Genomic DNA, 57,085 nt, shown 5'->3' on the forward strand with positions numbered 1-57,085 from the left:
AGCTCCTGTCTTCCCAGATGCGCTCGACATGCGAGATGAAGCCGGGAACGAGCACGATATCGGCCGGGCCGCTGCCCATCGTCTGGTAGGCGATATGGATGCCGTCCACGGCGACATAGCGGGTTCTGGGCCTCCGCACCATCGCCTGGCACCATGTCTGCATGAACACCCACAACGGTGCTGATGCCCGATACGGCTGAGCGCACGATCGATAGGGATAGCCCTTTTCCTTCGGCGGCAACCAAATCTCGCCGCAGATGCCGGAGGGGACAAGGCGGATCCTGTTCGGGCTGATCGTGCTGTTCGTGACGGCGGCTTATTTGCGGATCGTGGAGGAGCGGTGACAAGGACCTTGAGCGGCAGGCCATGAATTTGTCGCCTGCGCGCTTCCAGATCCCATCAAAATACAATCAATTTCCAGAGGCTCGTCGCCTTTGCGGATTCGCCAATTATATTAGCTGTTGTTGAATTGTATTTGGCAAGCGCTACCGGGAGTAACTATTTCCTCCCGGCACTCACTTTCAACCCTTGCTTAACTGCGATGCTACATTCTGCAAATCGCAGGCAAGAAATTCAAGGATTGCTCGATGCAGGTCACCTCGGACCTCACCGTTGCGATACGGAAGCTGCTGTCGGCCAGGAGCGGTGTTGCTGGCACCAGCCAGCAGACGTTCGTCAAAGCGGGCACAGCGCTGCGGACCGAGGCCCCGGTCATTCGTCCGGCCGCGACCGGCGACGAGGATGGCACGTTCGGCAGCTTTGGCCAGGCCCCCGAGACCGACGTGCCGGCTGCAGCGGGAGGGATATATCAACGCACTGCTCGATGCCCCAGTGTTGCAGTCCATTCAATCTGGCCGGCGTGGTAATGCCCATATCGGTCTCCTTCGACCAATATGAATCATAAGCCGTCCATCAAAGGGATCCGCAATCCTTCAATTTGCGGACTGGCTTTGGCCCGGTGGCGGAGCAGCCACAGGGTGGACATTTCGGCCCACATGGAAAATGATCATGTTGCCATGCACAACACTGCAGTGCTCTGATCTCAACGAGAAAGCCTTAGCGTAGAAGCGGATCAACCGACCTCCGGGTCCAGCGAGCGGGGACGCAAATGGACACACCAGAGAATGCGCAATTGCATCGCGACGCGGGCGGGCGACCCGGTCGATCGGCCGGCTGGCTTGCCCGCGCCGCCGTGTCGGCGGCATTCCTGGTCGGCATGGCTTTCAGCAGCACTGCGTTTGCGCAGGACCAGCAGCTACCCGTGGTGACGGCGGCCAAGCCGGTGGTCCGTGACATCGTCGAAGACGACGAGTTCGTCGGGCGCTTCGAAGCCGTCGACCAGGTCGCCATCCGTTCGCGCGTCAGCGGCTATCTGGACAAGGTCAGCTTCCAGGACGGCGCACTGGTCAACAAGGGCGACCTGCTCTTCACCATCGACCAGCGTCCGTATCAGGCGGCTTATGATGCCGCCAAATCGCAAGTGGATGTCGCCAAGAGTCTGCTCGAATTCTCCAAGATGCAGCTGGATCGCGCCGACGAACTCGCCAAGACCGGCAATATATCAACCGCGACGGTCGACGACCGCCGGCGGGAATACCTTTCGGCGCAGGCGCAGATGCAGGGCGCGACGGCTGCGCTGACGACCGCCAGCCTGAACATGGAATTCACCGAGATCAAGGCGCCCTTGTCCGGCCGCATCGACCGCCGGCTGGTGTCGGTCGGCAACCTCGTGCAGCCGGATTCCACCTTGCTGACGACCATCGTTACGCGCGATCCGATCGACTTCTATTTCGACGTCGATGAGCGCCTGTATTTCAGCTACGCCCGCGACGCGAAGGCGCGTGGCGGCACCATGCAGGAAGGCGCTGGCGGGCTCGAGGTGGTGGTTCGCGTCGCCGACCGCGCGGAGGCGGTATTCAAAGGCAAGCTCGATTTTGCCGAGAACCGGATCGACAACGCGACCGGCACCATGCGGGTGCGTGCGACGTTTCCCAACGCCGACGGCATTCTCCAGCCAGGCATGTTCGGGCGCATCAACGTGCCGGGGTCGCTGCCGCATAGCGGCGTGCTGGTGCCCGACGAGGCGATCGGCGCCGATCAGGATCGCCGCATCGTGTTCCTGGTGGATGAGGCCGGGATGGTTTCGGCCAAGCCCGTGCGCACCGGCCCGCTTCTCGACGGCTACCGCGTGATTCGCTCGGGCCTGGCCGGCGGCGAGACGATCATCGTCAACGGCCTGATGCACGCCAGGCCCGGCACCAAGGTGAAGGTCGAGATGGTGACGTTGCCGCCCAAGGCCGAGACCGCCGGGTTGCAGCAATGAGGTTCGCCCATTTCTTCGTCGACCGTCCGATCTTCGCATCGGTCGTTTCGATCGTCCTTTTGATCCTCGGCGGGATTGCCTATACCCAGCTGCCGGTCGCGCAATATCCCGAGATCGCGCCGCCAACCATTGTCGTTCGCGCGCAGTATCCGGGCGCCGACGCCGAGACGGTCGCAGCGACTGTGGCAACGCCGATCGAGCAGGAGATCAACGGCGTCGAGGGCATGCTCTACATGTCGTCCTATTCGTCGGGTGACGGAGCGATGGCGCTGACCATCACCTTCAAGCTGGGCACCGATCTCGACAAGGCGCAGGTGCTGGTGCAGAATCGCGTGTCGGTCGCCGAGCCGCGCCTGCCCGAAGAAGTCCGTCGCCTCGGCATCACCACCACCAAGAGCTCGCCCGACCTGATGATGGTCGTGCACATGCTGTCGCCCGACAATACCTATGACCAGCTCTACGTCTCGAACTACGCCCGCTCGCGGGTGCGCGACATACTGCTCAGGCTGGACGGCGTCGGCGACCTCATCATCTTTGGCGAACGCGAATATTCGCTGCGCATCTGGCTCGATCCAGAAAAACTGTCCGCCCTGGGGATGACCTCGGGCGATGTGGTGCAGGCGTTGCGCGACCAGAACGTCCAGGTGTCGGGCGGCTCGATCGGCGCGCCGCCGACCAACACCGGCTCGGCGTTCGAGTACACGGTCACCACGCAGGGCCGCTTCAACGACGCACGCGACTTCCGATACGTGATCGTCAAATCGACCGACGACGGCCGCCTGATCTCGCTGCAGGACGTGGCGCGCATCGAGCTTGGCGCCAAGGATTACGTCACCAACTCCTATCTCAACGGCAAACCGGCGGTGGCGCTCGCCATCTTCCAGCGGCCGGGCACCAATGCGCTCGCCGCAGCCGCCGAGATCCAGGACAAGATGAAGGAGCTTTCCCGCGACTTCCCGAAGGGGTTGAGCTACGACATCGTCTACAATCCGACCGAGTTCGTCGCCGAGTCGATCCACGAGGTCTACAAGACGATCCTCGAGGCGATGCTGCTGGTCATCATCGTCATCATCGTCTTCCTGCAATCGTGGCGCATGGCGATCGTGCCGATCGTGGCGATCCCCGTGTCGCTGATCGGCACGCTGGCGGTGCTTTTCGCCGCCGGCTTCTCGCTCAACATGTTGACGCTGTTCGGCCTCGTTCTGGCCATCGGCATCGTCGTCGACGATGCGATCGTCGTGGTCGAGAACGTCGAGCGCAATATCGCCAGAGGGCTGGCGCCCAATCCGGCGGCGCACCTGACCATGGACGAAGTCGGAACGGCTGTTATCGCGATCTCACTGGTGCTGATAGCCGTGTTCCTGCCGACAGCCTTCATCCCCGGCATTTCCGGGCAGTTCTACCTGCAGTTCGCGATCACCATCGCGGTATCGACGGCGATCTCGGCATTCAATTCGCTGACGCTCTCGCCGGCGCTGGCCGCACTGCTGTTCAAGCCGCATCACACTGCTTCGGCGCCGCCGCGCTTTTTCCTGGCGCGGTTCGGACGGGCGCTCGCCGACGGCTTCAATAATGGCTTTGACAGGCTCGCCCATTGGTATTCGAGCATCGTGCGCGTGCTGGTCGGCTCGTGGATAGCGATCGGCGCCATGCTGGCCGTTTTCGTGGCCCTCATCTGCGCCACGGGCTACATGGTGCAGGCGGTGCCGCGCGGTTTCATTCCGTCGCTCGACCAGGGCTATGCGATCGTCGTCGTCCAGCTGCCGGACGGCGCCTCGCTGTCGAGGACCGATGCGGTCATCCAGCAGGCGTCGCAGATCATCCAGAAAACGCCAGGCGTCGACTACGCAGTCGCCTTCGCCGGCTTCTCCGGCGCGACCTTCACCAACGCCAGCAACGCGGGCGTAATCTTCGCTAGGTTCAAGCCGTTTGATGAGCGACTGAAAGCCGGCCAGTCGGCGACCCGGGTCATCGGCAATCTGTTCGGCAGCCTGCAAAGCATCAAGGAAGCCTTCATTATCGCACTGCCGCCGCCCCCGATCCGCGGCGTCGGCAATGCCGGCGGCTTCAAACTCCAGATCCAGGAGCGCAACAGCGCCGACATGCGGCAGATCCTGGCGCTTGCTTACGAAATCGCCGGTAAGGCCAACAAGACTCAGGGGTTGACGGGCGTGTTCACCACGTTCTCCGCGTCGAGCCCGCAATTCTTCCTGGCGATCGATCGCGACAAGGCGCGCATCCTGAACGTGCCGATCCCCAACATCTTCGAGACGCTGTCGATCAATTTGGGCACCGCCTACGTCAACGACTTCAACGCTTTCGGGCGCGTCTACCAGGTGCGCGCGCAGGCCGACCAGGCGTTCCGCCTCGATCGCGCCGACATCTTGAAACTAAAGGTGCGCTCGGCGACCGGCGCGCTGGTTCCGCTCGGCACGTTGATCGAGATCCGCGACGTCACCGGCCCGGCGCTGGTCCAGCACTACAACATGTACGTCTCGGTGCCGCTGCAGGGCAACGCCGCGCCCGGCGTCTCCACGGGCGACGCGCTGGCCTTGATGGAAGGGATCACGGCAAAGACGCTGCCGGCCGGTACCTCTTATGAATGGACCGAGCTCGCCTATCAGGAGCACAATACCGGCAATGCCGCTGTCTATATCTTCGGATTGTCGGTGCTGTTCGTGTTCCTGGCGCTGGCGGCGCAATATGAAAGCTGGGTGCTGCCGTTCGCCATTGTGCTGGTGGTGCCGCTCGGCGTGCTCGCGGCGTTGCTCGGCGTGTCTTTCCGAGGGCTGGACAACAACATCCTCGTGCAGATCGGCCTCATCGTGCTGATCGGGCTTGCCGCGAAGAACGCGATCCTGATCGTCGAATTCGCGCGGCAGGCGCAGGAACGCGGCCTGTCGGCGGCCGCGGCTGCCGTCGAAGCCTGCCGGCTCAGGCTGCGGCCGATCCTGATGACCGCCTTCTCGTTCATCCTCGGCGTCGTGCCGCTGATGATCGCAACGGGCCCGGGCGCGGAAATGCGCCAGTCGCTCGGCACCGCGGTGTTCTCCGGCATGCTCGGCGTTACCTTCGTCGGCCTGTTCCTGACGCCGGTGTTCTACGTCACGCTCAGGTCGCTGTTTTCACGGCGCAAGCCCCGTGCCGAGGCCGAGCCCGAGCCTTCGGCGCCGGCAGAGGCGCCAGCGGAGACGGCTGCCGAGTAGGGTTACGAATTCGCCGTGTCGAGCGCGGCTTGTCACTCCAGAAAATCGGCACGGCGCGGCAACGGCCACGACGGCATGGCTGAAGACCAAAAGCTCTGCCGTAAGCGACCTCGAATTGCTCGGCGTCGAGCGGGAGAGGGGCACGCCGGCCTTCGCCCTCGTGGGAGAGCCAGGCACCCGCAAATATGACATGGCCATTCAGGCCCGACCTGACCCACACCGTCGCCGGCTGAACGCGTCGTTCCAGGGATTGTTTTCGGGAGGTTCGAGCACTAGAGGCGCAAAGCTGACGTTGAACTAGCGTGAGCGCAACGTGTCGGTCCGCAACCGACTGATCCGCGCCCGAGCCTACAGCCTGTCTCCGCTGTTAAGCAAGCGTCGGTTGATGCCCTGCCTTGCCCCTTACCATCCCCGCAATCCCCTCCAGCAGCGCCCTCTGCTCGCCCACCCAGAACCAGTGATCCTCTCCCTCCACCTCGACAAACCGCGCCCCCGCTATCCGCGCCGCCAGATACCGCCCGGCCTCGACCCGCACCGCCCGGTCACCCCTGCGGTGCAGCACCAGCGTCGGCGCCCTGACCTTTGACAGCAGCGGCCGCACGTCGGCGTCGCGCAGCGCCTGCAGCAGGCCGGCCACCGCGCCGGGGCTGGAGGCGGCCCGGAGCAGGCCGGCCCACCAGGCGCGCGCCTGGCGGTCGGAGGCCACGCTCGGTGCAAAGGTTTCGATTTCCGCCGGGCCACCCCAGCCGGCGAGCAGGCGCTGCTGCCACAGATCATATTGCGCCGAGGTGAGCGCGAAGGGATAGTCGGGCGCGCGGCTGCCCTTGGCGAGCGAGCCCCACAGGACCAGGCCGGTCAGGCGGTCGGGGTGGTCGACGGCGAAGCGGATGCAGCCCGGCCCGCCCTCCGAGGCGCCGACCAGTACGGCTTTGCGGCTGCCGGCCGCGTCCATCACCGCCAGTATGTCGCGCGCTGTGGCCTCGACGGTCGGGCGGGCGCCGACGCGGTCGGACAGGCCCATGCCGCGCCGGTCGAACAGGATCAGCCGGCCGAGCCGCGACACGGCACCGAGCCAGGCGCGGCAGCTCCTGTCTTCCCAGATGCGCTCGACATGCGAGATGAAGCCGGGAACGAGCACGATATCGGCCGGGCCGCTGCCCATCGTCTGGTAGGCGATATGGATGCCGTCCACGGCGACATAGCGGGTTCTCGGCATCTCCGCTTCGGCATCGCCGGCGCGCAGCAGAGCGAGCGTCGCCGGGTCGGGCGCCACGCCGAGTTCGTCGCGCAGCAGCCGCATACAGGCCTCGCCCTGGCGCTCGGCCGCCGCCCGGTCGCCGGCGGCCAGATGGGCGCGGATCAAATGGCGGTGCGCGCTTTCGCTCAACGGGTCGAGGGCGGCAAGGCGCGTTGCGTGCATCACGGCGCCGCCCGCGTCGCCGCCGGCGATCCTGGCTTCCACCTGCCGCTCCAGCGCCTGCACCAGCCGGCTGCGCAAGGCCTCGCGGCGGAAAAACACCCATTCCTCGAATTCGGGACAATCCGGCAGCGCGAAGCCGGCGAGATAGTCGCCGGTGTAGAGGCCGGCGGCCTCGTCGAGCAGACCGGCATCGCAGGCATGGTCGAAGGCGATGGCGTCGGCCTCGACCAGGAGCCCCGGGCGCAGGCTGAGCGACGCCGCGCCGGCTGATATGATCTCCTCGCCGAACGCGATGCGGATCTTGTACAGCGTGCGCCGCAGGCGGGCGCGGGCGGCTTGCGCGTCGGCCTCGGGCCACAGCAACGTGGCGGCGACCTCTCGCGCCACCGGTCCTCCGGCCTCGGCAAGGTAGATGACAAGCGCGGCCGCCTTGCGCAAGGCGAGCTCTACCCGCCGCCCGTTCAGCCGGAACTCCGGAAAACCCAGAAGTCTGAGTTGTATCGGCTCCATCGATCCGCACGCGGCCGCGCAAGGAGAGGACGTTGAGGGGACGCCGGCCTTCTATCCACCCCCCGGTTTCGCGCCGATCCGGCCCGATCAACTCCCTTGGAGCGAGAAATGTCACCGGTCAATACATCAAGCCATCGCACTTCAGAACCGCTTGGCGGCTGCCGCGTCCCTGCCGCCGGGCATGGAGGCTGAGTCATGTGCCAGACCTGCCTCTCCTGGTATGCGCGCTGCGTCGCCCCCTATTTCGTCCATGCCGGCTGTTCGGCCGGCACATTCACGCGGATGCGCAGTCGCGTCATCCCGAGGGCTGAAGGTGTCGTCGTCGAGGTCGGCTTCGGCTCGGGCCTCAACCTGCCCTATTACGACGCCGCCAGGGTGGAGCGGCTGGTCGGCGTCGACCCCGACGGCACCATGCTCGGCCTCGCCGCGCCGAAGAGCCGCGCCATGCCCTTCGCCGTCGAATGCATCCGCGCCGGCGGCGAAAGCCTGCCTTTGGCCGATGGCATCGCCGACACGGTGGTCGTCACCTATGCCTTCTGCACCATTCCGGACCCCGAGGCCGCGCTCAGCGAAATCCGCCGCGTCCTGAAGCCGACAGGCCGGCTGATCTTCATCGAGCACGGCCAGGCCGAGGGAGCGCGCTGCCGCCGCTGGCAGCAGCGGCTGAACCGGTTGTGGGGTTCGATCGCCGGCGGCTGCCACCTCAACCGCGATCCGCTGCGCCTGATCGGCGGGGCGGGTTTTCGCCTGCTCGAGGTGCAGCACGGCCGGTTTCCCCTGCCCCTATGGCAGTTGGGCAGCCACCACGCCGGCATCGCGGCCGCAGACTGACCGGCCTGCGCCGGCCGCGCGTTCATTTGGCCGCTGGCCTTGCAGGGAACCCAGCCTGCAGCCTGCCCGGCCCAGGGTCATCTTGCCCCGTGCATCGATGTCGCGCCGCACTTGCATGCCGCCATGGCCGCCCTCACAGCGCCAGGCTCCCCTGCTCCGCCTCCTCGGCATCGGGGTCGCCGGGAGCGGTGGCCCAGGCGAGTTCGACCAGCGTCACGGTGCGCTTTCCGGTGCCGTCGAGCTGGCAGACGATCAGCCCCTGCTCCTCGATATAGGTCAGCAGGCGGCGGGCGCGGCGCAACGAGTGCGAGCCATAGGCGCGCGCGATCGCGGCGTCGCTCGGGCACGGCCAGCCTTCCTTCGCCGCCCGCGCGATCATCATGAACACGCCCTGCATGTCGTCGGGCAGCAGCGAGGCGCGCACGGAAACGTCCCGCCAGGCGTCGTCCTGCGTCGTTTCGGCGCCGAGGCCTGCGCGGGCGCGCGTCAGCATGCGGCGGAATTCGGCGAGGTCCGGCACAACCGAGGCCAGGCCCTCGATGCGGCAGCGCACCACGAATTCCTGATAGAGCACGCCGATCACGCGAAAACCCGCATCGGGCTGTGCCAGGATGGCGCGCAGCACGCGGTCGACCCGCTCGCGCCGCTCCGCCAGGTCCTCGGCGCTGATTTGCGGTTCCGCCGGTTCGGGGCGGATTTCCAGCGCCGCCGATTTCGCCGCCATCAGCTGGTCGAGCAGGTCCGGCGACGCCACCCGGCGCGGCGTGCGCACCGTCTCGGGCGGCGGCGCCGCCAGGATGATCGCGCGGGCATCCTCCAGCGCTGCCTCCGGCATCGCCATCAGCCGCGGCGTGCCGTTGCGCGGACTGGTGTCGGTCGGGCCGATGCGCAGGCCGAGCGGCCGGCGCGACAGTGCCGGCCCCAGCGCCATGAACTGCCCCCGCTCCAGGTCGCGAAAAGCTTCCGCCTGGCGCCGCTCCATGCCGAGCAGATCGGCGGCGCGCGCCATGTCGATGTCGAGGAAGGTGCGGCCCATGAGGAAATTGGAGGCTTCGGCCGCGACATTCTTGGCGAGCTTGGCCAGACGCTGCGTGGCGATGATGCCGGCCAGCCCGCGCTTGCGGCCACGGCACATCAGGTTGGTCATGGCGCCGAGCGAGAGTTTGCGCGCCTCGTCGGAAACCTCGCCGGCCACCGCCGGCGCAAACAGCTGCGCCTCGTCCACCACCACCAGCATCGGATACCAGTGGTCGCGGGCGACCTCGAACAGCCCGCCGAGGAAGGCGGCGGCGCGGCGCATCTGGTTTTCGGCGTCGAGCCCTTCGAGGTTGAGCACGGTGGAGACGCGGTGGATGCGCGCCCGCTCGCCGGCCGCCTGCAGGCCGCGCTCGGTGTGCTCCTCGGCATCGATCACCAGATGGCCGTAGCGCTCGCCGAGCGAAACGAAGTCGCCTTCGGGATCGACAATGGTCTGCTGCACCCAGGGCGCGCTCTGCTCCAGCAGCCGGCGCAGAAGATGCGATTTGCCGGAGCCAGAATTGCCCTGCACCAGAAGGCGGGTCGCCAGCAGTTCCTCGAGATCGAGGTTCGCTGGGGCGCCCGCCGTGGTGTGTCCCATCTCGATCGCAACGGTCATGTCTCGACTCAAAAAGGTCTCCTGCGCGGCATGGGGCTTAGCAACCCAGGCGCGGCCCGTCGAGCACCGATGGCCGGCGGCCCGGTGTTGCGCACAGTTGTGAGGAAAGGGCCGGCAGGAACGGCCGCCGTCATGCGCCCCTGTGGATAGTAACCACTCATTCACCATGGGCCGGCGTTGCGGTTGCGGAGGCCGGCCATCCGTTTAGCCTGACCTTGCATCGCGCCCCAACGAGATGCACCCCAACGCCCCAGACGGCGGCCGGCGTCTTCAAGTTTCGTTTCTGTATGCGCCGGTCGTCAGTTTTGTCAGCTACAGCGCCGCACCTTGCCGCGGCATCGGTGCCAGGGGCGGTGCATCCAGGCCCTCGAAAGGGTCGCGCCAGGCGTCGATGGCTTCGAGCCGGCGATACCAGCGGTCGAGCGCGGGATAGTCGCCGAGCGGCAGGCCGGCGGCATCGTTGAACGGCAGGAAGGCCGCCATGCGGAAATCGGCATAGGAAAGCGACGTTCCGACCAGCCACTGCCGGCCGGCCAGTTCCGCCTCCAGGATCGCGGCCCCCTTGTGGAACTCTTCCAGCCCCTTGCTGACCTTGTCCTCGTCGATCGGCCCGATGCCATAGCGCTGCTTGGTGCCGCGCTCGAAATGCACGGTGTCGCAGGCGCGCATGAAATTCTCCTTGCCCCAGCTCAGCCAGCGGATCATGTCGGGTTCGTCCTCGCCGGTGCGCCAGAAATCGGAACGCGCCGCGCGCGACAACCGGCAGGCTATGGCGTCGGCCTCCCACAGACTGCCGCCGGGCCATGCCAGGATGGGAATGGAGAGGTTGGGATTGAGCGGCCGGAATCGCTCCGCTTGCTCCGGCGCAAAGGGTGACGCGAATTCGAAGGCCACCTCGGCCTTGAGATGGCGCGCCACCGCGACCGCCAGGCGCGGATTGGGATTGCGGCTGAAATACAGTGTCATTTCGCCCACGGCCGGCTCGACCTTGTCATTCATGAGTGTCTCCTGGTCCTGGCGAACATGCCAGACCAAGGACGCGACTGGCAGGCGCAATCCGACAAAGTGTGGGTTGACCACCATCGATGGCGAGGCGACACTTCATATCGCACCAAGGCAGGAGGAATTGCGATGGACGAGCCCGAACGGTGGCGCCACATGTCGACGGCACCCAAGGACGGCAGCCGGATCCTGGTCACGGTCCGTCCCTCCGAACAGGGGCCGGCGGAAGTCGACCTCGCCTACTGGTCGCGCGGCGACCAGTTCGCCGGTGAAGGCTGGCGGGCATCGGATTCCTCGCCCGGCCGCGTCGTCGAATATGCCGAACCGGAACTGAAGTGCTGGATGCCCATGCCCTCGGCCAACCTCAGCCGCGGCGGCTCGATGCCCGCCCCCTGGGAAGGCGACGACGCGCAACAGCTGGATGGGTCCGGGATTTAGCGAGCGGCCGGTGAAGCCGCCGATCTCCCCCCTCGTGGGTTGGATAGGTCCGGGATTTGAGAGCACCGACGGTGAAGCCGCCGATCTCCCCCCTCGTGGGGGAGATCGGCAGCTTCCCTGCAGGCTCTTCAAAACAAAAATGCCGCCGTCGCCGGGTTCGGTCCGTCGCGGCCATCGGCCGAATCCATGCCCGCGATCGTCTTCAGGTCCTGCGCGTCCAGTTCGAAGTCGAAGACATCGAAATTGGCCGCGATGCGGTCCTGGCGGACCGATTTGGGGATGACGATCAGCCCTTGCTGGAGATGCCAGCGGATGATCGTCTGCGCGGCGGATTTGCCGTGCTTGCGGGCAATGCCCGCGATCGTCGGATCGCCGAGCAGCCGGCCGCTGCCGAGCGGGCTCCAGCTCTCCGTCTGGATGTCATGCCCGGCATGAAATTCCCTGAGCGCGCGCTGCTGGAAACGCGGATGCAGCTCGATCTGGTTGGCCACCGGGACCACGCCGGTCTCGCCGATGATGCGCTCCAGATGGTCCCTGTTGAAATTCGAAACGCCGATCGACTTGATGCGGCCGGCCTGCTTCAGCTCGATCAGGGTCTTCCAGGCCTCGACATATTTGTCCTGGCTGGGCACCGGCCAGTGGATCAGGAACAGGTCGATCCGCTCGATGCCGAGTTTTTCCATCGTGTCGTCGAAAGCGCGCAGGGCCGCGTCGCGCTCGTGCGCACCGTTGCGCAGCTTCGAGGTGATGTACAGCTCGCTCCTCGGCACATCGGCGGCGCGGATCGCCTCGCCGACGCCCTCCTCGTTCTGGTAGCCCTGCGCGGTGTCGATCAGCCGGTAGCCGGCCTTGATCGCCCAGCCCACCACGTCGGCGGTGATGCCGTGATCGACCTGCCACACGCCAAGGCCCAGCTGGGGAATGATGGTGCCGTCGTTCAGCGTGATCGGTTCGGGCATGGTCGGATCCTTTGCGAAGAAATGTCCGGGCGATCGCCCGACCCAGCCTATCTAGGCACGTGCCGGGACGACGACCAGTCGCCGGCGGATAAATTCGCCGGCGACTCACGGACTTGATGTCTTCGTCAGGAGAACCGGCTCATTTCGGCCGGCGCACCGCTCGCACCATCGGGGTGGAAGTGCTGCCGCAGAACAGGCGGTCGCCACCGTCGGATTCCAGCCCCGAGACGGTCATGCCGGCAGGCATGTCGAGCCTCTCCAGAAGCTTGCCGGTTTTCGGGTCGACTCGGCGCAGATCGCTCTCGTCGCCCTCCAAGGTGGCGTGCCACAATTCGCCATCCACCCAGGTCACACCGGTGACGAAGCGGCTGGACTCGATGCTGCGCAGGATTTTCCCGGTCTCGGGATCGATCTGGTGGATCTTGCGCTCGCGGTACTGCCCCACCCAGAGCGTGCCTTCGGCCCAGGTGAGCCCGGAATCGCGGCCGCCGCCGGGCGCCGGGATCGTGGCGAGCACCGCGCCGGTATCGGGGTCGATCTTCTGGATGCGATCATTGGCGAGCTGGAAGAAATGCCGGCCGTCAAAGGCGGTGCCGGCATGAGCGGCGACATCGATCGAACGCAGCGTCTGACCGCTTTGCGGATCGAAGGCGTTCAGCCTGTCGCCCGAGGCAAACCAGACGTTCTCGCCGTCATAGCTCACCCCATGTATCCGCTCCACACCCGGAAATGGTCCGTATTCGCGCAGGATTTCGGCCGGTGAATGCTTCATGTCTTGATCCTCGATTGTGGTCGTCATCCGCTGATCTTCGGTACGGGATTTAGGTGGGTCGAGATTCCGGTCAGGCTGGCCTCACCTGAATCTCGCCACACCTTAGCCGTTCGGCAGCGGCGCCGGGAGTAACAAGGTGGTCGTGAATCCGGCCACCGGCGGCGTCATCCAGCGGCGCGCCCGGCCATGGCCGAAAGACTGCACCTTGCCGGTCTCGGCGAGCGGCTCGAGCGCCCGCTGCACGCTGCGCTGGCCGGTTCCGAGCGCCAGCGCCAGCGCCGAGCTCGACCAGGATTCGCCATCGGCGAGCAAGGCCAGCACGGCGGCGTGCCGTTCTTCGATCGGCCGCGCCAGCACCATCACCGCGCGCGCCAGGTGCGGCGCCAGCGTGAAACCGCGCTTGGTGGCGCTGATGTCGGCAAGTGCTGCAAGCTCGGCGCGCAGCCGGCCGATCTCGACGCGCAGCCGGGCGCGGTGCGATTCATCGGCATGCTTGCCGCCAAAGGCCCGCGCCACGAGTTCCTCGCGCGAGACATCTCCGGGCGAGGCTTCTGCGAGTGCGCGCGCCAGCGCGAACAGCACCGGCCGGCTCGCCAGCGAGACTGTTCGGTCCCCGGCGCGCACGGTGTAGCGAAAGGCATCGACGACCAGCGCCGGCGATGCCTGCAGCGCCTCGACCTCCTCGAGCAGCAACGGCCGCTCCGTGCCTTGGGTGATCAGCCGCGCCGCCGGCGTTTCCAGCGCCAGGGATGCGCTGTCGACTTCGGCCATGAGGCCTGGAATACCCGCCTGGCGGGCGGCGTTGCGCGCCCATTCCAGCGCCGCGCGCGCCGGCCGGGTCCGCAGGCGCCGCATGGCGATGCCGGCGACGGCGAGCTCATGCGCGGCCCGTGCGGCCGGCGGCAGCGGCGTCGGGTCGAGCCCGGCCAGCACATGCTCGGCCTCGTCGAGCCGGCCGATCAACAGTAGGCGCCGCACCTTGAGGTGACCGGCATGCGCCGCGTTCAGCCGGTCGCCATGCTTCTCCAGCGTCGTGCGCGCCGCGTCGAGCGCCTTGGCCGGCCAGCCCAGGTCACGCGAGACCAGCGCGATCTCGGCCTCGGCGACGACGCATCTGGCGCGCGCGACGGCCTCTTTCGGGCTGAAGGCGCGCGCCGCCCGCCGCAACAGAAGCTTGGCGCGGTCGAAGTCGCCGAGCTGCGCCATGGCGATGCCGCGCAGCGCCAGCGCCGGCGCATCCTCGCGCAAGGCGACGCGGTCGAGCGCGCCGAGCGGATCGCCCGCCGCCAGCGCCAATGCCGCCGCGGTGATCAGCGAGTCCATGCAAATCCCGTCAAACTTGTAACTCCCACCGCGGCACGTTTGCGCCCTAGCTTAAATCACCACCGCCGGTCAGCAAGTCGCAACGGCGCGATGGAGACCTAGCCATGTGGCTGAGCCGTCATCGGCACCGTTGACGCCAATTCCGGCACTCGCTAGCCTGAGCATCTCAGGTATTAACAGTAAGCATCTCATTAGGGATAGTTGAAAATGCCTGCAACCGACAATCTCGAACACACCGCACGGCCCCGCCACCCCTGCTGCGCCGGGCCGGACGATTCCAATCCCGTCGCGGATGTAACTCACCCCACCCCGCCTCATCGCTCTACCCTGGATCCCAACGCGATCGCAGGCCGCGACGGCGCCATGACTGACAAAGGAGAAGACCAATGACCAAGCACATGACGATGAAGACCCCGCCGGTCGTTTCGCGGCAGGAATGGGACGCCGCCCGCGAAAAGATGCTGGTGAAGGAGAAGGCGACGCTCCGCGCCAAGGATGCGCTCGCCGCCGAACGCCGGCGCATGCCGTGGATGGAAGTGGACAAGGCCTATGTGTTCGAGGGCCCCAACGGCAAGGCAAGCCTGCTCGACCTGTTCGAAGGCCGCCGCCAGCTGATCGTCTACCGCGCCTTCTACGAGCCGGGCGTCTATGGTTGGCCCGATCATGCCTGCCGCGGCTGCTCGCTCGGCGCCGACCAGGTCGGCCACCTCGCCCATCTCAACGCCCGCAACACCACGCTGGCCTACGCCTCGCGCGCGCCGCAGGCTGACATTGTCAGGCTGAAGGCGCGGATGGGCTGGGAGATGCCCTGGTACACGATCACCGACAGCTTCGACAAGGATTTCGGCGTCGACGAATGGCACGGCCACAACGTCTTCATCCATGACGGCGACCGCGTCTTCCGTACCTATTTCATCAGCAGCCGCGGCGACGAGCAGATGGGCACGGTCTGGAGCTATCTCGATGCCACCCCGCTCGGCCGCCAGGAGATCTGGGAGGATTCGCCCGAAGGCTATCCCCAGACGCCGCTCTACAGCTGGTGGAACTGGCACGACAATTACGAAGCTGGCGCCGACAAGAAATGGGCCGAAGTGGCCGCCGCCGGCGAAGCCGCCTTCAGGGACAAGGGTGAGTAGCAGGAACTGGCGAGAGCCAAGCCCCTGTCCAGCCTGGGTTCCTCGCTCGAGAGAGGTGGCTCGGCGAAGCCGAGACGGAGAGGCTGCGCCCGAAGGTCCCCTCTCCGTCCGCTTCGCGGACACCTCTCCTCCGCCTGTGGCGGGGGCGAGGAACCCAAGTTCTGACGGGCCGCAACCATCACGGGATCAAGATCATGAGCGATATCCATTCTGGTACCGGCAGCGCCACCCCTGAAAACACCAGCACCCTTGGCATCGCCGACTGGCTATGCCTCGCGGCGGCACCCACCTTCGCCCTGATGGCCCTGCTCTCCTGCCTTCAAGGCGGCGACGCGGCGATGCTGTGCATGGGCGCCTCGCCGCTGACCGGCCCGTTAACCGGGATGCCGGCCATGTATCTCCTGATGAGCGCCTTCCACCTGGCGCCCTGGCTGCGGGTGATTTCCGGCCGCCAGATTCGATAGCGCCGGCGCGCGCCGCCTGCATCAAACATCCCACATTTCGGAGAAGGCAGATGAAGCTCGTCAGGCTTAGAGCGCCGGGTGGCCTGGACAGGCTCGACCTGGTCGAGGAAGATCCGCCCCAGCCGGGACCCGGCGACGTGATGGTCAGGATCCGCGCCTGCTCGCTGAACATGCGCGACGATTTCGCCGTGCAGGGCAAGACACCGCTGGCCGACCGCCGCGTTCCGCTGTCCGACGGTGCCGGCGACGTGATCGCCGTCGGCAGCAATGTCGATGCGCTCAAGCCCGGCGACAGCGTCGTCAGTGTCTTCTATCCCTGGTGGCTGGATGGCGACATGACGCCCGCCACCAGGCGCGACATTCCGGGAGAAAGTTTCGACGGCTTCGCCAGCGAATATGTCTGCATGCCCGCGCAGGCCTTCACCAAAGCTCCCGCGGGCTATACGCACGCGCAAGCGGCGGCGCTCACCTGCACCGGCGTCACTGCCTGGCGAGGCCTGGTCGTGTGCGGCAAGGTCAAGCCCGGAGACACGGTTCTGGTTCTCGGCACCGGCAGCGTGTCGCTGTTTGCGCTGCAATTCGCCAAGGCCGCCGGCGCCAGGGTCATCGCCACCTCCTCCGATGAGGAAAAGCTGGAGCGGTTAAGCCGCCTCGGCGCCGACGCCCTCATCAACTACAAGGCCGTGCCGGACTGGAGCCGCAAGGTTCGAGAGTTGACGGACGGACGCGGCGTCGATCACGTGATCGAAGTCGGCGGCCCGGCCACGCTGGCGCAATCCCTAACCGCCTGCCGGACAGGCGGCCACATCGCCCTGATCGGCGTGCTCACCGGCTTTGCGGCTGATGTCTCGATCCCGGCCATATTCTCGAACCAGATCCGCATCAGCGGCATTTCGATCGGCAGCCGGGCGGACCAGGAGGACATGATCCGCGCGATAGAGGCCAATCGCATCAAACCCGTCATCGACCGCCGCTTCCCCCTGCGCGAGATAGCCGCCGCCTTCACGCACTACGCAGCGCGGAAGCATTTCGGCAAGGTATGCCTGGAGGTTTGAGCCCTGCGTGACCGCAGCGATCGCGAAACGACCGCAACGTGCCCTCACCCATCGACCGCCTGGACCGTCAGTGCCTGCATGACTTCGGCTTCGAAGGCGCCGCGCATCTGGCCAGCCTCGGCCAGTTGCCTTGCGTGCCAGTCGCGCGCCATGCGGCCATCGGCCAGGAGGACGGCGCGGTTGCACAGTCCCGGCACCGCTTCCACGACATGGGTAGAGATGATGACGGCATGGCGGCCACTGGAAGCCAGGGCCAGGATGATGCGCTTCACCTCAAAGCCGGCGAGCGGATCGAGGCCGTTCAGGGACTCATCGAGGATCAGCAGCGGTGGCGCGCCAAGCAAGGCCGCGGCAATGGCGATCTTGGCCCGCGTGCCGAGTGAATATTCGGCGATCGGCCGTTCAATCCAGCGCTTGAGCCCGAGCCGTTCGGCGACATCGACGCCAGGCCAGTCGTCTTCGGCGCAACCGCGGATCGAGGCGACGAGTTGAAGGTATTGCCGCCCGCTCAGCGCCGCCGGCAGGTCGGATGGATCGACGGCAAGGCCGAAGCCTGACTTGGCGCGTTCCGGTGCCCTGGCAAGGTCGGCGCCGTCGATCGCCACGGTCCCTCCGAGCGGCCGGATCTGGCCCGTGATCGCCCTGAGCAAGGTGGACTTGCCCGAGCCGTTGGCGCCGAGCAGGCCCAGCACGTCGCCCCGTTCGAGCGACAAATCGATGCCGCTGACGACCGCGCGACGACCATACCCGGCGCTGAGCCCGCGAACCGCGAGGATTTCGGCGGGATCGACGCTGCTATCCATGGCGATATCTCCGTTGCGCCTGGAGCCACAGAAACAGGACAAGGGCGGCAAAGCCGATCAGCACCGTGCGCCCATATTCGAGCGTCTCGTAGCTGGCGTAGGCAATGGCGCCGAGGAAGCTCAGCGCGGCAACGAACGGCGCGGTCATGAAATAGGCGGCAAACACCGCATAGGCGCCGTTCAGCGCCAGCAGCCAGAAGCCGCTGGCGAGCGGCATCGCCCAGGCCGACGGCTCCGCCGCCAGGGCGGCGCCCGCCGGCAAGAGAAAGAAGGCAAGCGACAACTGCAGCGGCAGCCGCGCCAGGCGCAGCCAGGCCCTGACGAAGCCGAGCGGAGCCGTGCGCAGCACCGGCGAGCCGAGCGGATGGAACCGAGCGCTCAGCATGAACACCAGAAGGCCCCCGGTCAGCCCTGCCATGGCCGCCGGCACGGCATCATGGTGGACAAGGCTGATGGAGCCGGCAACGACCGCCGCGAGGCCGAAAAGGATGCCTGCTCCCGCCAGCCGCCATGAAAACCTTACGCGCCCGGCGGGCAGACCCCAGGCCCAGCTCGAGAGCCAGGCCGGCGTCGATCGATCGAAGGCGCCGAGCGACGGGCGGCGCCCGCCCGGATCGCTCACCGGATCGGTATTGTCGGCGTGGACCAGGCCGCGAGCGCTCCGCAGGCGCAGCACCGCCGCCGCGCCAAATCCGGCGCCAAACAGCATCGCGGCACCGAGACCCCAGGCCGGCGCCAGTGGCTTTGCGATGACGAAACAGCCAAGGCCCACTGTCGCCGCGACGATGAAGGCAAGGGGAACGCCCAGCGCGCATGCCGCCACCGCCGCCATGCGCCGGCGCTCCATGAGTGAAAGCGGCAGTGCTTTCAGGAACGGCGCGAAGGCACACGACAGGCAAAGTCTTGCGATTGCACTGCCGGCGAAGCCGCCAAGGCAAAGAAGCGATCCCGGCAGGCCGGCCGTCCACAGCGCCTGTGCCTGCCGCAGCGCGGTGGATGCCGCCTGCAAGGCGACGACGATGTCGGCAATGGCGTAGGCGAGCAGCGCCCCGCCGCCAGCGACGATCCATGCAAGGTCGCGTCGGCGCATCGAGCGCAGGCCAGCCGAGAGCTCGCGCCAAATCAGGGTCAGGACAAGCCTGTCGTGCCGCATTGTTCCATCTTTGCGATCGCCAGCGGTTGGACATCGACATAGGTCGGCGACGATTGTGCCGCCAGTAGGGCCGTCGTGGCTCAGTCCCCGGGACGGACGTATATCAGCAACCGCTAATTGACAGTCTACGGGAAACAGCGCTCACTGGCCCGTACAGGTGGATCGCAGCATCAGGCGGGCGATATCGACCGCCGGCGTCACCCTGGGGAGGATGCCATGCCAACCGTAATCGGCCATCACAACATCTCGAAAGACAGCAAGCACTGGCTCAGTTCACCCAAGCGCAAGGAGCTTTTCGGCTCGCTGGGGATCACCAACATCCGCACCTTCGTCGATCCGCAGAACCCGAAGCGGGTGGCCGTGATGATGGACGTGCCGGACATGGACAAGATGGCCGCGCTGATGCAGAGCAAGGCGGCCGCCGACGCCATGGCGCACGATGGCGTGGTGCCGGAATCGCTGGTGATCCTCGTCGAAGCGAAAGCGTAGCCGCGCCAGATCAGGCACTTCAGGTCGCGATGTCGTTGACGGGCAGCAAGGGCTTGGGCAGGTCAGCCTCGCCAAGTCCGGCGCGCAGTTCGATCTCGATGTCGCGGCAGATCTGCGAGATCGGAACGTCGTTGGCATTGCCTTCGAATGGGTTGGCGCTGCTCTCGCCGACCTGGTCGAGAGACATGTAGGCCCAGCCCAGAATGGTCGTTCCGGCTGGTGGCGCGGGATCTCTCCCGCGCCCACGCAATTACCTCAATTACCTCAATTACCTCAATTGCACTTCGGCTTGGCGCTGTTGCAGGCGTCGACGAGCTCGGCCGGCGGATCCTTGTGGAAGACGGTCTTGAAGGATTCCAGCACGTTGGACTGCACCACCGGCAGCGACTGCACGCCGACCCAGGCCGGCGTGGGTTGCCCGATCAGCGCCTTCATCATCGCCATCGCCTCGGCCACACCCTGGTCGTAGGGGCGCTGAGAGCCGGTAGCCTTGAGCGGGCCGCCCTTGGCGATTTCGATCGCCGACTGCAGGCCGAGATCGACCGTGGTGATCGGAATGTCGATGCCTTGCGCCCGCATCGAGGACAGCGTGTCCAGCGCCGGCTGGTCCCAGACCGCGAACAGGCCCTTCACATCCGGATTGCCGGTGAGGAAGTCGCCGGAGATCTGCGAGACCTTCGAGGGATCGGTGAAGTCGACCTGCTTCATGACGATGTCGGGCCGGTTCTTCTTCATCCACTCGCCGACGCCCTTGGTGCGCTCATTGGTGCTGAAATAGTCGACGCCGAAATTCACCAGGCCGATCGTGCCGCCCTTGGGCATGCAGGAGGCCAGGATCTGCGCAGCAATCTGGCCGTTGCCCTGGCTGTCGGCCGAGATCATCGAGGCAAAATCCTTTGGAGATGAGAGGCCAACCGGGATGCTGTCCATGAACACCAGCTTGATGCCGGCCTCGCCCACCTTCTTGTAGGTCGGCGCCGTCGCGGTGAAATCGACGGGAATGGAAATGATGCCGTCCGGATGCTGCTGGATGGTGTTCTCGATATCGGCGATCTGCTTGTCGACCTGATATTCGGCCGACGCCACGCCGGTGACGGTGACGCCATATTTGGCCAGCGTTTCGCTAATGCCTTGCACCTGCAATTGCGACCAGTCGAGGTTCACCGTCTGCATGGAAATGCCGACCTTGAACTTGCCGGCCTTGACCTTGGCGGCCTCGTCATCGGTCAGCTTCAGCTCGTCGGGCGAGGCTGCCTTTTCACCGTGCGGGCCTTGGCCGACAATGCCCTTGGGGCCGAGCGTCGCCATGTCGACGCCGCTAACGCAGGTGTCCGGCGTTTGCGCGAGGCTGAGGGTCGTCGACAGCGCGAAGGCGCTGGCGGCGAGGCTCAATGTGCAGAAAAGCGAGTGAACCGATTTCATGACTTCCTCCGTTGATTGTTGATATTGTCTTGCCGTTTGGAGCCGGCGGCTTCTGCTGATTTCCGCGTGCGCCTTACCTCCTCGTGAACGCGACAGCGGCGACGATGATTGCTCCTTTAATGACGAGTTGCAGTGACGAGCTGACGCCGAGCAGCACCAGCCCGTTGTTGAGCGTGCCGATGATCAGGCTGCCGAGCAGCGTGCCGAGCACGAAGCCGCGGCCGCCGAACAGGCTGCAGCCGCCAAGGATGACCGAGGCGATGACATCGAGCTCCATGCCTTGCACCACATCGGGCCGCGCCGCGTGCGAGCGCGCCGACAGGATCAGCGACGCCAGCCCGGCGAGCGTGCCGGTCAGCACGAAGGCAAGCGTCGTGACCTGCTTGATATGCACGCCGGAATAGAGCGCCGCCGTCGGGTTGCCGCCCGCCGCGTAAACCCGCCGCCCATAGACGCTGTAGTGCAGCAGCAAGATGCCGGCGATGGTGACGCCGAGCGTCCACAGGATCGGCGCCGGGATGCCGAGCACCGAGCCTTCGCCGAAGATCGCGAAATAGTACTCGTTGGTGATGATGACCGGCTTGGTGTTGGTGACCATCAGCGCCAGCCCGCGTGCGCCGCTCAGCGTGCCCAATGTCACCAGGAAGGACGGGATTTCCAGACGCGTGGTCAAGACGCCGTTGAGCAGCCCGATCAGCGCCCCGGTGCCCAGCCCGGCCACGGCGCCGACGACCCAGTTGTTGGCGACAAAGGCCATCGCCAGCGACGCGCTCATGCCCGAAAGTGCCAGGGTCGAGGCCACCGACAGGTCGATCTGCCTGGAGATGATGACGAATGTCATGCCCACCGCAATGATCGACACCAGCGTCGTCTGACGGCCGATGTTGAGAAAATTGTCGATAGACAGGAACCATGGTGACGCCAGGCTGAAAACGATCAGCATGACGGCGAAGGCGACATAGAGCATGTAGGGACGCTCGCCCTTGAGCAGATGCTGCAAGGCCGAGCGCCCGCTCGGTTGGTTGGTGGCGGCTTTTGCCGGGCTGTGGATGTCGGTCATGCCGCGCGCTCTTCCGATGACTGCGAAAGTTGAATGAGGTGATGCAGGTCCTCGGCGCTGCCGAATTCCGGCCGCGCGATCGTCCTGGTGATGCGGCCATCGACGACGATCGAGATGCGGTCGCAGAGCTGCAGCAATTCGGAGAGGTCCGAAGACACCAGCAGCACCCCGCTGCCGGCCGCCGCAGCAGTGCGAATGACGCCGTAAATCTCCTCGCGCGCGCCGACATCGACCCCGACCGTCGGCTCGTCGAGCAACAGCACGCGCGGCCGTGGCTCGTTCCATTTGCCGAACACGACCTTCTGCTGGTTGCCGCCCGACAGGTTCTTCACCATGGTCGACGCGCTTGGCGCCTTCACGGCCAGCCTGCGCATCGCCGCATTGGCATGTTCGCTCGCCGGCCGGCGCTGCAGCCAGCCAAGGCGCGAGAAATAAGGCAGCCGCGGCAAGGTCAGATTGCGCTCAATCGAATGTTCGAGGACCAGGCCCTGGACGTGCCGGTCCTCCGGCACCAGTGCGATGCCTTGCCCGATCGCCGCCGCCGGGTCTGTTCCCTTCAGCGACACGCCGTCCAAGCTGGCCTCGCCCGACTGGATGGGCCGCAGGCCGAAGATGGTCTGCAGGATTTCGGTGCGTCCGCTGCCGATCAGCCCGGCAAGGCCGTGGATTTCGCCCGCGCGCAATTCGAGACTGGCCCCGTCGAGCCGGTCATTGCTGACGCCTTTCAATTCGAGCACGGGCTTTTCAGAGGAACCGGCGGACGGCGCCTGCCCTTGTCCGGATGCGGCGCCATCTGCTTTTAGCACAGCGTGATCCGGCCCGACGATCGCGCCGACCAATTGCCGCATATTGGTTTGCGCCGTGACGAAAGTTCCGGCGTTCTGGCCGTCGCGGAACACCGTCACCCGGTTCGAAATGCGGAACACTTCGTTGAGGCGGTGGGTGACGTAGATCACCCCGACGCCGCGTGCTGCGACTGCACGGATCGCCTGGAACAGGATCTTCTCCTCATCATCGGTCAGCGCCGAGGTCGGCTCGTCGAGGATGAGCAGGCGGACATCGCCCATCAGCGCCTTGGCGATCTCGGTCATCTGGCGATAGGCGAAGGGCAGCGAGCCGACCATGGCGCGGGCATCGAGCGGAATGTTCTGCGATTTGAGGAAGGCCTCGGCCTGCGCCACCAGCTGGCGCTTTTTCAGGAAGCCGAGCCGCGTCTGCGGCTCTCGCCCCAAAAGCAGATTGTCGGCGACCGACAGCGACTCGACCAGGCTCAGATCCTGGTAAACCACCGCCACGCCGGCATCGCGCGACTGGGCGGGCGAAGAAAACGAGACAGGCTTGTCGTCGATTTCGATCGAGCCGCCATCATGCACGTGCACGCCGCTCAGGATCTTGATCAGCGTCGACTTGCCGGCGCCGTTTTCGCCGAGCAGTGCGTGGACTTCACCGGACAGGATCTCGAGGCTGACGCCGCGCAGCGCATTGACGCCGCCGAACCGCTTCCTGACGCCCTCGACGCGCAGCAAGGGAGCCTCGGAAATCAGCGCAATCGAACCCTGTTCGACCATGACGCCCGCACTTCCTCCCGTTGACGCGTCCCCTACCCCCGTCGAGTCCCTTTTGAGACTTCTCTTACTTTTTTTGTGACTTTTCCATCAGACCAGTAAAATGTCAAACGGCCTGCGGCAGGAATGAATCCGGCCCGACCTCGCCATGTTCGGTGATGATGGCGTCGAAGCCGTCCATGGCCGAAAAAAAGGCGCGCTTGAGCTTGCCGATCTTGCTCGAGTCGATGACCAGATAATTTTCGCGCGCCAGGCTCATCACCTTCTGCTTCACCACCGCTTCGTGGAAATGCTCGCAGGTGGCGCCGCGCTTGGCGTCGACGCCGGCGGCCGACAGGAAGGCTGCGTTGATGCCGACGCTGTTCAGAATGTCGAAATCATGCGTGCCCGAGAAAGACGCCGAGGCCGGATGATAGACACCACCCAGCATGATGATGGTGACATTGGGCTTGCGGCTCAGGCGTTCCGCGACATTCATGGCGTAACATATTGCCGTTATTTGATAATTGTCGGGAATGAGATCGATCAGATGGATCAGCGTCGTGCCGCAGTCGATGAAGATCGTCTCGTCGGGCCGTATCTTGCGCACCGCATGCACACAGGCTTCGCGCTTGGCCGCCGCATGGCTGTCGGCCGCGGTCGCCAGTTCATAGGGAATATCGGCCTCGATCTCGGCCGCCGCCAATATGTGCCCGCCGAGATAGGCGATCTGCCCCTGGTTGGTGGCGATGTCACGCCGCACCGTCATCTCGGAAACGCCGAGCAGCGCTGCCGCTTCGCTGAGATGGATAACCCGCCGCTGCGACAGCAGATCGATAAGCCGTGCCGTCCTTTGCGCCTTGCGAGCCGTCATGCGTTGGCCTGTGCATCCCTTGAAATGTGAGGATTTTAACAACCGCTCGCATTTGGTTGCAAGCCCTGCGTCCCGCTTCGCTCTAGATCTCTTTAGGTGCGGCGCGAAAGATAATCGCGAAGGCGATGCAAGCGCCGTTGAATCTCCAGCTTATCGAAGAGAAATGGGCCGCCGCCGGGTCTATAGCTCGCGAGATCTATGACCACGTCTTGAACAAGCTGATCGTCGGGATAGGCCGCGTCGAGCAACGCTTCCAGATTGTTGTCGGCTGCCAGGCTGGTGTCCTCCCCGCTGACGAACCTTGTCAGCAGCAAGCTGAGGTCGTCCACGATGTCAGCCCTTCCCCGCCCCGAACCGCAACCCGTCCATCAACAGCTTGACCAGCCTCCGCGAACGGTCGCGCCACTCCGGCGTATCGGGCGCTGAGTAGATGCCCGACAGCGCGTGCAGCACGTCGGAGGCATCGACGTCGCCACGGATGGTGCCGTCGGCCACCGCCGCCTCGACCAGTTGGCGCAAGGCCTGCGAGACCCGCCCCGACGTGTCGGAGAACAGGGTGGAATTGGTTGTCAGCAGGATGCGCAGGCTGGTCGCCAGGCCACGCTTGGTGGCGATGTAGTCGACGAAGCGCCGCATCCATTCTTCCAGCGCGACATCGGAGGGATGTTTCGCGGCAAGCTCGCCGGCGGCGGCGCACAGCGCCTCGACCTCGCGGCGGTAGACCACCTCGACCAGATGCTCGCGCGTCGGGAAATGCCGGTAGAGCGTGCCGATGCCGACGCCGGCGCGACGCGCGATCTCCTCCAGCGAGGCATCGATGCCGCGCTCGGCAAACACCGAAGCCGCCACCTCGACCAGCCGGTCGCGGTTGCGCCGGGCATCCGCGCGCAGCGGCTTTTCCTCTGCGGCGGTCTTCGTTTCGGCGATCGCGGACGGCTCGACGGCCAATTTTTTCTCCACATTGTGTCAGGGGCTTGAACCCGGCCGGGTCAGCCCCCACGTAATAAACGGAGGCACCTCCGCTTTAGTGGAGTGCCTTCATCATATAAGAAGGGGAACGGGTATGTCACGTCTTTCAAAGCCGCAAGCCACAGCTCCCCTGCCAGCCGGGGATTGACGAAGACGCCCTTGCCCTCCCCCGCCCCGACACCAGATCATTCCCCTCAGCGTCAAGCAACTGGAGCCAGACGCCCATGACGAAAATCCCCGTCCATCTCGACATCAACGGCCGGCACCACGAATTGCAGATCGAGCCGCGCGTGACGCTGCTCGATGCTCTGCGCGAGCGGCTCGGCCTGACCGGCACCAAGAAGGGCTGCGACCATGGCCAGTGCGGCGCCTGCACCGTGCACATAGACGGCGAGCGCGTGCTGGCTTGTCTGACGCTGGCCGCGCAAGCCGAGGGCCGCGCCATCACCACCATAGAGGGGCTTGCACGGGAGGGCGAACTGCATCCCGTGCAGGCTGCCTTCCTCGAACGGGACGCCTTCCAGTGCGGCTATTGCACGCCCGGCCAGATCATGTCGGCGGTGGCCTGCATCCGCGAGGGCCATGCCGGCTCCGACGAGGAAATCCGCGAATACATGGCCGGCAATCTCTGCCGCTGCGGCGCCTATCCGCACATCGTTGCCGCCGTCCGCCAGGCAGCCCAGGAGTTCGCATCATGAGGGATTTTTCATACCTGCGCGCCACTTCCACTGACGCCGCACGCCAGGCGGCCGCCCTGCCCGGCGCCATGCTGCTGGCCGGCGGCACCACGCTGATCGACCTCGCCAAATGCGGCGTCGCCGAGCCCGACACGTTGGTCGACATCACCCATCTCAAGGGGCTCGACCGGATCGCGGTCGACGAGCGCGGCGCCACCATCGGCGCGCTCGCCAGAATGGGCCATGTCGCCGACCATGCCGACATCAAGAGCCGCTTCCCCGCCATCTCGGAAGCACTGTGGCAGGCGGCGTCGGCGCAGATCCGCAACATGGCGACCATCGGCGGCAATTTGATGCAGCGCACGCGTTGCCCCTATTTCCGCGATCCCGCGAATTTTGCCGCCTGCAACAAGCGTGTATCAGGCAGCGGCTGCTCGGCCATCGGCGGCGTCACCAGGGGACACGCGGTGCTCGGCACCAGCGAGGCCTGTATCGCCATGTATCCCGGCGACCTCGCCACCGCTTTGGTCGCCTTCGACGCAACAGTTCATCTGGGCGAGCGCAAGCTTCTGGTGGATGACTTCTTCCTGCTGCCCGGCACCACGCCCGACAGGGAACACGCGATCGAGCCGGGCGAGATGATCACCGCAATTGCAATCCCCGGCTCCGCAGCAGCCCGCCGCTCGACCTATCTGAAGATCCGCGACCGGCAATCCTATGAATTCGCCGCCGCGAGTGCCGCTGTCGGCATCGAATTCGAAGCAGATGGCCGCACCATCCGCGATCTGCGCGTCGCGCTCGGCGGCGTCGCGACCAAGCCCTGGCGCGTCCGTGCCGTGGAAGACGCCCTGAAGGGGAAGGTGCTGGAGCCGGAAACCGTCCGTGCCGCCAGCCTGCTCGCCGTCGAAGGCGCCGTCGACCATGGCGCCAACCATTACAAGATCGAGCTCGCGCCGCGCGTTGTCGCGCGCGCCATCCTCAAATTGGGAGAGACGGCATGACCGTTCACAACATCAGAGTTGGTGAATCGAAACGGGGCGACGCCTCCGACGGCACACTGGCGGAGGCCGTCGGCGGCCGGCTGTCGCGCGTCGACGGCCCGGCCAAGATCACCGGTGCCGCGAAATACGCGGTCGAACAGCAGCTCGAAGGACTGGCTTACGCCGTGCTGGTCGAAAGCACGATCGCCTCGGGCAAGGTACGCGCGATCGACACGGCAAGCGCTGAAGCCTCGCCCGGCGTGCTGCGAGTGCTGACGCCGGATACCATCATCAGCCTGAGGACCGCGTCGGACTGGCTCGGCACGACGCCGCCGGACAAGCCCTATTGCCCGCTGGCCCGCGACATCACCTTCTCGGGCCAGCATGTCGCGGCGGTTGTCGCCGAAACCTTCGAGCAGGCGGTCGCCGCGGCGGCCCTGGTCAACGTCAGCTACGACGAGACGCCTTCCATCGTCGACCTCAGCGACGGCAAGGCCGGTGACGGCATTGCGATCGACGCCATGACCAAGGAATGGGGCGATGCGCCCGCCGCCTTCGCCGCCGCGCCGGTGCGCATCTGCGCCGCCTACAACACGCCGCGCGAATACCAGGCGCCGATGGAGCCGCATGGCCTGATTGCGCGCTGGGAAGGTGATCGTCTGACCGTGTGGGAGCCGAGCCAGTGGCTCGACGGCATGGCCCGCACCTATGCCGAATGGTTCGAAGTGCCGTTCGAGAATGTGCGGCTGGTCTCGCCCTATATTGGCGGCGGCTTCGGCTCCAAGGCGCTGGCGCTGAGCCACGGTGCGGTGGCGGCAAGTGCCGCCAAAATGATCGGCCGCCCGGTGAAGCTGGTGATGACGCGGCCGCAGACCTTTACCGGCTATGGCGGCCGCGCCGCGACGCGCCAGACCGTGACCATCGGCGCCGACCGCGACGGCGTGATCCAGTCGATCGTGCATCGCGGCGTCAATGAAACGTCCATCGACGGCATGTGGGTCGAGCCGCTGGGTTCGGTCACCTCGATCATGTACGCGACGCCGAATTTCTCCTCGAAGCAGAATGTCGTGCGGGTCAATTCCGTGGTGCCGGGCGCCATGCGCGCGCCGGGCGAAAATCCCTCGGCCTTCGGCATCGAAAGCGCCATCGACGAGCTCGCCTATGAGGTCGGCATCGATCCATTGGAAATCCGCCTGCGCAACTATGCCGAACAGGATCCGCACGCGAAAAAGGCCTGGTCGACCAGGCAGTTGCGCGAGGCTTTTGCCGCGGGCGCCGAACGCTTCGGCTGGTCCAGGCGCTCGCCGAAACCGCGCTCGATGCGCGACGGCAACCAGCTGATCGGCTGGGGCGTCGCCGCCGGCACCTATCCGGTGCGGCGCGCCTATGGCGAGGCCGTCGTGCGCATCCTGGCCGACGGTTCGGTCGAGGTCGAAAGCTCCTCGATCGACATGGGCCAGGGCACCTACACCATCCTGGCGCAGACCGCCGCCGAGACGCTCGGCGTGCCGGCCGACGATGTTGTGGTGAAGCTCGGCGACTCCCGCTTTGCCCGCGCCGGCGTCAGCGGCGGCTCGCGCCTGGCCGGCGTCATGACGGGTGCTGTTCACAAGGCCGCGACCTCAGCGCTCGATCAACTGGTGGGGCTCGCCATCAGTGATCCGCGCTCGCCCTTCCACGCACTGCAGGCCAACACTCTGGTTGTCGCCAATGGCCGCATCGGCTCGCCGCGCGGCGACGGTCCCGATGTCTCGATCGCCGAACTGCTCAAGAGCGTCGGCCGCGACCGCATCGAGGCGACCGGCGACACCATGCCGGCCAATTCGACCGCCGAGGACCGCTACAAGAACTACACCACCATCGCCATGGCGTTGCCGCACACCGAGGGCGACTATTCGCGCTATTCCTGGTGCGCGCATTTCATCGAGGTCCGCGTCGACGAGGATTTCGGCACGGTGCGCGTCTCGCGCGTGGTGTCGGCGCTGGATTCCGGCCGGCTCTACAACCCCAAGCTCGCCGAAAGCCAATGGAAGGGCGGCATCATCATGGGCATCGGCCAGGCGCTGCTGGAAGAAGGCATCATGGATCGTCGCCATGGCCGCATCGTCAACAACAACCTCGCCGATTACCTGGTGCCGACCAATGCCGACATCCCGGACATCGAGGTGATCTCGGTCGGCATTCCCGACCCGCACTCCTCGGCGCTCGGCGGCAAGGGTGTGGGTGAACTGGGCATCGTCGGTGTCGCGCCCGCGATCGCCAATGCGGTGTTCCACGCGACGGGGAAGAGGGTACGCGATTTGCCGATCACGCTGGAGAAGCTGATCTGAAATGGAGCGCGTAATCTCCTTTTGCGGTGGAGATTACGCGCTCGGTCACTTTCGCCCCTACCACTCCAGCCCGAACACCAGCTTGCCGAAGTGCAGGCCGCCGGCGGCCATGTGGGCGTAGGCCTCGGTCGCCTCGTCAGGTGAAAACACCTTGTCGACGACCGGCTTGATCCCCGCGGCGCCGATGGCGCGGGCGGCGTCGCGAAGGTCGGACACCGACCCGGTGTTGTTGCCGATCACCTTCAGCGCCTTGATGATGATCGGCAGCAGGTTGATCGTGGCCTCGGCGCCGGTGACGAAACCGATGGTGAACAGCGTGCCGCCGGGCGCGGTGGCGTTGACGGCGCGGGCGAAGGTGGCGGTGCCGCCGGTCTCGACGACGAGGTCGGCGCCGAGCCCGCCCGTCAGCTCAAGCACCTTGCCGTCCCAGTCTGACGTCGCGCGGTAGTTGATGAGATGATCGGCGCCCAGCGCCTTCGCCCGTTCCAGCTTCTCGTCCGACGACGAGGTGATGATGACGGTGGCGCCTGCGGCTTTCGCCAGCTGCAGGGTGAAGATCGAGACGCCGCCGGTGCCGAGCAGCACGACGACCGAGCCCGGCCCGACATTGGCGGCGCGGATGGCATTCCATGCCGTGGTGCCGGCGATCGGCAATGTCGACGCCGCCTCGAAGGAGAGATGCGCCGGGACCGGCACGAGCGAATTGGCCGGCAGCGCCACATATTCGGCCAGCGACCCCGGCAGCGAGATGCCGCGCATCTGCGTCATCTCGTAGGGCCGCGGCCGGCCGCCGATCCAGCGCGGCTTGGCATGGGCGACGACGCGATCGCCGGTGCTGAAACTCGTAACGCCCTCGCCCAGCGCGACGATTTCGCCGGCGCCGTCGGCGACGGGGATGAGCGGAAAGCTCGGGCCCGGATAATTGCCGCTCGCCACCGCGACATCGACGAAATTGAGGCTTGCCGCACGCTGGCGGATCAGCACCTCGCCGCGCTGCGGTTCGGGGGTGGCGACGGTGGCGGCACGGAAGGCGTCGAGCCTGGGTTGGCTCAGTTCGATGGCTTTCATGGTTTCACTCCGGTGAGACGATCGATGGTTGAGTGAACCTATCTGTTGCGCTATTTATGGATAATCGTTCCATTTTGCATTTGAGTAATGCGAAACATGCAGCAATCCCACGAACCGGCGGCCCTTGCCGAAATGGCGGCCTTCGCGGCCATCGCCGAGGCGCGCTCCTTCACGAGGGCGGCGGCGCGTGTCGGGCGCGACGCGACCATCCTGTCGCGGCGCCTGCAATCGCTGGAGGAGCGGCTGGGGGTCAGGCTGCTGCATCGCACGACACGCAGCGTGTCGCTGACCGAAGCCGGTGCCGAATTCCTGGTGCGCGTGCGCGCCATCCTCGCCTCCGTCGACGAGGCCGAGGCCGCCGCGTCGGCGCATGCCGGTGGCAGCCCGCGCGGCCTGCTCAGGCTGGCGCTGCCTGGCACGTTCGGGCGCATGTGGATTGGACCGCTGCTGCCGCAATTCCTTGCCGAATTTCCCGATATCCGCATCGAGGCCGAATTCTCCAACCGCTTCGCCGATCTGGTCGCCGAGAATTTCGACGTCGCCGTGCGGCTCGGCGCGCTGGAGGATTCGCGCCTGGTGGCACGCAAGGTGGCGACGCGGCGCCGGCTGCTTTGCGCCGCCCCCGCCTATCTCGCCCGAAGAGGCAGGCCACGGACGCCGCAGGCGCTGCTCGAACATTCCTGCCTGGGCTTCAGCGGCTTCCAGACCTTTCCGGCCTGGGAGATGACCGACCACGAGGGCCGGCGCGCACGCGTCGAGGTTTCCGGGCCGTTGGTCAGCGACGATGCCGAGGTGCTGGTCGAGGCCGCCGTGCAGGGCCTCGGCCTGATGATGAGCACCGACTGGCTGATCGGCCGCGAACTCGCCGACGGACGGCTGGTGCCTGTCCTGGAGGAGTGGACGCTGGCCGACGAAGGCGCGGTCTATGTCGTCGTTCCCTCAGCCAAGGGACAAGCCGCCAAGACCCGCGCCTTCGCCGACTGGATCAGCAAGCGCTTTTCGCCGGAGCCACCGTGGCGAAGGTAAGGGCGACGTAGCGGGCGTTCGCGCCGGCGATCGAACGCGGTGCACACACCCCAAAAAAAGGCGATTATGTATTTTGCGAACCAAGCGCTACATCTAGCCCGTCGCTAAACGGCCGTAGAAGCGCCTACTTCTTGCGTCGGCGGCGCGCCTTAGCCTGCTCCACAGCCGGTATGTCGTCTTTCGGCTTGTGCTTGGCTATCCTTCTCAGCTTGGCATCAAAGGCTTCTTCGGAATCATCGCAGCCCAGTTCCCGAGCGGCTTGTTCAAATTTCTGAGCTTGCGTAAGGTGCTTCTCACCAATCATACTGTAATGTCCTGTCTCTAATCGCGGACAATTCTTTGGGGGGAAGTGCGATGGCTAATACTCGACATCCGGATTCTATCGAGGTTGACCGTATTTATCTCTATGAGGAAAACCCTCGTCACGAGCCTATGGAATCTCAGGATGAGATTATAGAGTATCTGTGCAAGGACGAACAGGTTTTCAATCTGGCTCGGAGTATCTCCGAAGCCGGCCCCAACCCGCTTCAATTGGTCGGCCTGGTACAGGTTCCGGGGTCCGGAAAGGCCTCCACCAAGAAGACCTACCAAGTGTGGGAAGGCAATCGCCGGCTTTGCGCGATCAAGCTACTGAACGATCCAGACCTTGCGCCGCCGCATCTCCGGAGAGATTTTGCCCGCTTGGTCTCGACCTCGGCTCACCTTCCGATAAAGAAGCTAAATGCGGTCATTTTTGATGACCATGACGATCTGAAATTCTGGATGGGGGTCATCCACGACGGAGCACAAAGTGGTGTCGGTCAGTTGGATTGGGACGCCCAGCAGAAGGCCCGCCACTTCGGCACAAGCCGCAACCGAGTAGCCCTGTCGGTTCTGGACGCAGCAGAGAGCTTAGGGTTCATTTCAAAAGATGAACGCCAAGGCAAACTAACTACAGTCCAGCGATTCCTGAATAGCAGCGTTGTGAAGGAAGCCCTTGGAATCGACGCCAGCAATCCTGACGACCTCACATACAACCGACCACTTGAAGACGTCAAAAAACAGCTTTCTCGATTCTTCGACGACCTGAAAGAGGGGCAGAAGGTAACCTCGCGAATGAACCGCGCGCAGGCGGACGCCTACGGTCGCAAGCTTGCTGCAAACTCGGATATTACTGGCGAACGGACCGAACCCATTGCGTTGAAAACGATAACACCGGCCGTTGTGAAAAGCCGGCGGAAAACCCAGCCCAAGAAGCCGCGCCCGGCTACGCATCTCGAATATGACAAGCATCTAGCAAAGGCGTTGGAGGATCACACCAACTCCAAGCTTGAAGCCCTCTACTATTCGATCTGCGCGGTGCACCTCGATCATACGCTGCTTCTCACCATAGGCGTCTGGGCGTTCATTGAATCATTGGCCGCTCTGGCCGGGAAGCATGCTGACACCGACTTCATCGCGTTCTTCAGCAATCAGAGACTCGCCGACCTTGGAATGGGAAGCGGGAAGGCACTCAATCCGGTTCGCGATGCGCTCACACGGCTATCCCGGAATGGCAACGCGACGAAGCATCACCAGATTTCCGCGAACTTTGATGCTCCGCAGCTTGCGAACGACCTCGCGACGATTACGCCACTGTTGACAAAAACGGCCGCGTCGCTGGGTCCTCGGAAATAGCTGTGGCCGTGGCAAGGCTAACTTGCTAGAACTCCCTTAATTTCAAAGGGAAGGGTCCTCTACGCATGCCACTGGCAACCTCACCGCTGCGGTACCCCGGTGGGAAAGCTCCGCTTATGGGGCTCGTCTCTCAGATCATCCGGTTGAACAAATTTCAGTATGGGCACTATGCCGAACCTTATGCAGGCGGATGCGGATTGGCTTTGGGCCTGCTTTATGGCGGCTACGTCAGCGATATCCACATTAATGACATTGACCGTGGGATCTGGTCGTTTTGGCAAGTCGTACTCAACCAGACGGACGAATTCATAGACCTGATGAACCGCACTCCGATCACTCTTGATGAGTGGCTGCGACGGCGTGAGATGCAGCGTAACCAACGTGGGCTCTCTCAATTGGAAATTGCCTTCACCACGTTCTTTCTCAATCGAACAAATCGATCCGGGATTATTAAGAACGCGGGTGTGATTGGCGGGCTAAATCAGGCGGGCGACTACAAGATTGACTGTCGTTTCACCAAGAGCGAATTGGAGCGACGGATTAGGCGTGTGCGAAGATATCGAGACCGCATTCACCTTCACCGGAAAGACGCTCTGGACTTTCTAAGGCATGTGGAGCGCAACCTTCCCGAAAGCACATTCCTTTGTATCGACCCTCCATATTTTAACAAAGGCTCTACTCTCTACACGAGCTTTTATGAGCCGGAGGACCACGCCGCAGTCGCCGCAAAAATCCTTGACCTCGACCGACCTTGGATAATCACGTACGACCGTTGCGATGAAATCAGTGCGCTCTACACCTCGCGCAGGCAGTATGAGATTTCCCTCAATTATTCTGCGCAGGTGAAGCGGGTTGGGTCTGAACTCTTGATCGCTTCAAAGGGTCTCAAGCTGCCTCAGCAAATTCGCGAAGCTCAGGTCCACAAACCTCAGTATCGAAGCGCCGCCTAACGGTGCTTCCGCTTCATGGCTTCCCAAAGTTGTTGCGGGGTTAACTGACGTTTATTCGGCGGCGAGGTCAGGCCTACGATAGGTGAGGCGCTTGCCGGTGGCACCCTTCAGCGCGAGGGAAGCGCGGGTGCTGTCGTCGACCCCAAGGGCAACGCGGTTGCTGTAGCGGAAATCGAACTCTGCCAGATAGCGGTGCAGATGCTGCTCGCCGCAATGCTGATAGACGCCCTTCATGCCGCGCTTGAAGATCGAATAGTAGCCTTCGACAGTATTTGTGTGGATCGTGCCGCGAACGTATTCGTCCTTGGAATGCGTGACGAAATCGTGCGAGGCGAAATCCTGGCTGGCGCGGCGATAGATGCCGGACTCGTCGGTCATCAGCGCGCTTTCCTTGGCGATGTTGGCGCGAACGATAGGCATGACGTTGCCCATGCGGGTGGTATCGACATGGAAGGAACGGGCACGACCGCCGCGCTCGACCAGCGTGACGACGACGTTCTTGTGAGAGCCGCCAGCCTTTACCGGAGCACCCTTCAAACGGCCAATGTAGGTTTCGTCAACTTCGACGGTCTTGCCGGAGCCGCCCAACGGGGAAAGCTCGCCAGACGCCATTGCGAGGCGAATGCGGTGGCACAGGAACCAAGCGCTCTTGTATTGAATTTCTAGGATACGATGCAGTTGGTGTGCACTAATCCCCTTCTTAGAGGAAACCATCAAATGCACTGCTTGCAGCATCTTGTTCAGGGGAATACGGCCGTGTTCAAAGACCGTGCCAACCTTCACCGTGAACTGCTTCCGACAATGCCGATCCTTGCATTTCCAAACACCAATACGTGTAGCTTGGCCCTGCAATTTTGTGGCGTTGTTAATGGAGCCGCAGTGCGGGCACACCGGCTCTCCCTTCCATAGGGCTTCTTCAAGGTGCTCGAAGGCAGCTGCTTCGTTGTGAAAGTATGGGTTGGATAGGATGGACATGACTGCCCTCTAAATCTGAGGTTCACACTATCCATCGTGGTTTGGTTTGTAAAGTACATAGTAAAGTACATAATCGCCCAAAAAAAGGGGAGATAGTCACTTCCGGCGGTCGCGCCCTACCCTTTCGCCGCCAGCAAATTCGCATCCCGCGCCAGCCGCCAGTGGCCGTCATTCTCCTTGCGCAGCAACGTCAGCGTATAGCCCGACCGATGCACCGGCTCGCCGCCGGGCGGTGTCGCCGTCATATCGATGCGGTTGCGTATATAGGCCCAGTCGCCGAGCAGTTTGAGCTCAACGATCTCGCTGTCGCCATCGATCTTGGTCTCGCCCATGCTCCTGGAGGTGGCGGCGAAGGCTTCCTTGCCGAAGGGCTCCTTGCCGGGAACCATGAAGACGACATCGTCCGTCATCAGGCCAAGCACGGTCTCCAGATCGCCATTCCGGCTCGCCGCCATCCAGGTCTCGACCACGTGGCGGATCGCGGTTGCGTCATCGGTCATCGGTTTATCTCCTTGCAATCGTCGGCGATCGGATTGTCGTAAATACCTAGTGCAATCGCCTTCGCCAGCAACGCCGCAGGCGGAACCCGAGCGCTATCGCCCGCGTTTTGTGACGGAGGACTCCACGAAATGGAGAAGGACAATGGCAAGCGCAGCTGACCGCGATCCGCGGCACCACACACAGAAGATGCAGAAGGCATTCAAGGAGATTCAGGACCACCTGCGGGAAGATGTCGCAAAGGTCGATGAGCCCCAGTTCAAGGCGATGTTCGAGACGTCGGCGGAGGTTCTGGGCGGATTGATCAAGGCGTTCCAGGATTATGAGCAGAAGAATGAAGCAGCTTGGCGGTAGCCTGGCTTCGTCGTGAAAAAAGAGAGGCAGGACCATGTCCGCGTCCGCGACTGTCAATGTCCGCTATATGGTCAGCGACGTCGGTGACGCCGTGGCCTGGTACACGCAGCATCTGGGGTTTGAGCAACTTTCGAACCATGCGCCGGCGTTCGCGGACGTCAGACGCGGAGCGCTTCGCCTGCTTTTGAGCGGTCCGACCAGCTCGGCGGGCAGACCGATGCCCGACGGTGAACGGCCGGGACCCGGCGGTTGGAACCGCATTCATCTGATCGTCGAGGACCTGGCGGCGGAGGTCGCCCGGTTGCGCACTGCGGGCCTCAACTTCCGCAATGAAATCGTGACGGGGCCAGGCGGCTCGCAGATCTTGCTGGTCGACCCTTCCGGCAATCTGGTGGAACTGTTCGAGCCGGCCAAGAGCAGATAAGCGATCCACTCAGGGGAGATTGGCAGCTCGCCGGTTTTCGCCAATCTCTATATGATGCCCCCGCCACGGTGGGGACCGATAATGAAAAGCGCGCTGGCAATCGTCGCACTAGCACTTGTAGCCACCCCTTTCGCCCATGCCGCACCTTGCGACTGGTCGCCCGGATGGAGGAGGACGAAGGCGGCGAGGCCGATTGACTCTGCCGACGAGGGAAGAGACCGGCAGCGTCAATGCCTCACTTCCCCTGCCCCTTCATGAACTGGCTGAGCAGATCCACCGGCAGCGGGAATACCACCGTCGACGAGCGCTCGCCGGCAATGTCGTGCAGGGCCTCGAAATAGCGCAGTTGCATGGCCTGCGGCTCGGCCGCCAGCATCCGGCCCGCCTCGACCAGTTTCGCCGCCGCCTGCTGCTCGCCATCGGCATTGATCACCTTGGCGCGCCGCAGCCGCTCGGCCTCGGCCTGCTTGGCGATGGCGCGGATCATGCTCTCGTTCAGGTCGACATGCTTGATCTCGACATTCGAGACCTTGATGCCCCAGGCGTCGGTGCGCTGGTCGAGGATCTCCTGGATGTCGCTGTTGAGCTTGTCGCGCTCGGCCAGCATCTCGTCGAGCTCGTGCTTGCCGAGCACCGAGCGCAGGGTGGTCTGCGCCAGCTGGTTGGTGGCGGCCATGTAGTCCGCGACCTGGATGATCGCGCGCTCGGCGTCGACGATGCGGAAATAGAGCACCGCGTTCACCTTCACCGAGACGTTGTCGCGCGAAATCACGTCCTGCGGCGGCACATCCTGCACCACCACCCGCAGGTCGACCTTCACCATCTGCTGCACGAAGGGGACGAGGATGATGAGGCCAGGACCCTTGACCCCGGTGAAGCGGCCAAGCGTGAAGACCACGCCGCGCTGATATTCCCTGAGGATACGGACAGCCGCCGACAGGAACATGATCACGACCAGCGCAACGACCAGATAGACCACGTAACCAACCATCATTGTCTTGCTCCATTCCTTGCCGCATCGCGCCGCCGCACGGTCAGCACGAGGTCGCTTATCTCGGTCACCTCGACGCTGTCGCCGGCTGCGATCGGTTCGTCCGCCCTTGCCCGCCAGCGCTCGCCCAAAGCCAGCACATGGCCCTCGCCGCCCTGCCAGTCGAGGATCTCGACCGGCAGGCCGCGCATCGCCTCGCCGCCGACGCGCGGCGGGTTCCTGCGTGCCGCCCAGACATAGGTGCCGGTCAGCAGCGCCAGCCCAAGCGTCAGCGCGGCGGCGGGGCCGATGACGGCCCATGACATGGCAAAGCCCGGCCCCTCCACCCTCAGCAGCATGGCGGCGCCGAAAAGAAAGGCGGCCACGCCGCTGACCCCAAGCAAGACGGTGGGATTGAGGGCCTCGATGATGAGGAAGGCGATGCCGAGCAGCATCAGCGCAAGGCCGGTATAGTTGATCGGCAGGAGGTTGAGCGCATAGAGCCCGAGCACCAGGCAGATGGTGCCGATGACGCCGGGCGCGACCGCGCCGGGACTGGTGAACTCGAAGATGATGCCATAGACGCCGACCAGCATCAGGATGACCGCGATGTTCGGATCGGTGATGACCGAAAGAAGCTGGATGAACCAGCCGGGCTCCAGCGTCTCGACCGGCAGCCCCTTGGTCGCCAGCACCACTTTTTTGCCGGCCACATCGACGGTGCGCCCATCGGCCAGTTGCAACAGCTCGGTGGTGTCGTGGGCGACGAAGTCGATGACATGCTGCTGCAGCGCCGCATTGGCCGACAGGCTTGCCGCCTCGCGCACCGCCTTCTCGCCCCAGTCGCCATTGCGCCCGCGCAGTTCGGCGAGCGAGCGGATCAGGGCGACCGCGTCATTGGTCACCTTGGCCATCATCGCGTCGCCCGCCGGCCGGCCGTCCTCACCCTTCTGGTCGCCTTGGCCCTTTTGGTCGCCCCGGTTCTTCTGGTCGCCCCGGTTCTTCTGGTCGCCCTGGTTCTTCTGGTCGCCATTGTCGCCGCCCGGCAGCGACGGCAGCCCGCCGATCTCGACCGGTGTCGCCGCGCCGAGATTGGTGCCGGGCGCCATCGCCGCGATATGGGTAGCGTAGAGGATATAGGTGCCGGCACTCGCCGCATGACCTCCGGCCGGCGCGACATAGCCGATGACGGGCACCGGCGAGGCCAGGATGTCGGCGATCATCTCGCGCATCGAGGTGACCAGCCCGCCGGGCGTATCGAGTTGCAGGATGAGGACTGCGGCGTCCCGCTTGGCGGCGACATCGAGCGCTTCCTCGAGTTGCCTGGTGCTCGCCGGCCCGATGGCGCCGTCAATGGCGACGCTCAGCGCAACCTTCTCGCTCCCAGCCGAGGCGAAGGGAGAAAACGCAGCCGCGGCGACAAAAGCCACGGCAAGAAGGGCCACCCGCGCGAAGGACACGCTCAACGCTCCATGGACTCAATATGGGTGGTGTCCCGGCGAAGTCCAATGGGAAGCTGATGGCGTCGATTGGGGCGAAGGCCGATGTGACGGCGAATGGCGTTTCCCGCGCGGCACGTGCGCGGGGCGTTCGGCGACGCGCCGGTGTTGCATTGTCTCGCGCCTGGCGTCTTGGGCTGGATCGCACTGGAATTGCCCTGGAATGCGCCGCCGCGCTTTCCCGACCGCTGTCGCCGATCAGCCGCGGCCGATCGGCGCCTCAGGAAATCGCTGATTCCTCGGCGAGGCGGAGATTGGCAGCCTCAGCCGGCCCCGCACTATGATCCGGGAGCCGCGACGGGCGTGCCAATATCCGCAATGAGTTTGACCAGATCGGCCTGGCGGCGCGTGCCGGTCTTGGCGAAGATGCGGTTGAGGTGGGTCTTCAGCGTGTTCTCGCCGATGCCGAGCGACAACGCGCTTCTGGACGCGGACAACCCGCTGCCGATGCGCAGCAGTACCCGCGCCTCCGCCGGCGTGAGATCGAACAGCGTGGTCAGGACGGCCTCCGGCAGTGGCGAAGAGGACGTCGTGGTCGAGACGAAGACAGCGGCACAGGCGGGCCGGAAAGCCGCGCGCGCGGTGCCTTCGCTCAACGGCAGCACATAGGCGACGGCGGGCGGCTGGCCCGGGGCCGAAATGGGCAGACCGATGCCGCGTGACCCAAGTGAGCCATCCGCGTCCGCGGCGCCGGCGATCGCTTCCAGCAAGGCGCGGGCAACCGCCGCATTCTCCGTCTGCAGCACACCGTTCCTGGAAAGAATGGGACCATGTCCCGACAGCATCAGCTCGGCGGCTCCATTGGCATGGAGGATCGCGCCGTTGGCGCCGGTCAGAACGACCGGGACGGCGAGATGGTCAAGCGCCGCGCGATAGAGATTGGCGGCCATGCGGGCCTGATCGAGCAGATCGCCGATCAGCGACGCACGGCGCAGATGCGGCGAGAGCATTGCCAGGAAGCGCTGCTCCTCGGCCGAAATCACCCCCCTGCTTGCCCGCGTGGTGCAACCCATGAGCCCGATCCGGTCCGGCGTATGAACGAATTTGGTGATGCAGCCCTCACGCAATCCCTGCGGTTTGGCCCAGTTCTGAAAAAAGGGCGTCCGCTGGAGGTCGGCTTCGCTCATATGCGACAGGGTCGCCACGGGCGTGTCGATATCGCCGACGACCGCGGCCTTCAGCCCGGGAATCGCGTCAAAGTCATAATCCTCCTGGAGCACGCGCATCCGCTCCGGATCCCACGGCGATTGGGCCGCGAAGCGGCCATGATTGCCGGCGGTACTGGCAAGCGCGATGGTGGCATAGGCCGCATCCATGGCTTCGGTGATGCGGACCATTACCCCAGTCCACCCGTCGGGGTTCAACACGCAGTCGTAGATATCGCCGACAATCGAATAAAGGACTTCGCTGCTCAGCCTTTCCACCGTTTCTCCTACATCCCGGCATGCCCGCCCCTCCCATGATGGATGGCGGGCAAAAGATGAAACCAGCAATTTTGGACGGCGGGTCGGTGCAAGGACGCCGACCCTGTCTGGACGATTTTGCTGGCGTCATACTTTCGGGTGACGCCAAGCGTGATTGAGCTCGACTAAAGGTCCAATTCGATCCGTTGAACGCTTGGCGACCTATGTCGCTGGTTATTCCTGGAATGGAAAGCGCCGCGTTCGATTTTTTTGAGACTGCGGGTTTAGCGGGGGCGCTTCCTTGTCAAGAAAGACGGTGTTCTCATCGACCGATTTGCCGCCGCATCTTGGCGAAAGCGACCGTTTTTCCCTCTGGCAGGACATCCATGTCGCCGAGATCTGGTCGGTCGAATACGGCATATCGGAAAAACTGCCTTTCCAGGCCGCGATCGAAGCCACGGCCGTCGGATCGCTGGTGCTTGGCCAGATGGCCGGAACGATCCGGCAGGCGACGCGGAAGGCGAGCAACATCGCCGACGACGGCAATGACGGCTACCTGCTGCTGATCAACAAGGCCGACACCGTGCTGAGCGGGGCGCAGGCCGGCCGTGAATACGGCGTCGGTCAGGGGGAAGCCGTCCTGGTCACCGCGGCGGAAGCGCTGAAAATGACCGGCGCCGACTGGAATGTGTGGACGAACGTGGTCGTGCCACGCGCAGTCCTCACCCGGGCCTTCCCGCAGATCGATGACAGGCTGGCGTTGAAGATCGGCGCCGAAAACGAAGCTCTCGATTTCCTCAAACGCTATTGCCAATTGCTCGAGACCGGCCCCCCTCTCGCCTCGCCCGATCTCATAACACATGCTACGGAAACGATCGTCGACCTGATCGGGCTGGTGACCGGCGCGAAGGGCGAGGCTGCCGAACTGGCCGGCCTGCGCGGCCTGCGGGCGGCGAGACTGCAGGCGATCCTGGCCAAGATCACCGACAATTTCGCCAACCCCGGCATCTCCGCGCAAGGCGTCGCGAAGGAACTCGGGCTGTCGGCGCGCTATGTCCAGGATCTGCTCCAGGAGACAGGCGTCAGCTTTTCCGAACGTGTTCTCGAACAGCGCTTGCAGGGAGCACGCAAGATGCTCTCGCAAAGGCACAATGACGCCATGCGTGTCAGCGAAATTGCGCTGATAAACGGCTTCAGCGACGTGTCCTACTTCAACCGCTGTTTCCGCCGCCGTTTCGGCCACACGCCAACGAGCGTGCGATAGATTCGGATGGTTCCGCTGCGGACGGGCGACATGATCCCCTTCCTTCCGGGGCGGAGGGCGGTCCTTCAGCCGCGCCCGAAGCGACCGATGATGCCAAACCATCACAGTGCAGGGAAAAGCCACCGCACCTCGCTCCAGTCCAATTCCGGTGCGGCCCTGCCCAAGACAACAGCCTGCCGCCGATGACATGTCAGCGCCAGGGCGAAACGACTGCCATATCAGGGGATTGAATGCCGCAACACGAATTTGCAAGCCGCAAGGCGAAGGCGTTGAAGTATCTGGCGCTGACGTCGACCGCGCTGGTCTGTCTCGGCCAGCCAATCACTGCCTCGGCAGACGCGATATGGACCGGCGCTGCCTCCACGGACTGGTTCACCGCCGGAAACTGGAAAAACAGCGCTGTTCCCACCTCGGGTGACGACGTCGTGCTCAATCCGAAGTTTCCGAATCCGACCGTGATAGACGGGGCAAATGCGGCCGCGCATAATCTCCTTCTTGGCACCATTGCGAGCTACACAGGCTCGCTGACGATCAAAAGCGGCGGCACGCTCGCCAGCAGTGCCGGCTTTGTAGGCTACCTTACGGATGCGAACGGGATCGTGACCGTTACGGGAGCAGGCTCGGCCTGGAACAACAGTTCGGACCTCTTCCTTGCCGCCAGTCCGGGCAGCACCGGCACCTTGACGATCTCCAACGGCGGCGCGGTCAGCGACACGGTGGGTCATGTCGGCTCCGGCGGCACCGGCACCGCGACCGTCGACGGGATCGGCTCGACCTGGACAAACAGCGGCGACCTGTACATCGCCGAACATGGCACGGGCACGCTGAACATCACCAAGGGCGGCGCGGTCAGCAATGCGGTAGGCACTATCGGCTGGCATGCGGGCTCCAACGGCGCGGTGACGGTCGATGGTGCGGGTTCGACCTGGACAAACAGTTCGTCGCTCTTCATCGGCCATGCCGGCGTCGGCACTCTGACCATCTCCAACGGCGGCGCAGTAAGCAATTCCCTCGGTTCGATTGGTGAGCAGGCCGGTTCCAGTGGCTCAGCGACTGTCACCGGCGTCGGCTCGTCCTGGACCAATTCCGGCAATCTACTTGTCGGCTGGGGCGGCGCCGGCACGCTGACGATCCAGAGCGGCGGCGTGGTGAGCAGCGCCAACGGCCAGATCGGCGCCAAATCCGGCTCGACCGGCAGCGTGACAGTCGCCGGCGCCGGCTCGTCCTGGACCAATTCCGGCGAGCTTTATGTCGGCTGGAGCGGCGCCGGCACGCTGACGGTCCAGAACGGTGGCACGGTGAGCAATACCAACGGCTATATCGGTGACAATTTCAGCCCGGCCGCCGCCGCGACGGTGGACGGTGCGGGCTCGCACTGGACCAATTCCGGCCTTCTCTCCATCGGCAATTACGGTGCCGGCGCGCTGACGATCCAGAACGGCGGCGCAGTGAGCGCCATGTCGGGTTACCTCGGCATCAATGCCGATTCGAGCGGCACCCTTACGGTCACCGGAAGCGGATCGACCTGGAGCGACACGAACGGCCTCTACGTTGGAAATGGCGGCACTGGCATACTGAACATCCAGAACGGCGGTCTCGTCAGCAGCAACATCGGCTTTGTCGGTGCCATAGCGGGCTCGACCGGCACGGCGACGGTCGATGGCATAGGTTCGATCTGGAGCATCGCGTCGAGCCTGTCTGTCGGCGACGCCGGCACGGGCACGTTGACGATTTCGAATGGCGGCACGGTCAGCAATGGCGCGGGGGTCATTGGCGCGAAAGCAGGCTCGACCGGCATGGCATTCGTCGATGGCGCGGGTTCGACCTGGACCAATAGCGGCGATGTGCAGGTCGGGCTTGATGGTTCCGGCACGTTGAACATTACAAATGGAGGCAGTGTCAGCGATGTCAATGCCGTGCTTGGGTACGGTGCCGGCGTAGGTACCGGTATCGTAGATGGTGCGGGTTCGAGTTGGTCCAACAGCGGCTATCTACAGGTCGGCGCCGGTTCGATCTCCACATTGGCGATCACGAATGGCGGCGTCGTAAGCGCAGGTAGCGGTTCGGTGGATTCTTCGAGCAAGGCGACTGTCGATGGCATCGGCTCGACCTGGATGAACGTCGGCGGCTTTACTGTGGGCGTTGGCGGAGCAGGCACCGTTTCCGTGTCAGGAGGGGGTGCCCTCGGCGATGTAGACGGCATTTTGGGTTACTATCAGGGCTCCAGCGGAACCGCGACGGTGGATGGCGTGGGTTCGAACTGGGCGAATACCGGCAAACTCATTGTCGGCCAATCAGGAACCGGCACGCTCGATATCACCAATGGCGGCGCCGTCAGCAACCAGACTGGCTCCGTGGGCTACGACGTGGGGTCCGTGGGCACCGTCGCGGTAGATGGACCGACTTCGAGCTGGACCAATTTCTCGGACCTGCGCGTCGGCTATTTCGGTACGGGCAAGTTGACGATCTCGAATGGCGGCAGCGTCGTCAACCTGGTGAGCACTGTAGGTTCCGCCGCGGGCGCCATCGGCGCCGTGACGGTCGACGGCGTCGGCTCGGTCTGGACCAACAATTCTTCCCTCTATCTCGGCGAAAACGGCACCGGCACGCTGGCGATCTCAAACGGCGGTACGGTCACCAGCTCTGCCGGCTATCTGGCTTTTGAGGCCGGGGCCACGGGGACGGCCGCGGTCAGCGGCGCGGGCTCAACCTGGACCAGCAGCAACCTCCTTCTCGTCGGTCAGCGTGGTACGGGCTCATTGACCGTCTCGAACGGCGGCAAGGTCTCCAGCACCACTGGCAATCTAGGCTTTTATGCCGGGTCCACCGGCAAGGCTGACGTCAGCGGGCCCGGCTCGACATGGGCCAATAGCGGAGATCTCGATATCGGCCTTGGTGGCACAGCCACGCTGACGGTCGCGGATGGCGGCGCCGTGTCGGCCGGCGGCGCGGTCAACATCGCCTTGCTGGCGGGCTCCGTCGGCACGCTGAACATCGGTGCAGCGAGTGGATCGCCGGCAGCGGCCGCGGGCACGCTCGATGCGGCGAGCATCCAGTTCGGCGCCGGCACCGGCACGCTCAATTTCAACCATACCAGCACGAACAATGGCTTCGCTTCGGCGATCGGCGGACCGGGGACGATCAACCAGATCGCCGGCAACACCAAGTTGACCGGCAATTCCTCCGGCTTCACCGGGACGATGAACGTTCTCGGCGGCGGCCTCTATGTCAACGGCTCGCTCGGCGGCGCAATCAATGTCACCGGCGGCCTGCTTGGCGGGTCGGGCACGGCAGGCAATGTGACCATTGCTTCGGGCGGCACCTTTGCACCGGGAAATTCGATCGGCACGATCAATGTCGGCAACACAACCTTCTCGGCGGGTTCGATTTATGCGGTTGAAGTCGAAAGCGGCGGCACATCCGATCGGATCAGCGCCACCGGTACGGTGACGATCGGCGGCGGCACGGTCGACGTCACCCCCTATCCGGATTATGCGACCGGCACGACCTATACGATCGTCACGGCGGCAGGCGGTGTCACCGGCGCCTTCGACAAGGTCAGTTTTGAAGGCAGCAGCTCGATCTTCATTGCGCCGACGCTCACCTATGACGCGAACAATGTCTATCTCAACCTGGCCAAGGCAAGCTTTGCCAGTGCAGGCCTGACGCCCAACCAGATCGCCACCGGCGGCGGCGCCGACAGCCTTGGCGCCGGCAATCCGCTCTTCGATGCCATCCTGCTGCTGCCGACGGCGGCGGCCGCCCAGGACGCCTTCGACCAGCTCTCGGGCGAGATCCATGCCTCGGCCAAGGGCATGCTGCTGGAAGACAGCCGTTTCCTCCGCGACGCCGCCACCAACCGCATCGATGCTGCCTTCGGCGGTGCCGGCGCGGCACCACTGCCGGTCATGGCTTATGGCGAGGGCGGACCGGAAATGGTGGCCGCCGACACCGATCGCTTCGCCGTCTGGGGCCAGGCTTTCGGCTCATGGGGCAAGGCGGATTCCGACAGCAACGCCGCCGCCTTCGACCGTTCGACCGGCGGCCTGCTGGCCGGCGCCGACACGCTGCTCGGCGGCTGGCGCGTCGGTGTTCTCGGCGGCTACAGCCATTCGTCCTTCGACGCCGATGATCGCAATTCCTCCGGCAAGAGCGACAGCTACCATCTCGGCCTCTATGGCGGCACCAATTGGGGCGCCATCGCCTTCCGCACCGGTGCCGCCTACAGCTGGAGCAGCCTCTCGACCAGGCGCTCCCTCGCCTTCAACGGCTTCACGGATGCGCTCTCGGCCGACTACGACGCCGGCACCGCGCAGATGTTCGGCGAACTCGCCTACAAAGCTGATGCCGGCAGCTTCAAGTTCGAACCCTTCGCCAACCTCGCCTATGTCAGCCTGCGCACTGACGGCTTCAGCGAAACCGGCGGTGCGGCGGCCTTGACCAGCGCCGGCACGAGCACCAACGCCACCTTCACCACGCTCGGCCTGCGCGGCTCGAGCGATTTTGCGCTTGGCGGCGTCAATGCCACCGCGCGCGGCATGCTCGGCTGGCGTCACGCTTTTGGCGACGTCACGCCGACCTCGAGCTTCGCCTTCGCCGGCGGCGACGCCTTCACCATCGCCGGCGTGCCGATCGCCAGGGATGCGGCCGTCATCGAAGCCGGTTTCGACATGAGAATGTCGCCCGATGCGACGCTCGGCCTGTCCTATTCCGGGCAGTTCGGCGGCGGTGCCGTCGACAACGGCGCCAAGGCAAGCCTCAGCGTCAAGTTCTGACGACAGCAGGCCGCCGGCTCGCGCCAAATTGATGTCGCCATGCGGTGCTGGCGTCCAGCTCTATTCCGGCGACGGCACCGGCGGCTTCGAGGTCAGCGCCGTCCCGGCGGCAGCGACAATGACGGCGGCGATGCCGGCCAGTTGCGGCGGGGTCAGGCTTTCGTCCAGGAACAGGAAGCCGGCCAGCGCGCCGAGTCCCGGCTCCAGGCAGGTCAGCGTGCCGTAGATGCGGGCCGGCATGCGGGTCAGCGCCACCATCTCCAGGAAGAATGGCAGCGCGCTGGAGAACAGGCCGACGAGCAGCGCGCTGGCCAGGACCGACGGCGCCAGCAGCCCCGTTCCCGCCTGCGCCACGCCGAAGGGCAGCACCAGCACGGCGGCGATCGCCATGCCATAGGCGGTGGTGCGGGTGCCAAGCTCCGCACCCGCCTTCTGTGCCAGCACGATATAGAGCGCCCAGAAGCCGCCTGCCGCCAGCGCCAGCATCACCCCGGTCGGATCGAGCGGCTGCAAGGAGTGGATGAAGGGCGACAACAGGATGATGCCGGCCAGTGCAAGCGCGATCCAGGCGAAGTCGCTGGCGCGCCGCGAAGCCAGCGTCGCCACCAGCAGCGGCCCGGAAAATTCCAGCGCCACGGCGACGCCGAGCGGGATCCTGGCAAGGGCTGCATAAAACAACAGGTTGAGCGCGCAGAGCGTCACCCCATAGGCGACCAGCCACGGCAAGGTGGCGCGCGTCGGCCGCATCTGCCAGGGCCGCAGCACCGCGATCAGCATCAGCGCGCCGATCACCAGCCGCAGCGTCGTCGTGCCTTGCGCGCCGATCTGCGGGAACAGGGTTTTGGCGAAGGTGGCGCCGATCTGGATCGACACCATGGCCCCCATCAGCGCCGCGACAGGCAAGGGCGCCGCTTCGCGCCTGGCAACCGGCATCGATGTCACTTCGGTTTGTCCTTCCCTGCCGCGATATGCTGACGCGGCGGTATCGGCATAGGCCGAACCGGCCCGCCTGAGGCAGTGAAGGCGGCTTGATAGGGTCAAGACAGGTGTCGAGGCGTGCTGGCGCCCTCGCCGTTTCAGCCGCTGAACGACACGCCCCGGCGGCGCATGCCCGCCTGCACGCCGCGCACGATCATCCGGGACAGCATTTCCATGTCCCAGGGCATGCCCGGGCGCCAGACATCCAAGAGCAGGGCTATGCGCGCTTCATCGGCGTTGTTTATCACCTCGTGCGGATAGGTGTCGTCCCACAGCATGCCTTCGCCGTCACTGATCCGTCTTTCCTGATGGTCGATCATCATGATGGTTGCCGGGCGGCCATCGGCCTGGCGCGGGATGACCAGGCCTAGGTGAAACCGCATGATGCCGCGGAACGGCCCGCGATGGCTGGGTATGTGCTTGCGCGGCGCCAGGAACGAGATCGCCGCCGATTTGACTTCCGGGCATTCGGCGAGCAAGCGGCTGAGCACCGGCATGCGCGCCAGGTTCTCCGGCACCGCCATGTCATAGGCCTTGAGCACGAACATGCGCCAGTCGAGACCGTCATTGGCCGAGATATCGGCCTGCTCCGGCATGATGTCATGGAAGCGCGGGACCTTGCCCAGACGCACGCCAAGCGCTTCGTCGCGTATGTCGCGCCAGGCGCCGGTGAATTTCGCCGCGTTCGGAAATTCGCTGGCGGAATCGAGGATCGCCGGCGCGTCAATGCGCCTTTCATAGACACGCCGGATAACATCGGATGCAAGATCGTAGGTGCGCGACATCGCATGGCCTCCGTCGCATCATAAACGGACGGCCCCGATTTTGGTTACACATTTTGTTCACGACGCCGTGCGCTGGCCCCGCCAGCCGTGGCACGATCACCAGCAGCCCTGCCGTCTGTGTATGAAAAGACCGATCATCGTGCGCAGGCCGAGGCCTGCCCCGCAATTGCAGCTCCCTCATTCCCTGAAGGCGCGGCTGATCTGATCCTGCAGCGGTTTGACGAGATAGGAGATCACGGTCCGGTCCGCGGTCTTGATGAAGGATTCGACCGGCATGCCGGGAACCAGCCTGACCTCGCCGAGGCGTGCCACCTCGGCATGCGTGGTCGCGATGCGAACGGTGTAGTAGCTGATGCCGGTGCGCTGGTCGGTCGTCGTGTCCGGTGAGGTCAGTTCGACCGTGCCGTTGATTTGCGGCGTGGTGCGCTGGTTGAAGGCCGAGAAGCGCAGCGCCGCCGGCTGGCCGACCCAGAGCTGGTCGATGTCGCTCGGCGCGATCTTGGCCTCGACCGTCAGGCTGTCGCTGTCGGGCACGATCTGCATGATCGTCTGGCCAGGGGTGATCACGCCGCCGATGGTGTGGGCGATGGACTGCTGCACGACGCCGTCCTGCGGCGCGCGGATGTCGATGCGCCTGAGCTGGTCCTCGGCGGCGATCTTGCGTTCCGTCAGCTCGCCGACCTTGCCGTCGATCTCGCGCAAATCCTTGTTGACGTCGGTGCCGAGTTCGAGGTCGATCTGGAGGATCTGCAAATTGATCTCGGCGATCTTGCCCTGGGCCTGTGCCAGGGCCGCAGTCAGCTGGCCGCGCTCTCCGTCGAGCCGGGCCGACTCGCGCTCCATGGCGGTCAGGCGATCGATCGAGATCAGCCGCTTCTTCCACAGTGCTCGTATGCTGGCCAGTTCCTCCTCGACGAGCGTGATTTCCTGCGACTTGGCTTCGACCTGCGCCGTGTCGCCGCCAATCTCCTTCTGCAGCTGCTGGATGCGCTCCTGCAGCTGGCTCTTCTGGCCGGAACGACCCGCACGCCTTGTCTCGAAAACCTGTTGCTCGCCGGCCATCATCTCGGCGATCGCCGGATCGCCGCGGCGATCGAGAAGCTCTTGCGGAAAGACGATGGTGTCAGAACCCCGGCGCTCGGCCTCGAGGCGCGCCTCGCGTGCCGACAGCTGGTCAAGCGCCTTGGTGACGACGGCAAGGTTGGCCGCCGGCACGGTCGGGTCGAGGCGCACGAGCAGCGCTCCGCGCTTGACCCGGTCGCCGTCACGCGCCGCGATCTCGCCGACGATGCCTCCGGTCGAATGCTGCACATCCTTGACGTGGGAATCGACGACGAGGACCCCGGAGGCGATGACCGCTCCCGAAATCCGCGTCAGCGAGGCCCAGCCACCGACGCCGCCGACCAGCAGCGCGACCGCAATGAGGCCCAAACGCATGTAGTGCCGGATGGATTGGTGAGAGGTGCCTTGCATCGTTGCGCCTCTCACTCGCCCGCCGCCGCCACGCCGGGCGATGGCGCCGGCCCTTCGGTGGCGAGCCTGAGGTGCGGCACGGTGGCCCCGGCCGGTTGCGGCCGCGGAAACAGCTTGGCCAGAACCTCGTCCTTGAGGCCGAACGCCTGGACGCGGCCCTGGTTCATGGCGAGGATGAAATCGACCGTGCCGAGCGCGCTTGGCCGGTGGGCCACGAGCACGACGATGCCGCCACGCTGCCGCACCGAAACGATCGCCTGGAACAACGCCTGCTCGCCTTCGGCGTCGAGGTTGGAATTGGGTTCGTCGAGCACCACCAGGAACGGATCGCGATAGAGCGCGCGGGCCAGCGCGATGCGCTGGCGCTGGCCGGCCGAGACGGCCTCGCCGAGTTCGCCGATCTGCGTCTCGTACCCGTCGCGGAAACCGACGATGAGATCATGCGCGCCGGCTGCCCTGGCGGCTGCGATCACCAATGCGGGATCGGCGTCGGGCTCGAAACGCGCGATGTTCTCGGCGATCGAGCCGGCAAACAGTTCGACGTCCTGCGGCAGATAACCGATGAACTTGCCGCGGTCCTCCGGCGACCACTGGTCGAGGTCGGCGCCGTCGAGCCTGATCCTGCCGGCGGCGGACGGCCAGGCGCCGACGAGCGCCCTGACCAGCGTCGACTTGCCCGAACCGCTCTGGCCGATAATGCCGACGGCATGTCCCGCTTCCAGCGCAAAGCTGGCGTCCTGCACCAGGAGCCGCGGCGTGCCGGGCGCGGCGACGCTGGCGTTTTGCATGAAAACGTGGCGGCTCGGCGCCGGCATGGCCATCGGCTCGGCATCGGCCGGCAATGCGGCGAGAATCCTGGTCAGCCGTTGCCAGCCCTGCCGCGCCGTCACGAAACCTTTCCAGTTGGCGATGACCAGATCGACGGGCGCCAACGCCCTGCCGCTCAGGATGGAGGCGGTGATGATGATGCCCGCGGTCGCCTGCTGGTCGATGACCAGCCAGGCGCCGAGGCCGAGCATGGCCGACTGCAAGAGCATGCGCAGCACCTTGGACACGGCGCCGAAGCCTCCGGCGATGTCGCTGACGCTGCGCTGCTCGGCGAGGTAGTCGCGGTTGGCCTCTTCCCATCGTTTCGCCATCCGGCCGCCCATGCCGAGGGCCGCGATGACTTCCGCGTTGCGGTTGCCGGTCGTGGTCAGGCCGTTGCGGACGATGCCGGTCTGGGTGCCCGATGTGACCGGCTTGCGCGTCAGCCGCTCGGCGAAGATGGTCAACAGCACGAGCACGATCGCGCCGATCAGGGCCGTCACGCCAAGAAGCACGTGGAACATGAAGATGATGGCCAGATAGAGTGGCAGCCACGGCAGATCGAACAGCGCGGTCGGCCCGGAGCCCGACAGGAAGGTCCGCACGCTGTCGAGATCGCGCACCGGCTGCATGGTGTCACCGTTGCGCCCGACCTTGAGCGGCAGCTTGAGGACGCTGGAATAGACACGAGCGCCCAGCGCCTCGTCGAGCGCGCCGCCGATGCGCACCAGGATGCGACCGCGGATGAAATCGAGCACGCCTTGCCCGGCATAGAGAACGGCCACAAGCAGGCTGAGGCCGATCAGCGTCGGCACGCTGCGGCTCGGCAGCACGCGATCATAGACCTCGAGCATATAGATCGAACTGGACAGCATCAGCACATTGAGAACACCGCTGAACAGCGCGATGGCGATGAAGGCCGAGCGGCAGGATTTGATCGCCGCCGCGAGTTCCGATCCCTGCTGCCGGGCTTTGGGTGGCCGCTGCCGGACACCGGGACTGGCGGGGCCTCGCGCCGCCGCGACGCGGGGGGCATCCGGACCGGGCTCAGCGGTGTCGCGACCGCGTGCCCGAAACAGCGCAAACGCGCCGAACCCCGCCAGAGCCAGGCAGGCCGACACAAGGCCAGGCGACCGCGCCAGCACGCCGCCCAGCCCCGAAAAAACGGCGCAGGCGATCGAAACCAGACCCAAGGACCTGGTCCTTGCCTGCGCCAAGCTGAAGATGGTGGAGCCCCTTCCCATGCCGTGTCATGCGGGCGGCGCCGCGGCTAAGGCACCCGGCCGGAAGGCCGGGGCCTGCCTCAGGCGACGCCCGTCAGGCCCCCAACGTCATGCAGCGTGAGCCAGAATTGATCGAGCGTATTGGGATGCTCGTCGACGATGTTGGTCCCATCGAACCAGGCGACATGGCCCGGCCCGGATGTCACCAATTGCCCCTGGTTGAACCACATCAGCGCGTTCTTCAGGCCCTCGCCGTCGGCCTCCTTGCCGCCATTCCAATCGGTGATGCCGGGCGGATCGGTGACGTCGACATATTTGGTCCAGGCATCCGAGCTGGTCTTGACGGCACTGCCCGCCAGCGCCGTACCGGCGACGTTGGTGTCGATCTTGCCGTCATGGTCTGCGTCGAGATTGACCAGACCGGCCCATGCCCCCTCGCCCTTCAGCCACATCACCGCCTCGCTGATCAGGTCGTTGGGCTGCGCGACGTGGTTGTCGATGTTGAGCTGGGTGGCGATCGCCTGCTGCAGCATGATGGTGCGGGCGTCGCCACCAGTCGAGCTCGATTCGATGGCCCTTGCCAGGGAGTTCGAGATCAGCAGGGTGTGTTCGCCGGCATCGACAGCGCCGTTGCCATTGCTGTCGCCGAGCAGCAGGTTGCCGTCGTGGCGCGGGTTGATGTCCAGGCCCCAGATGACGCCACTGTTGAAAGCGCTTTTGGTGGGATTGCTCTCGTGGCCGGTGACGCCATCCCACGCATCGGTGTGGCTGCCCCAGAAACCTTGCGTCAGCGCCTTGTTCGAGAAGCCCTCGTAATCGCTGCTGTCGAAGGCTTGCGGCGTGCGCGGATGTCCGGCCGTGTCGACATAGGCATCGGTGGTGGCCGTTGCATTGTTCGAGTAATCGCCAAGCACCGCGATACCGGTGGCCTTGTAATGCCAGGTCTCGCCGATGTCGAATACGCCGTCGACGTTGGCGTCGCCAATGTTATGGCTGAGATCGCCCCCGAGGATCGCGGTGATCGTGACGCCCTTGTCGTCGGTGACGGCTGGATTGGCGAGCGCGACATTGCCGTCATTTGTTACATCGTAGGTCCAGGTCACGGCCTGGCCCTGGAAAATGTTGAGGCCATGGTCGACGCCGTTGGTCTTCTTGTCGAGCGTGATATGCGGGTTGGCGCCGAAGTAGCCGGAATCGTCGGTGGCGGTGTCGGTCCGGGTGTGGAGGGCATCGTCGGTGAAGGAGCCGGAGGCGGTGCCGGTGTTGCTGTAAGGGCCGGTTACGGAGGTGCCGCTTGCCGAGAACTTCCAGACTTCGCCGATGTCGAGCATGTTGTTGTTGTTGATGTCGCCGATGTTGGTGACATGGCCGTTGCCGGTCACCGCGACCGGCGTCACGCCGCCGTCGCTGTCGCTGACCGTGACATCGGACAGGGCGACGTTGCCGCCATTGGTTACCGTGTATTCCCACGAGATCGGTTCGTTGGTCAGGATCGTCAGATGGTCGCCCTTGGCCCCATCGTCGACCGTCACCTTGTCGATGACGATCTGCGGATCGGCGCCGAAATAGCTGGAGGCGTCGTCGTCGGTGACGTTGACTGACCCGGCCGAGCCCGTGACCGTGCCGACATTGGCGTAATCGCCGACGACAGCCGTGCCGGCGCTCGTGCCAATGAAGCTCCAGTGCTCAGTGGTGTCGAGCTTGCCATCATGGTTGGTGTCGCCGACGTTGAAGCCGCCGCTGAGAACCGCCGTCACGACCACGTCATTGTGGTCGTCGGTGACGACAATGTTCGACAGGGCGACATTACCGGTGTTGCTGACCGTGTATTGCCAACTGATCGTATCGCCGGCGAGCACGCTCAGCCCGTCGCCGATCGCCGCGCCGTCGACCGTTACCTTGTCGATGCCTATTCCAGGCGTATCAGTGCCAGTGCCGGGTGTCGTAAGGGTGCGCCACTCCTCGAAGCCGCCATTGGAACCGGAGAAGCTCGAATAAAGCGTCAGATAGGAACCGTCAGGCACGGTGCCAAAGAGACTAACTGGAACAAGAACCCGGTAGTCATCGGTTCCTGAGCCATGATTGGCATCGATCAGCGCTTGAGCGCCGCCAAGATCGAAGATCGAGGTGAATCCGGCACCGAGGGAGCCGGCACTGAAATCAGTAAGTGAGGCTGGCTGGTCCGAAATATAGAACTTCAGGTCAGTCAGCGTAATCGCATCGTTGGTCGAGTTGTTGCTTTCGTTGAGGTCCAGCCGGAATTCCAGGTAGGCTGTTCCCCCGATCTCGATCGACTGAATGTCACTGTACAGCAGGCTGTGCGTGAAGGATGATTTGTCGTCGAGAACGTTGCCGTTCTGATCGGTGTTGAAGCCCTCCTCGACACCCGTTGCCTGCAGCCGCAGGAAGGAATCGTAGTTGCCGGTTCCCGAACCTTCGGTCGTTGCCTCGAGAAGGACACCGCCGCCAATATCTGTCGCCATTACCATTTCCTCCACAGTGTCGTCCGGTCAGCGCTCATGTCGCGACCGTCTATCCAGGTTGACTGCAAGCTCCGAGCGCCCGGCTCCCGCGGAACGCGGCATACCGACGAGCGATCGTTTCGTGAAAAGAAGGGGACACATTTGGACAAAGTTCTGGAGCGGCGGCGAAGTCTGAACTCGCTTCGCCAGTCGTCGCTGGACGACGGAACGCAGGTGCCGTCTTGCTGCTTGCCACGCTCACGCCCCCTAGCCCAGGCTCGCCCGATCGACGCCGACCGCCAGAACCTTAATATTCCCCTAACCATATTTCGCAGGTTGCAATGGGCACGTCCATATAACCGCGGTTATAGGCGCAAATGAAAATTCAACATCGTTAAATAGCATCGTTATTTCAGTAAAAACCACGACGTTAGCCGAACTTTATAAAACTATTTCCGCGTTTTACTCTCAAAGACGAGGCCAGTTGATCAAGGTCCATGATCTCATCAAATCACGGACTTGCAATGACGCCCCGTAACTGCCCTGTTTTCAATCCGGCACCACGCACCATGGTGCCGGAAGCGTATCGACATCAATTAGTAGTTGCTAATTCTTATCGGAGGCGCGATGCTGCTGCCGGGGTGGGTTATCGCATGGGGTGTGCGAGCCGGATGGGGTTGGAGCGTATGGTCACCACTGTGTTCATTGTCGACGACCATCCGCTGCTCCTGCACGGCCTGGAAAACCTGATTGCCCGCGACCCCGGCTATAGGGTTGTCGGCTCGGCGCTGGACGGCAGGAGCGCTGTGACCAGGATCAGGCAGGACTTGCCCGACATCGCGGTGATCGATCTGAACATGCCGGGGTTCAGCGGGCTCGACGTTGCCGTAGAACTCGGCAAGGAAACGCCGGCCACGCGCTGTGTGATGTTGACGGCTGGCGCGTCACAAGGCCAGCTTTACGATGTGGTCATGGCCGGCGTCGCCGGGATCGTGCTGAAGGAGTCCGCCGTCGGCACGCTGCTGAGATGCATCGACCAGGTCGCCGCCGGCGGTCACTGGTTGCCTGCCGAAATTATCGGGGAAGCCCTTGAGATTGAGGCCTCCCGCCGGATCAAATGGCAGAAGCTGTCGTCACGGCTGACCAGACGGGAATTGGAGATTGCCCGGCTCGTTGCCACGGACAAGCCATACGAGCGGATCGCGCTCGATATCGGCATCTCGAAAGGCACGCTGAAAATCCATATGAACAACATCTATCGCAAGTTGGAGGTCGCCTCGCGTGCCCAGCTTTTGCAACTGGCCGCCGGCCAGACCGGACTGAACGCCCGCATCGGAAGCGAATGAGGCCGCCATCGCAAATGCCGCGCAGCCCCCATGGCAGGCGCAAACCTGTCACTGCGCCGTCACCTTGGCCAGCCTTGGCCCGGTCTTGATGTCGACGATCTCGGGTTTCGTGCTGTCGATCACACCATCCCAGCCGCCGCCGAGCGCCTTGTTGAGGGCGATGTAGTTGGTCGCCAACAGCACGCGGCTTTGCAGCAGCGAGTCTTCCGCCGAGTAGAGCGAGCGCTGGGCGTCGAGCACGTCGAGCAGGCTGGTCTCGCCGGCCTTGTAGAGTGTGCCTTCGAGATTTGCCGCCTCGCCATAGGATTTCGCCGACGCGGCAAGCTTGCTGATCCGGATGCGCTCCTGTGCCATCAGCACCAGCGCATTCTCGACATCCTCCAGCGCGGTCAGCACCGAGGACCGGTAGGCGATGAAATACTGGTCGCGCTGCGCCCGGGCGACGTCGGCGGCCGCCTGCAACTGGCCGGCATTGAACAGCGGTACGCTGATCGTCGGCCCAAAGGACCAGCCGATCGACGAGTTCTTGCCGAGGTCGCCGAGATTGAGCGCCGCCGTGCTGATGTTCCCCGTCAGGCTGACCGAGGGATAGCGTGCCGCCTCGGCCTGGCCGACCTTGGCGGTGTATTGCGCGTATTGCCGCTCGGCCATGCGCACATCCGGGCGCGACAAAAGGACGTCGGCGGGAATGCCCGTCGGCATCGGCAGGCGCGGCGACGGGATCGGCCCGCCGCGCATCAGCCGCTGGCTGAGTGCGGCCGGCGGCCGGCCGGTGAGCACCGACAGGCGATGCACCGCCTCGGCATAGCTTGCCTCCAGCGTCGGCACCGTGGCCTCGGTGCTGGACGCCTGCCCCATCGCCTTGGCGACGTCGGCGGCCGTCGCCGACCCTGCCAGGGCCATGGTGCGGGTGAGTTCGGCGGTCTGCCGTTGCGACACGGCCGAGCGCCGGGCGAGCGCTATGCGGGCCTGGTAGCCGCGCGCCTGGGCGTAGTAGGACGCGACATCGCCGACCATGGTCAGAAGCGTCGAGCGCAATTCCTCTTGCGCGGCGTCGACGCCGTAGCGCGCCGCCTCGACGCCCCTGCGGTTGACGCCGAACAGGTCGAGTTCCCAGCTGGCATCGAAACCGGCCTGATATTCGCTGTAGATGGAATTGCTCCCCGATGTGGTCTCGGATGACTTGTTGCGCGTGACGGAACCGGAGCCGTCCAGCGACGGCAGCAACGTGCCGGCGCTTTGGCGAAAGCTGGCGCGCGCCTCGCGGATCTTGGCCTTGGCGGTGGCGACGTCGAGATTGCCGGCGACCGCTTCCTCCACAAGCGTGCTGAGTTGCGGATCGCGCAGGCGCTGCCACCATTGCGACAGCTGCGCCGGCTGGACGGATTTCGTAGGTTTCTCGCCGCTCCAGTTTGCCGGCATCGGCAGGATGGGCGTGCGATAGTCGGGGCCGACGACGCATCCGGTGAGCAGAACAGCCGTGATCATGGGCACAATGAGCCGCCCCGCGGCCACCGGGCCACGTTCAAAACCTGTCATGGGAAGTTTCCTTATTGCTGGTTGGCTGTCGCCGGCTTCTCGCCCGTATCTTGTCTAGCCGCCCTGCCCTGGAAGATGCGCCGCACGGTGACGAACAGCAGCGGCACCAGGAAGACGCCGATCACCGTTGCCGCGATCATGCCGCCCATCACGCCGATGCCGACCGAGTTCTGCGCCCCCGAACCGGCGCCGCTGGCGATGGCGAGCGGCGTGACGCCGAGGATGAAGGCCAGT

Annotated in this window: 49 protein-coding genes (1 of these 49 cut by a window edge); 20 read left to right on the top strand and 29 right to left on the bottom strand. The window is 64.8% G+C overall.

Going from position 1 to position 57,085, the window contains the following annotated elements; translation table 11 throughout:
- Positions 1–587: 587 nt before the first annotated feature.
- The 3 genes from CK226_RS27675 to CK226_RS27685 all read left to right on the top strand — a co-directional run bounded on the left by CK226_RS27675 (position 588) and on the right by CK226_RS27685 (position 5,529).
- Positions 588–866 carry a hypothetical protein gene (locus CK226_RS27675; protein ID WP_095793504.1) on the top strand — a complete coding sequence of 93 codons (279 nt, stop codon included), beginning with the start codon at positions 588–590 and terminating at the stop codon, positions 864–866.
- 350 nt (positions 867–1,216) lie between these two features.
- On the top strand, positions 1,217–2,323 hold the full coding sequence (locus tag CK226_RS27680) for an efflux RND transporter periplasmic adaptor subunit (protein WP_179296019.1): 1,107 nt from the start codon (positions 1,217–1,219) through the stop codon (positions 2,321–2,323).
- Positions 2,320–5,529: a multidrug efflux RND transporter permease subunit gene (locus CK226_RS27685; RefSeq protein ID WP_095793505.1), complete on the top strand. Its 3,210-nt coding sequence runs from the start codon at positions 2,320–2,322 to the stop codon at positions 5,527–5,529. Before CK226_RS27680 ends, CK226_RS27685 begins: the two co-directional genes overlap by 4 nt.
- A gap of 367 nt (positions 5,530–5,896) precedes the next feature.
- On the opposite strand, the gene CK226_RS27690 is transcribed toward CK226_RS27685, so the two are convergent.
- Positions 5,897–7,459, bottom strand: coding sequence for an alpha/beta hydrolase (locus CK226_RS27690; protein WP_095793506.1), 1,563 nt, complete (start codon positions 7,457–7,459; stop codon positions 5,897–5,899).
- A 195-nt stretch (positions 7,460–7,654) separates the two neighbouring features.
- Here CK226_RS27690 and CK226_RS27695 point away from each other — a divergent pair, with 195 nt between their 5' ends.
- Complete coding sequence (locus CK226_RS27695; RefSeq protein WP_095793507.1) at positions 7,655–8,290, top strand: class I SAM-dependent methyltransferase; 636 nt, start codon at positions 7,655–7,657, stop codon at positions 8,288–8,290.
- A 133-nt stretch (positions 8,291–8,423) separates the two neighbouring features.
- Here the strand turns inward: CK226_RS27695 and CK226_RS27700 are convergent, their stop codons facing one another.
- The gene (locus CK226_RS27700; protein WP_095793508.1) at positions 8,424–9,926 is read right to left on the bottom strand and encodes an ATP-binding protein; all 1,503 of its coding nucleotides are present in this window, start codon (positions 9,924–9,926) and stop codon (positions 8,424–8,426) included.
- A gap of 312 nt (positions 9,927–10,238) precedes the next feature.
- A complete protein-coding gene (locus CK226_RS27705; RefSeq protein WP_095793601.1) occupies positions 10,239–10,892 on the bottom strand; it encodes a glutathione S-transferase family protein in 654 nt (217 codons plus the stop codon).
- 165 nt (positions 10,893–11,057) lie between these two features.
- Between CK226_RS27705 and CK226_RS27710 the strand changes: the two genes are divergently transcribed.
- Positions 11,058–11,366 (top strand): hypothetical protein, encoded by a 309-nt coding sequence (locus CK226_RS27710; RefSeq protein WP_019859393.1) that lies wholly within the window; start codon positions 11,058–11,060, stop codon positions 11,364–11,366.
- Between the two features lie 128 nt (positions 11,367–11,494).
- Here CK226_RS27710 and CK226_RS27715 read toward each other — a convergent pair whose 3' ends face one another.
- The 3 genes from CK226_RS27715 to CK226_RS27725 all read right to left on the bottom strand — a co-directional run bounded on the left by CK226_RS27715 (position 11,495) and on the right by CK226_RS27725 (position 14,420).
- Positions 11,495–12,325: an aldo/keto reductase gene (locus CK226_RS27715; RefSeq protein ID WP_095793509.1), complete on the bottom strand. Its 831-nt coding sequence runs from the start codon at positions 12,323–12,325 to the stop codon at positions 11,495–11,497.
- 139 nt (positions 12,326–12,464) lie between these two features.
- The gene (locus CK226_RS27720; protein ID WP_095775206.1) at positions 12,465–13,097 is read right to left on the bottom strand and encodes a PQQ-binding-like beta-propeller repeat protein; all 633 of its coding nucleotides are present in this window, start codon (positions 13,095–13,097) and stop codon (positions 12,465–12,467) included.
- 102 nt (positions 13,098–13,199) lie between these two features.
- On the bottom strand, positions 13,200–14,420 hold the full coding sequence (locus CK226_RS27725) for a helix-turn-helix domain-containing protein (protein ID WP_095793510.1): 1,221 nt from the start codon (positions 14,418–14,420) through the stop codon (positions 13,200–13,202).
- 386 nt (positions 14,421–14,806) lie between these two features.
- On the opposite strand from CK226_RS27725, the gene CK226_RS27730 reads away from it, so the two are divergent.
- The 3 genes from CK226_RS27730 to CK226_RS27740 all read left to right on the top strand — a co-directional run bounded on the left by CK226_RS27730 (position 14,807) and on the right by CK226_RS27740 (position 17,075).
- Positions 14,807–15,556 carry a thioredoxin family protein gene (locus tag CK226_RS27730; RefSeq protein ID WP_095775184.1) on the top strand — a complete coding sequence of 250 codons (750 nt, stop codon included), beginning with the start codon at positions 14,807–14,809 and terminating at the stop codon, positions 15,554–15,556.
- Between the two features lie 194 nt (positions 15,557–15,750).
- Positions 15,751–16,020, top strand: coding sequence for a hypothetical protein (locus CK226_RS27735; protein WP_095775183.1), 270 nt, complete (start codon positions 15,751–15,753; stop codon positions 16,018–16,020).
- Between the two features lie 50 nt (positions 16,021–16,070).
- Entirely contained in the window at positions 16,071–17,075 is a 1,005-nt protein-coding gene (locus tag CK226_RS27740) for an NAD(P)-dependent alcohol dehydrogenase (protein WP_095789357.1), read from the top strand.
- Positions 17,076–17,119: 44 nt separating this feature from the next.
- Here CK226_RS27740 and CK226_RS27745 read toward each other — a convergent pair whose 3' ends face one another.
- Both CK226_RS27745 and CK226_RS27750 read right to left on the bottom strand, forming a co-directional pair.
- On the bottom strand, positions 17,120–17,878 hold the full coding sequence (locus CK226_RS27745) for an ABC transporter ATP-binding protein (RefSeq protein ID WP_095789356.1): 759 nt from the start codon (positions 17,876–17,878) through the stop codon (positions 17,120–17,122).
- Positions 17,871–19,031: a hypothetical protein gene (locus CK226_RS27750; protein ID WP_095793511.1), complete on the bottom strand. Its 1,161-nt coding sequence runs from the start codon at positions 19,029–19,031 to the stop codon at positions 17,871–17,873. Before CK226_RS27750 ends, CK226_RS27745 begins: the two co-directional genes overlap by 8 nt.
- 216 nt (positions 19,032–19,247) lie before the next feature.
- Between CK226_RS27750 and CK226_RS27755 the strand changes: the two genes are divergently transcribed.
- The gene (locus tag CK226_RS27755; protein WP_019859410.1) at positions 19,248–19,520 is read left to right on the top strand and encodes a hypothetical protein; all 273 of its coding nucleotides are present in this window, start codon (positions 19,248–19,250) and stop codon (positions 19,518–19,520) included.
- 19 nt (positions 19,521–19,539) lie between these two features.
- Here CK226_RS27755 and CK226_RS27760 read toward each other — a convergent pair whose 3' ends face one another.
- The 7 genes from CK226_RS27760 to CK226_RS27790 form a co-directional block, all read right to left on the bottom strand.
- Entirely contained in the window at positions 19,540–19,770 is a 231-nt protein-coding gene (locus CK226_RS27760; protein ID WP_348629100.1) for a bestrophin family ion channel, read from the bottom strand.
- Positions 19,771–19,793: 23 nt separating this feature from the next.
- Entirely contained in the window at positions 19,794–20,942 is a 1,149-nt protein-coding gene (locus CK226_RS27765; RefSeq protein WP_095789354.1) for a substrate-binding domain-containing protein, read from the bottom strand.
- A gap of 73 nt (positions 20,943–21,015) precedes the next feature.
- On the bottom strand, positions 21,016–22,002 hold the full coding sequence (locus CK226_RS27770; RefSeq protein WP_095789353.1) for an ABC transporter permease: 987 nt from the start codon (positions 22,000–22,002) through the stop codon (positions 21,016–21,018).
- Positions 21,999–23,570, bottom strand: coding sequence for a sugar ABC transporter ATP-binding protein (locus CK226_RS27775; RefSeq protein WP_095793512.1), 1,572 nt, complete (start codon positions 23,568–23,570; stop codon positions 21,999–22,001). Before CK226_RS27775 ends, CK226_RS27770 begins: the two co-directional genes overlap by 4 nt.
- A gap of 103 nt (positions 23,571–23,673) precedes the next feature.
- The gene (locus CK226_RS27780) at positions 23,674–24,420 is read right to left on the bottom strand and encodes a DeoR/GlpR family DNA-binding transcription regulator (protein ID WP_095793513.1); all 747 of its coding nucleotides are present in this window, start codon (positions 24,418–24,420) and stop codon (positions 23,674–23,676) included.
- Positions 24,421–24,512: 92 nt separating this feature from the next.
- Positions 24,513–24,749, bottom strand: coding sequence for a hypothetical protein (locus CK226_RS27785; protein WP_095793514.1), 237 nt, complete (start codon positions 24,747–24,749; stop codon positions 24,513–24,515).
- A 4-nt stretch (positions 24,750–24,753) separates the two neighbouring features.
- On the bottom strand, positions 24,754–25,368 hold the full coding sequence (locus tag CK226_RS27790) for a TetR/AcrR family transcriptional regulator (RefSeq protein ID WP_095793602.1): 615 nt from the start codon (positions 25,366–25,368) through the stop codon (positions 24,754–24,756).
- 245 nt (positions 25,369–25,613) lie between these two features.
- Between CK226_RS27790 and CK226_RS27795 the strand changes: the two genes are divergently transcribed.
- From CK226_RS27795 to CK226_RS27805, 3 genes are read left to right on the top strand one after another with little or no spacing between them, the layout of a single operon-like run.
- Positions 25,614–26,087 (top strand): (2Fe-2S)-binding protein, encoded by a 474-nt coding sequence (locus CK226_RS27795; protein ID WP_095789350.1) that lies wholly within the window; start codon positions 25,614–25,616, stop codon positions 26,085–26,087.
- Positions 26,084–27,067, top strand: coding sequence for a xanthine dehydrogenase family protein subunit M (locus CK226_RS27800; RefSeq protein WP_095793515.1), 984 nt, complete (start codon positions 26,084–26,086; stop codon positions 27,065–27,067). Before CK226_RS27795 ends, CK226_RS27800 begins: the two co-directional genes overlap by 4 nt.
- Positions 27,064–29,376, top strand: coding sequence for a xanthine dehydrogenase family protein molybdopterin-binding subunit (locus tag CK226_RS27805; RefSeq protein WP_095793516.1), 2,313 nt, complete (start codon positions 27,064–27,066; stop codon positions 29,374–29,376). Before CK226_RS27800 ends, CK226_RS27805 begins: the two co-directional genes overlap by 4 nt.
- Positions 29,377–29,433: 57 nt before the next feature.
- Here CK226_RS27805 and CK226_RS27810 read toward each other — a convergent pair whose 3' ends face one another.
- Positions 29,434–30,444 (bottom strand): NAD(P)-dependent alcohol dehydrogenase, encoded by a 1,011-nt coding sequence (locus CK226_RS27810; protein WP_095775171.1) that lies wholly within the window; start codon positions 30,442–30,444, stop codon positions 29,434–29,436.
- 96 nt (positions 30,445–30,540) lie between these two features.
- Between CK226_RS27810 and CK226_RS27815 the strand changes: the two genes are divergently transcribed.
- Complete coding sequence (locus CK226_RS27815) at positions 30,541–31,470, top strand: LysR family transcriptional regulator (RefSeq protein WP_095793603.1); 930 nt, start codon at positions 30,541–30,543, stop codon at positions 31,468–31,470.
- A gap of 124 nt (positions 31,471–31,594) precedes the next feature.
- On the opposite strand, the gene CK226_RS27820 is transcribed toward CK226_RS27815, so the two are convergent.
- A complete protein-coding gene (locus tag CK226_RS27820; RefSeq protein ID WP_095793517.1) occupies positions 31,595–31,774 on the bottom strand; it encodes a hypothetical protein in 180 nt (59 codons plus the stop codon).
- Positions 31,775–31,824: 50 nt separating this feature from the next.
- On the opposite strand from CK226_RS27820, the gene CK226_RS27825 reads away from it, so the two are divergent.
- Together CK226_RS27825 and CK226_RS27830 are read left to right on the top strand one after the other, a co-directional pair.
- A complete protein-coding gene (locus CK226_RS27825; RefSeq protein ID WP_142887666.1) occupies positions 31,825–33,126 on the top strand; it encodes a hypothetical protein in 1,302 nt (433 codons plus the stop codon).
- A 65-nt stretch (positions 33,127–33,191) separates the two neighbouring features.
- Positions 33,192–34,076 (top strand): DNA adenine methylase, encoded by an 885-nt coding sequence (locus CK226_RS27830; RefSeq protein WP_095793519.1) that lies wholly within the window; start codon positions 33,192–33,194, stop codon positions 34,074–34,076.
- Between the two features lie 51 nt (positions 34,077–34,127).
- Here the strand turns inward: CK226_RS27830 and CK226_RS27835 are convergent, their stop codons facing one another.
- Positions 34,128–35,051 (bottom strand): IS1595 family transposase, encoded by a 924-nt coding sequence (locus tag CK226_RS27835; protein ID WP_095793520.1) that lies wholly within the window; start codon positions 35,049–35,051, stop codon positions 34,128–34,130.
- A 116-nt stretch (positions 35,052–35,167) separates the two neighbouring features.
- Positions 35,168–35,551: an SgcJ/EcaC family oxidoreductase gene (locus CK226_RS27840; RefSeq protein ID WP_095793521.1), complete on the bottom strand. Its 384-nt coding sequence runs from the start codon at positions 35,549–35,551 to the stop codon at positions 35,168–35,170.
- A gap of 142 nt (positions 35,552–35,693) precedes the next feature.
- Between CK226_RS27840 and CK226_RS27845 the strand changes: the two genes are divergently transcribed.
- The gene (locus CK226_RS27845) at positions 35,694–35,903 is read left to right on the top strand and encodes a hypothetical protein (RefSeq protein WP_095775168.1); all 210 of its coding nucleotides are present in this window, start codon (positions 35,694–35,696) and stop codon (positions 35,901–35,903) included.
- Positions 35,904–35,937: 34 nt separating this feature from the next.
- A complete protein-coding gene (locus CK226_RS27850) occupies positions 35,938–36,327 on the top strand; it encodes a VOC family protein (RefSeq protein WP_095793522.1) in 390 nt (129 codons plus the stop codon).
- Between the two features lie 235 nt (positions 36,328–36,562).
- Here the strand turns inward: CK226_RS27850 and CK226_RS27855 are convergent, their stop codons facing one another.
- The 3 genes from CK226_RS27855 to CK226_RS27865 all read right to left on the bottom strand — a co-directional run bounded on the left by CK226_RS27855 (position 36,563) and on the right by CK226_RS27865 (position 40,220).
- Positions 36,563–37,321, bottom strand: a complete 759-nt coding sequence (locus CK226_RS27855) for a slipin family protein (RefSeq protein ID WP_095793523.1) — start codon at positions 37,319–37,321, stop codon at positions 36,563–36,565.
- Positions 37,318–38,757, bottom strand: coding sequence for a nodulation protein NfeD (locus CK226_RS27860; protein WP_095793524.1), 1,440 nt, complete (start codon positions 38,755–38,757; stop codon positions 37,318–37,320). The genes CK226_RS27855 and CK226_RS27860 overlap by 4 nt, the downstream gene beginning before the upstream one ends.
- A 317-nt stretch (positions 38,758–39,074) precedes the next feature.
- Positions 39,075–40,220 (bottom strand): helix-turn-helix transcriptional regulator, encoded by a 1,146-nt coding sequence (locus CK226_RS27865; protein ID WP_095793525.1) that lies wholly within the window; start codon positions 40,218–40,220, stop codon positions 39,075–39,077.
- Positions 40,221–40,500: 280 nt separating this feature from the next.
- On the opposite strand from CK226_RS27865, the gene CK226_RS27870 reads away from it, so the two are divergent.
- Together CK226_RS27870 and CK226_RS27875 are read left to right on the top strand one after the other, a co-directional pair.
- The gene (locus CK226_RS27870) at positions 40,501–41,463 is read left to right on the top strand and encodes an AraC family transcriptional regulator (RefSeq protein WP_095789345.1); all 963 of its coding nucleotides are present in this window, start codon (positions 40,501–40,503) and stop codon (positions 41,461–41,463) included.
- Between the two features lie 230 nt (positions 41,464–41,693).
- Entirely contained in the window at positions 41,694–46,238 is a 4,545-nt protein-coding gene (locus CK226_RS27875; protein ID WP_095793526.1) for an autotransporter domain-containing protein, read from the top strand.
- Between the two features lie 60 nt (positions 46,239–46,298).
- Here CK226_RS27875 and CK226_RS27880 read toward each other — a convergent pair whose 3' ends face one another.
- The 5 genes from CK226_RS27880 to CK226_RS27900 all read right to left on the bottom strand — a co-directional run bounded on the left by CK226_RS27880 (position 46,299) and on the right by CK226_RS27900 (position 53,987).
- Positions 46,299–47,180, bottom strand: coding sequence for a DMT family transporter (locus CK226_RS27880; protein ID WP_095793527.1), 882 nt, complete (start codon positions 47,178–47,180; stop codon positions 46,299–46,301).
- 134 nt (positions 47,181–47,314) lie between these two features.
- On the bottom strand, positions 47,315–48,001 hold the full coding sequence (locus tag CK226_RS27885; RefSeq protein WP_095775161.1) for an aspartyl/asparaginyl beta-hydroxylase domain-containing protein: 687 nt from the start codon (positions 47,999–48,001) through the stop codon (positions 47,315–47,317).
- Positions 48,002–48,178: 177 nt separating this feature from the next.
- A complete protein-coding gene (locus CK226_RS27890) occupies positions 48,179–49,474 on the bottom strand; it encodes an HlyD family type I secretion periplasmic adaptor subunit (protein WP_095775203.1) in 1,296 nt (431 codons plus the stop codon).
- An 11-nt stretch (positions 49,475–49,485) separates the two neighbouring features.
- Entirely contained in the window at positions 49,486–51,219 is a 1,734-nt protein-coding gene (locus CK226_RS27895; protein WP_245437870.1) for a type I secretion system permease/ATPase, read from the bottom strand.
- 365 nt (positions 51,220–51,584) lie between these two features.
- Positions 51,585–53,987, bottom strand: coding sequence for a hypothetical protein (locus tag CK226_RS27900; protein WP_095793529.1), 2,403 nt, complete (start codon positions 53,985–53,987; stop codon positions 51,585–51,587).
- Between the two features lie 476 nt (positions 53,988–54,463).
- Here CK226_RS27900 and CK226_RS27905 point away from each other — a divergent pair, with 476 nt between their 5' ends.
- Positions 54,464–55,312, top strand: a complete 849-nt coding sequence (locus tag CK226_RS27905; protein ID WP_095793530.1) for a response regulator transcription factor — start codon at positions 54,464–54,466, stop codon at positions 55,310–55,312.
- Positions 55,313–55,360: 48 nt separating this feature from the next.
- Here CK226_RS27905 and CK226_RS27910 read toward each other — a convergent pair whose 3' ends face one another.
- Both CK226_RS27910 and CK226_RS27915 read right to left on the bottom strand, forming a co-directional pair.
- On the bottom strand, positions 55,361–56,851 hold the full coding sequence (locus CK226_RS27910; protein ID WP_095793531.1) for an efflux transporter outer membrane subunit: 1,491 nt from the start codon (positions 56,849–56,851) through the stop codon (positions 55,361–55,363).
- Positions 56,852–56,862: 11 nt separating this feature from the next.
- Positions 56,863–57,085: the end of an efflux RND transporter permease subunit gene (locus CK226_RS27915; protein WP_095793532.1), read on the bottom strand. Its footprint extends 2,921 nt past the window's final position; 223 of the gene's 3,144 nt are visible here — the last part of the coding sequence; its start codon lies off the right edge, out of view — the gene reads right to left on this strand; it ends in the stop codon at positions 56,863–56,865.

Origin of the sequence: Mesorhizobium sp. WSM4311, assembly GCF_002295115.1 — a bacterium.
GTDB lineage: Bacteria > Pseudomonadota > Alphaproteobacteria > Rhizobiales > Rhizobiaceae > Mesorhizobium.

What these genes read in the sequence shown, in the direction of transcription:
- CK226_RS27675 (WP_095793504.1), top strand. Translation starts at nt 588, where the DNA reads ATGCAGGTCACCTCGGACCTCACCGTTGCGATACGGAAGCTGCTGTCG.
- CK226_RS27680 (WP_179296019.1), top strand. Translation starts at nt 1,217, where the DNA reads ATGGCTTTCAGCAGCACTGCGTTTGCGCAGGACCAGCAGCTACCCGTG.
- CK226_RS27685 (WP_095793505.1), top strand. Translation starts at nt 2,320, where the DNA reads ATGAGGTTCGCCCATTTCTTCGTCGACCGTCCGATCTTCGCATCGGTC.
- CK226_RS27690 (WP_095793506.1), bottom strand. Translation starts at nt 7,459, where the DNA reads ATGGAGCCGATACAACTCAGACTTCTGGGTTTTCCGGAGTTCCGGCTG.
- CK226_RS27695 (WP_095793507.1), top strand. Translation starts at nt 7,655, where the DNA reads ATGTGCCAGACCTGCCTCTCCTGGTATGCGCGCTGCGTCGCCCCCTAT.
- CK226_RS27700 (WP_095793508.1), bottom strand. Translation starts at nt 9,926, where the DNA reads ATGACCGTTGCGATCGAGATGGGACACACCACGGCGGGCGCCCCAGCG.
- CK226_RS27705 (WP_095793601.1), bottom strand. Translation starts at nt 10,892, where the DNA reads ATGACACTGTATTTCAGCCGCAATCCCAATCCGCGCCTGGCGGTCGCG.
- CK226_RS27710 (WP_019859393.1), top strand. Translation starts at nt 11,058, where the DNA reads ATGGACGAGCCCGAACGGTGGCGCCACATGTCGACGGCACCCAAGGAC.
- CK226_RS27715 (WP_095793509.1), bottom strand. Translation starts at nt 12,325, where the DNA reads ATGCCCGAACCGATCACGCTGAACGACGGCACCATCATTCCCCAGCTG.
- CK226_RS27720 (WP_095775206.1), bottom strand. Translation starts at nt 13,097, where the DNA reads ATGAAGCATTCACCGGCCGAAATCCTGCGCGAATACGGACCATTTCCG.
- CK226_RS27725 (WP_095793510.1), bottom strand. Translation starts at nt 14,420, where the DNA reads ATGGACTCGCTGATCACCGCGGCGGCATTGGCGCTGGCGGCGGGCGAT.
- CK226_RS27730 (WP_095775184.1), top strand. Translation starts at nt 14,807, where the DNA reads ATGACCAAGCACATGACGATGAAGACCCCGCCGGTCGTTTCGCGGCAG.
- CK226_RS27735 (WP_095775183.1), top strand. Translation starts at nt 15,751, where the DNA reads ATGAGCGATATCCATTCTGGTACCGGCAGCGCCACCCCTGAAAACACC.
- CK226_RS27740 (WP_095789357.1), top strand. Translation starts at nt 16,071, where the DNA reads ATGAAGCTCGTCAGGCTTAGAGCGCCGGGTGGCCTGGACAGGCTCGAC.
- CK226_RS27745 (WP_095789356.1), bottom strand. Translation starts at nt 17,878, where the DNA reads ATGGATAGCAGCGTCGATCCCGCCGAAATCCTCGCGGTTCGCGGGCTC.
- CK226_RS27750 (WP_095793511.1), bottom strand. Translation starts at nt 19,031, where the DNA reads ATGCGGCACGACAGGCTTGTCCTGACCCTGATTTGGCGCGAGCTCTCG.
- CK226_RS27755 (WP_019859410.1), top strand. Translation starts at nt 19,248, where the DNA reads ATGCCAACCGTAATCGGCCATCACAACATCTCGAAAGACAGCAAGCAC.
- CK226_RS27765 (WP_095789354.1), bottom strand. Translation starts at nt 20,942, where the DNA reads ATGAAATCGGTTCACTCGCTTTTCTGCACATTGAGCCTCGCCGCCAGC.
- CK226_RS27770 (WP_095789353.1), bottom strand. Translation starts at nt 22,002, where the DNA reads ATGACCGACATCCACAGCCCGGCAAAAGCCGCCACCAACCAACCGAGC.
- CK226_RS27775 (WP_095793512.1), bottom strand. Translation starts at nt 23,570, where the DNA reads ATGGTCGAACAGGGTTCGATTGCGCTGATTTCCGAGGCTCCCTTGCTG.
- CK226_RS27780 (WP_095793513.1), bottom strand. Translation starts at nt 24,420, where the DNA reads ATGACGGCTCGCAAGGCGCAAAGGACGGCACGGCTTATCGATCTGCTG.
- CK226_RS27795 (WP_095789350.1), top strand. Translation starts at nt 25,614, where the DNA reads ATGACGAAAATCCCCGTCCATCTCGACATCAACGGCCGGCACCACGAA.
- CK226_RS27800 (WP_095793515.1), top strand. Translation starts at nt 26,084, where the DNA reads ATGAGGGATTTTTCATACCTGCGCGCCACTTCCACTGACGCCGCACGC.
- CK226_RS27805 (WP_095793516.1), top strand. Translation starts at nt 27,064, where the DNA reads ATGACCGTTCACAACATCAGAGTTGGTGAATCGAAACGGGGCGACGCC.
- CK226_RS27810 (WP_095775171.1), bottom strand. Translation starts at nt 30,444, where the DNA reads ATGAAAGCCATCGAACTGAGCCAACCCAGGCTCGACGCCTTCCGTGCC.
- CK226_RS27815 (WP_095793603.1), top strand. Translation starts at nt 30,541, where the DNA reads ATGCAGCAATCCCACGAACCGGCGGCCCTTGCCGAAATGGCGGCCTTC.
- CK226_RS27820 (WP_095793517.1), bottom strand. Translation starts at nt 31,774, where the DNA reads ATGATTGGTGAGAAGCACCTTACGCAAGCTCAGAAATTTGAACAAGCC.
- CK226_RS27825 (WP_142887666.1), top strand. Translation starts at nt 31,825, where the DNA reads ATGGCTAATACTCGACATCCGGATTCTATCGAGGTTGACCGTATTTAT.
- CK226_RS27830 (WP_095793519.1), top strand. Translation starts at nt 33,192, where the DNA reads ATGCCACTGGCAACCTCACCGCTGCGGTACCCCGGTGGGAAAGCTCCG.
- CK226_RS27835 (WP_095793520.1), bottom strand. Translation starts at nt 35,051, where the DNA reads ATGTCCATCCTATCCAACCCATACTTTCACAACGAAGCAGCTGCCTTC.
- CK226_RS27840 (WP_095793521.1), bottom strand. Translation starts at nt 35,551, where the DNA reads ATGACCGATGACGCAACCGCGATCCGCCACGTGGTCGAGACCTGGATG.
- CK226_RS27845 (WP_095775168.1), top strand. Translation starts at nt 35,694, where the DNA reads ATGGCAAGCGCAGCTGACCGCGATCCGCGGCACCACACACAGAAGATG.
- CK226_RS27850 (WP_095793522.1), top strand. Translation starts at nt 35,938, where the DNA reads ATGTCCGCGTCCGCGACTGTCAATGTCCGCTATATGGTCAGCGACGTC.
- CK226_RS27855 (WP_095793523.1), bottom strand. Translation starts at nt 37,321, where the DNA reads ATGATGGTTGGTTACGTGGTCTATCTGGTCGTTGCGCTGGTCGTGATC.
- CK226_RS27875 (WP_095793526.1), top strand. Translation starts at nt 41,694, where the DNA reads ATGCCGCAACACGAATTTGCAAGCCGCAAGGCGAAGGCGTTGAAGTAT.
- CK226_RS27885 (WP_095775161.1), bottom strand. Translation starts at nt 48,001, where the DNA reads ATGTCGCGCACCTACGATCTTGCATCCGATGTTATCCGGCGTGTCTAT.
- CK226_RS27890 (WP_095775203.1), bottom strand. Translation starts at nt 49,474, where the DNA reads ATGCAAGGCACCTCTCACCAATCCATCCGGCACTACATGCGTTTGGGC.
- CK226_RS27900 (WP_095793529.1), bottom strand. Translation starts at nt 53,987, where the DNA reads ATGGCGACAGATATTGGCGGCGGTGTCCTTCTCGAGGCAACGACCGAA.
- CK226_RS27905 (WP_095793530.1), top strand. Translation starts at nt 54,464, where the DNA reads ATGATCTCATCAAATCACGGACTTGCAATGACGCCCCGTAACTGCCCT.
- CK226_RS27910 (WP_095793531.1), bottom strand. Translation starts at nt 56,851, where the DNA reads ATGACAGGTTTTGAACGTGGCCCGGTGGCCGCGGGGCGGCTCATTGTG.